General features: G+C 72.5%; 42 protein-coding genes and 2 pseudogenes. 18 read left to right on the forward strand and 26 right to left on the reverse strand.

Annotated elements, in window-relative coordinates:
* The coding region (locus tag ABZ490_RS46320) for a hypothetical protein (protein ID WP_359004923.1) at positions 1 to 306 on the forward strand (306 nt) is incomplete at its 5' end.
* A gap of 145 nt (positions 307 to 451) precedes the next feature.
* On the forward strand, positions 452 to 1,042 hold the full coding sequence (locus ABZ490_RS46325; RefSeq protein WP_359004926.1) for a TetR/AcrR family transcriptional regulator: 591 nt from the start codon (positions 452 to 454) through the stop codon (positions 1,040 to 1,042).
* Positions 1,043 to 1,192: 150 nt separating this feature from the next.
* Here ABZ490_RS46325 and ABZ490_RS46330 read toward each other — a convergent pair whose 3' ends face one another.
* From ABZ490_RS46330 to ABZ490_RS46345, 4 genes are all read right to left on the reverse strand, one after another.
* On the reverse strand, positions 1,193 to 2,686 hold the full coding sequence (locus tag ABZ490_RS46330) for a sigma-70 family RNA polymerase sigma factor (RefSeq protein ID WP_359004929.1): 1,494 nt from the start codon (positions 2,684 to 2,686) through the stop codon (positions 1,193 to 1,195).
* Positions 2,687 to 2,799: 113 nt separating this feature from the next.
* Positions 2,800 to 4,092, reverse strand: coding sequence for a sugar ABC transporter permease (locus ABZ490_RS46335; protein ID WP_359004932.1), 1,293 nt, complete (start codon positions 4,090 to 4,092; stop codon positions 2,800 to 2,802).
* A gap of 5 nt (positions 4,093 to 4,097) precedes the next feature.
* Entirely contained in the window at positions 4,098 to 4,871 is a 774-nt protein-coding gene (locus tag ABZ490_RS46340; RefSeq protein WP_359004935.1) for an ATP-binding cassette domain-containing protein, read from the reverse strand.
* Positions 4,872 to 4,926: 55 nt separating this feature from the next.
* A complete protein-coding gene (locus tag ABZ490_RS46345; protein WP_359004937.1) occupies positions 4,927 to 6,015 on the reverse strand; it encodes a substrate-binding domain-containing protein in 1,089 nt (362 codons plus the stop codon).
* Between the two features lie 161 nt (positions 6,016 to 6,176).
* On the opposite strand from ABZ490_RS46345, the gene ABZ490_RS46350 reads away from it, so the two are divergent.
* Positions 6,177 to 8,579, forward strand: a complete 2,403-nt coding sequence (locus ABZ490_RS46350; RefSeq protein ID WP_359004940.1) for a SpoIIE family protein phosphatase — start codon at positions 6,177 to 6,179, stop codon at positions 8,577 to 8,579.
* Positions 8,576 to 9,664 carry a substrate-binding domain-containing protein gene (locus ABZ490_RS46355; protein WP_359004943.1) on the forward strand — a complete coding sequence of 363 codons (1,089 nt, stop codon included), beginning with the start codon at positions 8,576 to 8,578 and terminating at the stop codon, positions 9,662 to 9,664. The genes ABZ490_RS46350 and ABZ490_RS46355 overlap by 4 nt, the downstream gene beginning before the upstream one ends.
* On the opposite strand, the gene ABZ490_RS46360 is transcribed toward ABZ490_RS46355, so the two are convergent.
* Complete coding sequence (locus ABZ490_RS46360; RefSeq protein WP_359004946.1) at positions 9,654 to 9,899, reverse strand: zinc-ribbon domain-containing protein; 246 nt, start codon at positions 9,897 to 9,899, stop codon at positions 9,654 to 9,656. The genes ABZ490_RS46355 and ABZ490_RS46360 overlap by 11 nt on opposite strands.
* Positions 9,900 to 10,085: 186 nt before the next feature.
* Here ABZ490_RS46360 and ABZ490_RS46365 point away from each other — a divergent pair, with 186 nt between their 5' ends.
* Positions 10,086 to 11,066, forward strand: a complete 981-nt coding sequence (locus ABZ490_RS46365) for a hypothetical protein (RefSeq protein ID WP_359004949.1) — start codon at positions 10,086 to 10,088, stop codon at positions 11,064 to 11,066.
* 1 nt (position 11,067) lies between these two features.
* Here ABZ490_RS46365 and ABZ490_RS46370 read toward each other — a convergent pair whose 3' ends face one another.
* The 4 genes from ABZ490_RS46370 to ABZ490_RS46385 are packed head-to-tail and all read right to left on the reverse strand — an operon-like array spanning position 11,068 to position 16,330.
* A complete protein-coding gene (locus ABZ490_RS46370; RefSeq protein ID WP_359004952.1) occupies positions 11,068 to 12,765 on the reverse strand; it encodes an amidohydrolase in 1,698 nt (565 codons plus the stop codon).
* A 35-nt stretch (positions 12,766 to 12,800) separates the two neighbouring features.
* Positions 12,801 to 13,772, reverse strand: a complete 972-nt coding sequence (locus tag ABZ490_RS46375; RefSeq protein WP_359004955.1) for an ABC transporter permease — start codon at positions 13,770 to 13,772, stop codon at positions 12,801 to 12,803.
* A complete protein-coding gene (locus ABZ490_RS46380) occupies positions 13,769 to 15,280 on the reverse strand; it encodes a sugar ABC transporter ATP-binding protein (protein ID WP_359004958.1) in 1,512 nt (503 codons plus the stop codon). Before ABZ490_RS46380 ends, ABZ490_RS46375 begins: the two co-directional genes overlap by 4 nt.
* Before the next feature lie 9 nt (positions 15,281 to 15,289).
* Positions 15,290 to 16,330, reverse strand: a complete 1,041-nt coding sequence (locus ABZ490_RS46385) for a substrate-binding domain-containing protein (RefSeq protein WP_359004961.1) — start codon at positions 16,328 to 16,330, stop codon at positions 15,290 to 15,292.
* Positions 16,331 to 16,545: 215 nt separating this feature from the next.
* Here ABZ490_RS46385 and ABZ490_RS46390 point away from each other — a divergent pair, with 215 nt between their 5' ends.
* Positions 16,546 to 17,559, forward strand: coding sequence for a LuxR C-terminal-related transcriptional regulator (locus tag ABZ490_RS46390; protein WP_359004964.1), 1,014 nt, complete (start codon positions 16,546 to 16,548; stop codon positions 17,557 to 17,559).
* A gap of 40 nt (positions 17,560 to 17,599) precedes the next feature.
* On the opposite strand, the gene dmpG is transcribed toward ABZ490_RS46390, so the two are convergent.
* Genes dmpG through ABZ490_RS46405 form a run of 3 tightly spaced genes read right to left on the reverse strand, consistent with a single transcriptional unit; the run spans position 17,600 to position 20,354 of the window.
* Positions 17,600 to 18,607: a 4-hydroxy-2-oxovalerate aldolase gene (gene dmpG, locus ABZ490_RS46395; protein WP_359004967.1), complete on the reverse strand. Its 1,008-nt coding sequence runs from the start codon at positions 18,605 to 18,607 to the stop codon at positions 17,600 to 17,602.
* Positions 18,604 to 19,545 (reverse strand): acetaldehyde dehydrogenase (acetylating), encoded by a 942-nt coding sequence (locus ABZ490_RS46400; protein WP_359004970.1) that lies wholly within the window; start codon positions 19,543 to 19,545, stop codon positions 18,604 to 18,606. Before ABZ490_RS46400 ends, dmpG begins: the two co-directional genes overlap by 4 nt.
* Complete coding sequence (locus tag ABZ490_RS46405) at positions 19,542 to 20,354, reverse strand: fumarylacetoacetate hydrolase family protein (protein WP_359004973.1); 813 nt, start codon at positions 20,352 to 20,354, stop codon at positions 19,542 to 19,544. The genes ABZ490_RS46400 and ABZ490_RS46405 overlap by 4 nt, the downstream gene beginning before the upstream one ends.
* Before the next feature lie 108 nt (positions 20,355 to 20,462).
* Between ABZ490_RS46405 and ABZ490_RS46410 the strand changes: the two genes are divergently transcribed.
* Positions 20,463 to 21,185 (forward strand): IclR family transcriptional regulator, encoded by a 723-nt coding sequence (locus tag ABZ490_RS46410; RefSeq protein ID WP_359005032.1) that lies wholly within the window; start codon positions 20,463 to 20,465, stop codon positions 21,183 to 21,185.
* A 13-nt stretch (positions 21,186 to 21,198) separates the two neighbouring features.
* Here ABZ490_RS46410 and ABZ490_RS46415 read toward each other — a convergent pair whose 3' ends face one another.
* Both ABZ490_RS46415 and ABZ490_RS46420 read right to left on the reverse strand, forming a co-directional pair.
* A complete protein-coding gene (locus tag ABZ490_RS46415; RefSeq protein WP_359005035.1) occupies positions 21,199 to 24,117 on the reverse strand; it encodes a glycosyl hydrolase 115 family protein in 2,919 nt (972 codons plus the stop codon).
* Between the two features lie 282 nt (positions 24,118 to 24,399).
* Positions 24,400 to 25,041 carry a sigma-70 family RNA polymerase sigma factor gene (locus ABZ490_RS46420; RefSeq protein WP_359004976.1) on the reverse strand — a complete coding sequence of 214 codons (642 nt, stop codon included), beginning with the start codon at positions 25,039 to 25,041 and terminating at the stop codon, positions 24,400 to 24,402.
* Between the two features lie 43 nt (positions 25,042 to 25,084).
* Here ABZ490_RS46420 and ABZ490_RS46425 point away from each other — a divergent pair, with 43 nt between their 5' ends.
* The gene (locus ABZ490_RS46425) at positions 25,085 to 26,017 is read left to right on the forward strand and encodes an alpha/beta hydrolase (protein WP_359004979.1); all 933 of its coding nucleotides are present in this window, start codon (positions 25,085 to 25,087) and stop codon (positions 26,015 to 26,017) included.
* On the opposite strand, the gene ABZ490_RS46430 is transcribed toward ABZ490_RS46425, so the two are convergent.
* Positions 25,953 to 26,480: an SMI1/KNR4 family protein gene (locus ABZ490_RS46430; protein ID WP_359004982.1), complete on the reverse strand. Its 528-nt coding sequence runs from the start codon at positions 26,478 to 26,480 to the stop codon at positions 25,953 to 25,955. The two genes, ABZ490_RS46425 and ABZ490_RS46430, sit on opposite strands and share 65 nt — an antisense overlap.
* Positions 26,481 to 26,591: 111 nt before the next feature.
* Between ABZ490_RS46430 and ABZ490_RS46435 the strand changes: the two genes are divergently transcribed.
* Complete coding sequence (locus ABZ490_RS46435) at positions 26,592 to 27,473, forward strand: hypothetical protein (protein WP_359004985.1); 882 nt, start codon at positions 26,592 to 26,594, stop codon at positions 27,471 to 27,473.
* A gap of 126 nt (positions 27,474 to 27,599) precedes the next feature.
* On the opposite strand, the pseudogene ABZ490_RS46440 reads toward ABZ490_RS46435, so the two are convergent.
* Both ABZ490_RS46440 and ABZ490_RS46445 read right to left on the reverse strand, forming a co-directional pair.
* Positions 27,600 to 28,048, reverse strand: a pseudogene (locus ABZ490_RS46440) (transposase); the annotation flags it as partial.
* A gap of 205 nt (positions 28,049 to 28,253) precedes the next feature.
* Entirely contained in the window at positions 28,254 to 29,132 is an 879-nt protein-coding gene (locus ABZ490_RS46445) for an alpha/beta hydrolase (RefSeq protein WP_359004988.1), read from the reverse strand.
* 112 nt (positions 29,133 to 29,244) lie between these two features.
* On the opposite strand from ABZ490_RS46445, the gene ABZ490_RS46450 reads away from it, so the two are divergent.
* From ABZ490_RS46450 to ABZ490_RS46465, 4 genes are all read left to right on the forward strand, one after another.
* Positions 29,245 to 31,182: an AfsR/SARP family transcriptional regulator gene (locus tag ABZ490_RS46450; RefSeq protein WP_359004991.1), complete on the forward strand. Its 1,938-nt coding sequence runs from the start codon at positions 29,245 to 29,247 to the stop codon at positions 31,180 to 31,182.
* A gap of 669 nt (positions 31,183 to 31,851) precedes the next feature.
* Entirely contained in the window at positions 31,852 to 32,307 is a 456-nt protein-coding gene (locus ABZ490_RS46455; RefSeq protein ID WP_359004994.1) for an RpiB/LacA/LacB family sugar-phosphate isomerase, read from the forward strand.
* 173 nt (positions 32,308 to 32,480) lie between these two features.
* Entirely contained in the window at positions 32,481 to 34,865 is a 2,385-nt protein-coding gene (locus ABZ490_RS46460; RefSeq protein ID WP_359004996.1) for a phosphoketolase family protein, read from the forward strand.
* 340 nt (positions 34,866 to 35,205) lie between these two features.
* Positions 35,206 to 36,183 (forward strand): alpha-L-glutamate ligase, encoded by a 978-nt coding sequence (locus tag ABZ490_RS46465; RefSeq protein WP_359004999.1) that lies wholly within the window; start codon positions 35,206 to 35,208, stop codon positions 36,181 to 36,183.
* Here ABZ490_RS46465 and ABZ490_RS46470 read toward each other — a convergent pair.
* Entirely contained in the window at positions 36,167 to 38,122 is a 1,956-nt protein-coding gene (locus ABZ490_RS46470; protein ID WP_359005002.1) for a PAS domain S-box protein, read from the reverse strand. The two genes, ABZ490_RS46465 and ABZ490_RS46470, sit on opposite strands and share 17 nt — an antisense overlap.
* A gap of 177 nt (positions 38,123 to 38,299) precedes the next feature.
* Here ABZ490_RS46470 and ABZ490_RS46475 point away from each other — a divergent pair, with 177 nt between their 5' ends.
* A complete protein-coding gene (locus ABZ490_RS46475) occupies positions 38,300 to 39,169 on the forward strand; it encodes a fructosamine kinase family protein (protein WP_359005005.1) in 870 nt (289 codons plus the stop codon).
* Between the two features lie 16 nt (positions 39,170 to 39,185).
* On the opposite strand, the gene ABZ490_RS46480 is transcribed toward ABZ490_RS46475, so the two are convergent.
* A complete protein-coding gene (locus ABZ490_RS46480) occupies positions 39,186 to 39,551 on the reverse strand; it encodes a DUF6479 family protein (RefSeq protein ID WP_359005008.1) in 366 nt (121 codons plus the stop codon).
* A 156-nt stretch (positions 39,552 to 39,707) separates the two neighbouring features.
* Here ABZ490_RS46480 and ABZ490_RS46485 point away from each other — a divergent pair, with 156 nt between their 5' ends.
* Positions 39,708 to 40,115, forward strand: a complete 408-nt coding sequence (locus ABZ490_RS46485; RefSeq protein ID WP_359005038.1) for a ferredoxin — start codon at positions 39,708 to 39,710, stop codon at positions 40,113 to 40,115.
* A gap of 201 nt (positions 40,116 to 40,316) precedes the next feature.
* On the opposite strand, the gene ABZ490_RS46490 is transcribed toward ABZ490_RS46485, so the two are convergent.
* Positions 40,317 to 42,284 carry a PE-PGRS family protein gene (locus ABZ490_RS46490; protein WP_359005011.1) on the reverse strand — a complete coding sequence of 656 codons (1,968 nt, stop codon included), beginning with the start codon at positions 42,282 to 42,284 and terminating at the stop codon, positions 40,317 to 40,319.
* A 114-nt stretch (positions 42,285 to 42,398) separates the two neighbouring features.
* Here ABZ490_RS46490 and ABZ490_RS46495 point away from each other — a divergent pair, with 114 nt between their 5' ends.
* The 3 genes from ABZ490_RS46495 to ABZ490_RS46505 all read left to right on the forward strand — a co-directional run bounded on the left by ABZ490_RS46495 (position 42,399) and on the right by ABZ490_RS46505 (position 45,385).
* Complete coding sequence (locus tag ABZ490_RS46495; RefSeq protein ID WP_359005041.1) at positions 42,399 to 43,577, forward strand: acyl-CoA dehydrogenase family protein; 1,179 nt, start codon at positions 42,399 to 42,401, stop codon at positions 43,575 to 43,577.
* 188 nt (positions 43,578 to 43,765) lie between these two features.
* Positions 43,766 to 44,938: a DUF3375 family protein gene (locus ABZ490_RS46500; RefSeq protein WP_359005014.1), complete on the forward strand. Its 1,173-nt coding sequence runs from the start codon at positions 43,766 to 43,768 to the stop codon at positions 44,936 to 44,938.
* Between the two features lie 39 nt (positions 44,939 to 44,977).
* Positions 44,978 to 45,385 (forward strand): hypothetical protein, encoded by a 408-nt coding sequence (locus ABZ490_RS46505; protein WP_359005044.1) that lies wholly within the window; start codon positions 44,978 to 44,980, stop codon positions 45,383 to 45,385.
* Between the two features lie 32 nt (positions 45,386 to 45,417).
* Here ABZ490_RS46505 and ABZ490_RS46510 read toward each other — a convergent pair.
* The 6 genes and pseudogenes from ABZ490_RS46510 to ABZ490_RS46535 all read right to left on the reverse strand — a co-directional run.
* Positions 45,418 to 45,564 (reverse strand): annotated as a pseudogene (locus tag ABZ490_RS46510) (transposase); the annotation flags it as partial.
* Positions 45,565 to 45,575: 11 nt separating this feature from the next.
* A complete protein-coding gene (locus tag ABZ490_RS46515) occupies positions 45,576 to 46,817 on the reverse strand; it encodes a hypothetical protein (RefSeq protein WP_359005016.1) in 1,242 nt (413 codons plus the stop codon).
* A gap of 19 nt (positions 46,818 to 46,836) precedes the next feature.
* A complete protein-coding gene (locus ABZ490_RS46520) occupies positions 46,837 to 47,211 on the reverse strand; it encodes a hypothetical protein (protein ID WP_359005019.1) in 375 nt (124 codons plus the stop codon).
* A 389-nt stretch (positions 47,212 to 47,600) separates the two neighbouring features.
* Positions 47,601 to 49,844: a PKD domain-containing protein gene (locus ABZ490_RS46525; RefSeq protein WP_359005022.1), complete on the reverse strand. Its 2,244-nt coding sequence runs from the start codon at positions 49,842 to 49,844 to the stop codon at positions 47,601 to 47,603.
* 508 nt (positions 49,845 to 50,352) lie between these two features.
* On the reverse strand, positions 50,353 to 50,928 hold the full coding sequence (locus tag ABZ490_RS46530) for an NADP oxidoreductase (RefSeq protein ID WP_359005025.1): 576 nt from the start codon (positions 50,926 to 50,928) through the stop codon (positions 50,353 to 50,355).
* 255 nt (positions 50,929 to 51,183) lie between these two features.
* The coding region (locus tag ABZ490_RS46535; RefSeq protein ID WP_359005028.1) for an aldehyde dehydrogenase family protein at positions 51,184 to 51,951 on the reverse strand (768 nt) is incomplete at its 5' end.

Raw genomic sequence — 51,951 nt, forward strand, 5'->3', positions numbered from 1 at the left:
GACGGCAGCCTGCCCCTCATCGGCGTCAACACCTTCCGCAACCCGCACGCCGACACCGCCGAACCCGCCACCGTCGAACTGGCCCGCGCCACCGAGGACGAGAAGGTCTCCCAGCTCGCACGGGTCCGCGACTACCAGGCCGGACACCGCGACCTGGCGCACGAGGCCCTGGCCGCCCTGAAGGACGCGGCGGTGAACGACCGCAATGTCTTCGCGGTGCTCATGGACGCCGCCCGGGTCTGCTCGCTCCAGCAGATCACCGACGCGTTCTTCGAGGTGGGAGGCCAGTACCGCCGTAACGTCTGATCCGGGTTCAGGTCCGCGCCCCGGGAACAGGGCGCGGGTGTGACACCCGCAGGGGGAGCTGCCCGCGGCCGCCGAGCTAGACTATGACGAGCGTTATAGGCAATGAGCTGCGGCCGGATCGGTGCGGCCGGAGGGGAGTGCGGTCGTGACCAAGTCCAGTGCGCCGTCGCGGGAGCGCATCGTGGCCGGTGCCGCCGACCTGATCAGCAGGCGCGGCCTCAACGCCGCGAGCATCCGGGAGGTGGCCCGGCACTCCAGGGCGCCGCTCGGCTCGACCTACCACTACTTCCCCGAGGGCAAGCAGCAGCTGGCGACCGAGGCGGTGCGGTACGCCGGTGACGCGGTCGCCCGGGTCCTGCGCAAGGAGCTGGAGGCGGGTCCCGTCGCCGGACTGCGGGCCTTCCTGGCGCTGTGGCGCGGCATCGTCGTCGACAGCGACTTCCGGGCGGGCTGCCCGGTGTTGGCCGTCTCGGTGGAGGAGCCGCCGGACGGGACGGTGCCGCCCGCCCTGGCCGCCGCCGCGGAGGCCTTCGCGACCTGGGAGCGGCTGCTCGCCGACGCGCTGTGCGCGCACGGGGCCGCCCCCGATCAGGCCGCCGAACTCGCGGCCCTGGTCGTGGCCGCCGTCGAGGGGGCCACCGCCATGTGCCGGGCCGGACGCAGCGTCCAGCCGCTGGACCGGGTCGGACGGCAGCTCGAAGGGGTGCTCGCGGGCGCCCTGCGGCCCGCGGACTGACGGCGGAGGGTGCCTCGGCGTCCGATCGCCATCATGTCCGGATCACGCTCCACGAAGTGCACCTGGAACCCGGCCCGGGCCGCCGGGGCGAACCGGCTCTGTAACGAGTGTCTTAGGGGTGGGGCGGGGGCGAGGGCGGTGCGGAGTCCGTCAGGCGGATTCCCGCCCGGAGTGGCCGCCCCGGTGATGTCCGTGGTCGCCGCGGTGGCCCTTGCCGTGTCCGGTGTCCTGGTCGGTGCCGGTGCCGGTGCCGGTGTCGCTGTCGCCGTCGGTCGGGCAGGTCGGGTCCTCGTCGTCCCCGGGCCCCGGCTCGGGGTCCGAGGTCTGCGGAGGCTCCGGCTGCGTGGTCTCGGGCGCGGGGGAAGTGGGCGGCGGGGTCTCCTTCGAGCCGTCGTCCTTGCCGTCGCCGGCCGGGGGTGACGTCTGCTCCTCCTCCGGCGGGGTGGCGGTGGGGGAGGGCTTCCCGGTGTCCTTCCCGTCCCCGGCCGGGGACGGCTGCCCGGTGTCGGCCGGGGCCGTCGAGGGCGTGGGGGCGGTCCGGACGTCTCCGGCGGCGTCGGCCACCCGTACGGACGGCGCCCGGTGCTCGGAGGCGTCCGCCACCGGTACGGCGGCCTCGACGGGCGGGTCCGCCGGTGCCTCCGCCGAGGGCAGCCGGCGTACGGGCGCGTCGGCGATCGGGGTGCGCGGGGCCGGGATCGGAGCGGACTTGCCCGGACCGATGACCAGGACGAAGGCGGCGGCACCCGCCACGAGCGCGCCCGCCGCCACCGCGGCCTGCGCCTTCGAGCCGCCGACCGCCACCTGGCGCACGCCGTGCAGCAGACCGGCGCCGTGCCCGCCGACCGCGGACGCCGCCCCGGCGGACCCCGCGGTGAACGCCATGAGGAACTTGCCCGTGCCGCCCAGCGCGAACAGCAGCAGCGCCGGCGCCACGATCGCGGGCAGCCGGTCGTTGGCCCGCATCAGCGCGGCCAGGCGGCCCCGGCAGTCGTCGCACGCGTCCACGTGACCGAGCAGCCGCTCGCCCTGGCGCGGGGTCGCGGCACCCCGGACGTACGCGGGCATCCGGGCCCAGTGCACCTGGCACGCCGGGTCCTCCGGGGCGCCGGTCTGGGTGCGCAGGAAGGCCTGCCGCATGCCCTCCCGCGCGCGGTGCAGCAGGACGGCCGTCGCCCCCTCCTTGGTGCCCAGCTGCGGCCCGATCGCGGCCAGCGGCTGCCCCTCCGCCTCGGCCAGCCACAGCGCCTTGACCCAGCGCTCGGGCAACTGGCCCAGCACCCGCACCACCAGATCGACCTGGGACACCTGCTCGGCCGGGTCGCCCTCGTGGGTGCCGCCCGGCTCCGCCCGCTCGTCCGTGTGCGGGTCCCGGGGCGTCTCGCGCACCGCGGTCCCGGAGGCGATCGCGAGATGCCGCACCGTCGTCCTGAGGTACGCCGGCACGTTCTCGATCTCGTGCCCCTCGGCCAGCCGTCGCCACACCCGGAAGTGCGCCTCGGCGACCAGGTCCTCGGCGGTCCAGGCGTTCCGGGTGAGCGAGCGCGCGTAGGCGACGAGCCGCGGCTGCTGCTCCTCGTAGATCCGGGCGTACGCGGCGGTCGCGGAGGCTTGGGCGGGGACGGCAGTGGACCTGTCGGTCATGGAGGAACGCTCCAGTTGCCTGCTGGGGGCCGAAGGGTTTGTCAGCCTAGATGACAAAACTTTCAATGAAAGTTGCGAGGGTTGCGTGATGTGGCGCACATCACGCCCGCACATCACGCCCGGCCGTGAGCCTCCTGTGAGTGGCGGGACAGCGCGTCGATGACCACCGCCGCGAACAGCACCCCACCGGTGATCACGAACTGCACCGCCGGGGGAGTGTCCGTGATCGCCATGCCCGACGAGATCGACTGGATGACGAGCATGCCGAGCACCGCCGACCACGTCGTACCGCGCCCGCCGAACAGACTGGTGCCGCCGATCACGGCCGCCGCGATGGCGTTCACCAGCAGGACGCCCGAGCCCGAGCTCTGGCTCACCGACGTGATGCGCGAGGCGAGGAACAGCCCGCCGATCGCCGCCATCGTGCCGGAGATCGCGAACACGGCGGTCTGCACCCGGAACACGCTGAGGCTGGCGCGGCGGGCCGCCTCGATGCTGCCGCCGAGGGCGTACACCTGGCGCCCGTAGTGGGTGCGGCGCAGCAGGATGTCCAGGCCGGCCACCACCACGAGGAAGATCAGCAGGGCGAGCGGCAGCCCCTGGAAACGGTTGAGGAGATACGCGACCCCGAACGCGACCACCGCCGTGACCCCGGTGCGCAGCCCCACGGCCGCCGAGGTGCGGTGCGGCATGCCGACCGCCCGGCGGCGCCTGCGGTCCAGGTCGGCCCCGAGGAACACCGCCCCGGTGGCCACCGCCGCCACCCCGTAGCCGACGGCGTCCTGGGTGAAGTAGTAGCTGGTCAACTTGGCGACCAGCCCGTTCTCGTCGAGGTTGACGGTGCCGCTGTCGCCGAGGACGGACAGCATCAGGCCGTTCCAGGTGAGCAGCCCCGCGAGCGTGACGACGAACGCCGGCACCCGGGTCCGGGCCGTGGAGAAGCCCTGGACGGTGCCCGCGGCGGTGCCGGTGAGCACGCCGACGACGAGGGCCAGCCACTCCGGGACCCCGTTGTTCACGTTCAGCACGGCGAAGACCGCCGCCGCCAGGCCGCTGATCGACCCCACGGACAGATCGAGTTCGCCGAGCAGCAGCACGAAGACGATGCCGACCGCGATCAGACCGGTCCCGACGATGTCCACGCTGAGGTTGGACAGGTTGCGCGGGGACAGGTAGTTCGGGTTCAGGGACTGGAAGGTGATCCAGACGACGGCGAGCACGAGCACCACGGGCAGCGAGCCCAGCTCGCCCGCCCGTACCTTGCGCTCCAGGAGCGCGAGCACACCGCGCAGGGCGCGGACCCCGCCGTCCGCCGCCCGGGAGGCGAGCCGCTCGCGCTGCGGCGGGCGGTCCTCGCCGCCGGGTGCGACGGGCTCGGCCGGGGTGCCGTCCGCCACCTTGCGCATGCCTTTCACCACCCCGACTCCCGGTGGGACGGCCGGCGGGGCACGTTCTCCGTGGCGCCGGTGATGGACGCGATGATCTGCTCCTGGGAGGCGGTGTTCACATCGAAGAAGCCGTTGTTGCGGCCGAGCCGCAGCACCGCGGCCCGGTCCGCGAGGGCCTTCACGTCCCCCATGCTGTGGCTGATCAGCAGGACGCCCAGCCCCCGGTCCCGCAGCCGGTCGATGAGGTCCAGGATCTCGGAGGTCTGCTCGAACCCGAGCGCCGCGGTCGGCTCGTCCAGCAGCAGGACGCGCGGGTCGCCGAGGAGCGAGCGGGCGATGGCGACCGTCTGCCGCTGACCGCTGGAGAGCGAGGCGACCGGCCCGCGCAGATCGGGGACCCGCCGGGTCAGACGCTCCAGCAGCTCCTGGGTGCGGCGCTCCATCTCCATCTCGTCGAGGAACCCGTACCGGCGGATCTCCCGCCCGAGGAAGAGGTTCCCGACGACGTCGAGGTTCCCGCACAGCGCGAGGTCCTGGTAGACGGTGGCGATGCCGAGGTCCCGCGCGTCGTGCGGGCGTCTGATGGGGACCGACCGGCCCTCCCACTCGATGACGCCCTTCTCCGCGGGCGCCACCCCGGAGATCACCTTCACCAGGGTGGACTTGCCGGCCCCGTTGTCCCCCAGCAGGGCGACGACCTGACCTGAGTGGATCTCCAGCTCGATGTCCGTCAGGACGTCGACCACGCCGAAGCGCTTGCACACCCCGCGCAGTGCCAGCAAGGGGGCATCGGGCACGGCAACCAACTCCTTCCCTGGACCCGGACCAGGCCGGAGTCGCGCGAGGCGCCCGTCAGATCAGCCCCGCCTCCTCGCAGGCGGGCCGGAGCTGGGGGGTGCAGATCTGCTGGGCCGTGTGGAGGCCTTCCTTCACCACGGTGTCCTTGATGGTGTCGGCGGTCACGGACACCGGCTTGAGCAGTACCGCCGGGACCCGGTCGCCGCCCCGCGGCGTCACCCGGCTCGTCGCGACCCGGTCCAGGTGCTCCCGGCGGGCCGCGGCCACGGCCATCGCCCCGCCGGCCGAGGCCTCCGGGCCGAAGGGTTTGAACACGGTCATGTACTGGTCGCCGGCCACGATCCGGCGCAGCGCGCCCAGTTCGGCGTCCTGGCCGGTGACCGGGGGCAGCGGGGCGACCTTGTTCGCCTTCAGCGCCGAGATGCTGCCGCCCGCCAGCCCGTCGTTGGCCGCGTACACCCCGTCGATGGTGTCCGCGCCGAGGGCCGCGATGGCCGCGGACATGTTCATGTGCGCGGTCTCCGCCCGCCACTGGAGGGTGTCGTACGCCTTGCCGATCTTCACCTTGCCGCGCAGCACCGACAGCGCGCCCTCCTTGAACAGGGTGCTGTTCGGGTCGGCGGGGTCGCCGTTCATCATGACGATCTGCGGCTGCGCCGCCCCGTCGCCCATCGCCTTGAGCAGCGCCCGGCCCTGGAGCCGTCCGACCTCCTTGCCGTCGAAGGAGACGTACCCGGAGATCGGCCCCTGGGCCAGCCGGTCGTAGGCGATCACGGGGATGCCCGCCGCGTGGGCCTCCGCGACCGACGAGGCGAGGGACTTCCCGTCCACGGCCACCAGCACGATGGCGTCCACCCCCTTGGTGATCATCGAGTCCATCTGCTCCTGCTGGGTGGCCACCTCGCCCCTGGCGTTGGCGTGCTCGATCACGCAGGTGTCGCACAACTCCTTGATCTTCTTCTCCAGGAGCGGCCGGTCCTGTGCCTCCCAGCGCGCCGTGGTGGCGTCCGGCAGCAGCAGACCGATGCTCGGCGCGGTCCCCCCGTCGGGGTCGTTCCCGGCGCCCGCCCCGCAGGCCGCGAGGGCGACCGCCGCCGAGACCGCGGTCACGGCGGCGGCCGTGTCCCGTATGCAGGCCTTCATGAGTGGTACCTGATGTAGACGACGATGGCGGCGATGGCGACGATCGAGGGCGATCGCCGGTTGCTTCGGACGGTATGTCTGGTTGGTTCGTATATGCGATTCTGGTGGGTGGGTGCCCCGTTCTCAACCTGTCGGCACCCGCGGCGGGGACGGGAGGTACGTTGCGGACATGCCTCGACCGGGCCCTGATCTTGGCCGGAGCGACACAGGCGGCGGTCTACACGCCCGGGGCCGGGAACCAAGAGCTTCGGCTGGTGGATTCGGCGGGAGGGATCCCTTCCGAGCCGGGGCCGCCGGTCCGGCTCCCCCTGCCCGGTGACTCGCCCGCCGCCCGCGCCTTCCTCACCGACCGCCCCCTGTGGCTGACCACGGACCCCTCGCTCGGCGCGCTGCCCCTCGACGCGGAGGGGAGGCGACTGGGCTGCCTCGTCGTCACGGGTGCCTCGGCCGAGGGCTTCGAGGCCGACCAGCGCCGCTTCCTGGAACGCTACGCCGACGCCGTCGCCGGTCTCCTCCAGCCGGTGAAGGGCCCGCCCGAGCCGTCCTCGGTGCTGGACCCCGCCCTGCGCAGCCTGCGCGTCGGCTCCTTCGTCCTGGTCCCGGACACCGGTCTGATCGAGGCCGACGACACCCTGCTCGACCTGGTCGGCATCTCCGCGGACGACTTCGACGGCAAGGCCGACACCCTCCTCGCCCACGCCCTCCCGGAGGACATGCACGCCCTGATGTCGGTCCTGGAGCCGTCCCCCCAGGCCTCCGGCCGACGCGAACTGGAGTTCCGGGTCCGCGGCCCCACCGGCGAGATGCGCTGGCTCAGCCTGATCTGCCGGGCCGAACCGGCCACCGCCGACCGGCCGGAACAGGTGCTCGGCGTGGTGACCGCCACGCCCGTGCTGCGCCGCAGCGCCGACGACGTCTCCCGCATCCAGTGGCTGACCGCCGCCCTCGACGACGCCGTGACCGTCCGTGACGTCGGCCGTGTGGTGGTGTCGGCCCTGCGTGAGCCGCTGGGCGCCGACCGGGTGGCCCTCGCCGCCCTCCAGGACGACCGGCTGATGGTCACCGTCCTCGACCCGCCGCAGCCCGCCGCCTGGCCGGACGCCTGGCGGGCCGAATGGCGCACCGAGTGGCCCGACGCGCCCGTCCGCGCCCTGCCCACCCTGCAAGCCGCCCTGGGCGACGGCCGGATGGACCTGTGGCCCGCGGGCACCGCCCTCGAACCCGGCCTCGCCGGCATCGGCCCCGGCGGACTCGCCGTCCTGCCACTGCCCGCCAAGGGCCGGGTGGCCGGAGTGTGCCTGGTCGGCTGGGACCACCCGCACGACTTCGTCCCCGAGGAACGCTCGCTGCTCACCGCCACCGCGGCCCTCGTCGGCCAGGCACTCCAGCGCGCCCACGCCCACGACGCCGAGCAGGAACTCGCCACCATGCTCCAGCGCAGCCTGCTGCCCCGCCGGCTGCCCGAACTGCCCGGCGGGATCGCCGTCGCCCGCTATCTGCCCGCCCGGCGCGGCCTCCAGGTGGGCGGCGACTGGTACGACGTCATCGCCCTGTCCGAGGACCGCGTCGCCCTCGTCATCGGCGACGTACAGGGCCACAGCGCCGGAGCCGCCACGATCATGGGCCAGATGCGCACCGCGGTCCGGGCGTACGCCATGGAGGGCCACCCGCCCGACGTCGTCGTCTCGCACGCCAACCGGCTCCTCGTCGGCATGGAGACCGACCTCTTCGCCACCTGCTGCTACGCCGAACTCGACATGGAGGAGGGCAACACCCTCTTCGTCCGCGCCGGGCACCTCGCCCCGCTGGTGCGCCACCCCGACGGCGGCACCGAGGAGGTGGAGGTCGCGGGCGGGCCCCCGCTCGGCATCCTCGCCGAGGCGGAGTTCCCCATGACCTCCGTCGCACTGGCCCCCGGCACCGTGCTCGCCCTCGTCACCGACGGACTGGTCGAGGCCGCCGACCTGCCGCTCGACGAGGGCATGCGCCGCACCCGCACCGCGCTCGCCGCCGCCGACCCCGCCGACCTGGGCGCGATGGCCGACGAACTGCTCGGCGACGACGGCCGCCGCGAGGACGACGTGGCGCTGCTGCTCCTGCGCTACGACGGCATGGAGACCCGTCCGATCCGGGCCGGCTGGATGGTGTGGCGGCTCCCCGACGCCGTCATGCACGCCCGCCGCTTCACCGCGCGCACCCTGCGCCGGTGGAAGGTCGCGGAAGCCGGCGACGCGGTCCTGCTGGTCGTCTCCGAACTCGTCACCAACGCCCTGGTGCACACCACGGGACCGGTCCGGCTCGACCTGGTGCTGCGCGGGGACCGGGTCCGGGTCGGCGTGAGCGACGCCTCGCCGCGCGCCCCCGCCAAGCCGGTGATCGTGGACTGGGAGTCCACCGGCGGCCGGGGCCTGATGCTGGTCGAGGCGATGTCGGAGTCCTCCGGCTCGGTCCCGGTGGCCGGCGGCAAACAGGTGTGGAGCGAGATCGTCGTACCGGACGAAGAAGCAGATGGCGCCCCCGGCCGCGCACCGGTCGCCGGGGCGGAAGCCGGTGGGTTGCCATGAGGCGGCACGGCCGGCCGGTCACCGCGGTGGTCGCCGCCGCCCTCCTCGCCCTGCCCGCGGTCGCCTGCGGCGGGGGCACCGGCCCCGGCTCCGGCTCCGACGCCTTCACCGTCGGCCTGCTCCTGCCCAGCCGGTCCGTCCCCCGCTGGGAGCACGCCGACCGGCCCCTGATCGAGGCGGAGGTCAAGAAACTCTGCCCCAAATGCTCCTTCGAGTACGCCAACGCCGAGAACGACGCGACCCGCCAGCAGCAACAGATGACCTCCATGATCACCAAAGGGGCCAAGGTGGTGATCCTCGACGCCGCCGACACCCGCGCGCTGCGCTCCTCGATCCAGGAGGCGCGCACGGCGGGCGTCCCCGTGGTCGCCTACGACCGGCTCGCCGAGGGCCCCGTCTCCGGCTTCGTCGGGTTCGACGCCCTCCAGGTCGGCCGGCTCCAGGGCCAGGGTCTCCTGGACGGCCTGGAGAAGCAGGCCGACGGCCGGACCGTCGTGATGATGAACGGCGACCCGACCAGCACCAACGCCGGCTTGTACCGCAAGGGCGCGCTGTCCGTCCTCCAGGACCGGGTGCGCGTCGCCCGGTCGTACGAGACCCAGGACTGGAGCACCCAGGCCGCGCACGCCAACATGTCCGCCGCCATCGCCGCCCTCGGCCCCTACGGGATCGACGGCGTCCTCGCGGCCAACGACACCATCGCCACCGGTGTCATCTCCGCCCTCAAGAGCGCCGGCGTGCACCGGCTGCCGCCCGTCACCGGCCAGGACGCCGACCTCGACGCCGTACGCCGCATCCTCAAGGGCGAGCAGTACATGACGGTCTACAAGCCGTTCCGCCAGGAGGCCGCCGAGGCCGCCGCCATGGCCGTCGCCCTGGGCCGCGGCGAGGACGCCCGCGACCACGCGCCGACCACCGTGGACAGCCCCACCACCCGCGACATCCCGGCCGTCCTGCTCACCCCGCAGTCGGTGAAGGCCGCCGACATCGAACGGACCCTGATCAAGGACGGCGTGTACACCGTCGACCGGATCTGCGTCCCCCCGGTGCGGGCCGCCTGCGAGCGCCTCGGGCTCAGCCCGTGACGGACCCCTGGGTCCGCAGCCGCTCCGCCTGCTCCGCGGTCACCTTCTCCTCCGCGCCGCAGAAGGTGCACTGCGTCAGATACGTCGTCGAGACCGGGAACAACGGCACGAAGAACAGCGTGAACCTGGTGACCCGCTTGCGCAGCGTGTGCGCGGCCGGGTTGCCGCACCGGCCGCACACCAGCGTCAGGATCGCCAGCCGGTACAGATAGCCCTTGGTGCCGAAGATGATCACGCGGCTGCTCCCCTCCCGGTCCGTGCCCGTGTGCACGGCCCAGTCTCGCGCATGCGGCAGGCGGGTTCATGCCCTGGGCCACGCGGGGGAACCCCCGGCCGTGACTGCCGCCGCCGTCACCCGCCCGCCGCCATGTTCGTGACGCGCCGCACCCCGGCGCCTTCCGTGCCCCCCAAGGAGAGGCCCATGCCCCGACTTCCCCGCCTGGCGGGCGTCACCGCGGTGACCCTCGCCCTCGGTCTGCTCGCGACGGCTCCCGCGGCGGGCGGCGCACCGAGCGTGTCCGACCCGCGCGTCATCGCCCACTTCGACTTCGCGCAGGGCCGAACGCCCGAGAACCTCGCCCTCGAACCCGACGGCTCCGCCGACCTGACCTTCTTCTTCGCCCGGAAGGTCGTCAACGTCACCCGCACCGGCGCCACCCGGACCCTCGCCACCCTGCCCGCCGTCGCCCACCCCCACACCCCGATCGTGACGGCCGCCGTCGTCACCGGCATCGCGCGCGCCGACGACGGCACCCTCTACGTCAACTACGCCACCGGAACCCGCAGGACCGGCATCTGGCGCCTGGCCCCCGACGGCGGAGCCCCGCGGCAGATCGCCGAACTCCCCGCCGACGGCTTCCCCAACGGTCTCGCCCTCGACGAGCGCCGGGGCGTCCTCTACGCGGCCGACTCCGTGCTCGGCACCGTCTGGCGCGTCCCCGTCGAGGGCGGCACCCGCACGGCCTGGGCCACGGGAGCCGCACTCGACCCGGGGACCGGCCCCGACGCCTCCGGCTTCGGCGCCAACGGACTGAGGTTCCACCACGGCGCCGTCTGGGTGTCCAACAGCGACGCCGGCACCCTCCTGCGCATCCCCGTCCGCGAGGACGGCTCCGCCGGACCCGTGCGCACCCGCGCGACCGGCCTCACGGGCATCGACGACTTCGGGTTCGTCGAGCGGCACCGCGACACCGTCCTCGCCGCGCTGTTCAGCAGCAGCGAGGTGGTCCGGATCGCCCCGGACGGCGCCCGCTCCGTCGTCCTCAGCGCCGACGACGGCCTCTCCAACCCGACCGCCGTCGCCGTCCGCGGCCGAAGCGCCTACGTGACCAGCGCGTCCTACCTCGACCAGGACGACCCGAACCTCCTCCTCGCCCGCGTCCACCAGCGCGCCCGCGGCTGACTCAGCGCTCGTGCACGACCCGCCCGTCGAACACCGTCAGATCCACCCCCACCTCGGTGATCTCGTGCGGGTCGAGGCCGAGCAGCGGCCGGTCCAGCACACACAGGTCCGCGGCCCTCCCGGCCTGGACCGTCCCCTTCCACTCCTCCGCGAAGTCCTGCCGGGCCGGGTGGACCGTGTACGCCCGCAGCGCGTCGACCAGGCCCACGCACTGCTCGGGACCGCTGGCACGGCCGCTCGCCTTCGACTCCCGCAGCATCATCGCGGCCACCCCCTGCCGCCAGTCCGGCGTGGTGATCGGCGCGTCGGAGGAGGCGCAGACCGCGACCCCCGCCTCCAGCGCGGACCGCACGGGCCACTGGTAGGCCGACCGCTCCCGCCCCACCACCTCGTCCATCAGGTCCGAGACAGTCCACTTGATCGCCGGGTTCATGTTCACGCCCCAGCCGTGCGCGGCCAGCCGCGCCAGCGAGCGGGGGCCGACGAAGTCGCCGTGGATGACGTAGTGCCGGGCGTCCGGCCGGGGCACGGCCGCGTCGGCCGCGACCAACGCGTCCACGACCGCGTCGATCGCCAGATCGCCGGTGACATGCACACCCAGCTGATGACCCGCCGCGTGCGCGACGCGGATCATCTCCCGCAGCTCCTCGCTCCGCAGCGCGGGCGTGTCCCCGTGCACGCACAGCGCGCCGTGACCGCCGCCGGCGTACGGCTCGCTCATCCACGCCGTACGGTTCGGCGGCACCCCGTCCGCGAAGATCTTCACCCCGAGCACGTTCAGCAGGCGCGGATCGGCCGTGGCCGGCGCGCCCAGCTCCGCCAGGCCCTTGCGCAGCTCGTCGGCCGAGCCGCCCATCGGCGCGGGCAGCAGCAGCACACCGACCCGGGCGTCGAGTTCGCCGTCGGCCACGAGGCCGGCGTACGCGGTCAGGTTGTCGGTGCTCAGCCCGCCGAAGAACGTCGTGGCACCGCCCGGCCCGAGCCCCGGCTCGGTGTAGCTGGTGATGCCACGCGTGTGCAGCTCCGCGACGACCGACCGGATGGCCTCCCGGCGCCGCGCGACCGTGGGGGAGGGCAGCGCGGCCAGCACCAGGGGCTGGGCGGCCTCCCGCAGGATCCCGCTGGGCCGGCCGTCCGCGTCCCGGTCGACGACCCCGCCCGGCGGGGCCGCGCTCCCGGCGTCGATGCCGCACACCCGCAGTGCCGCGCTGTTCACCCACACCATGTGCGAGGAGAAGTCGGTGAGACACACCGGATGGTCCGGCGCCACGGCGTCCAGGTCCCGACGGTGCGGGAACCGCCGTGGATCGCCCACGCACTCCGCGAGATAGCCGGGGTCCCAGCCCAGCCCCACGATCCACTCACCGGGCCCGGCCGCGGCCGCGGCCCGCCCGACCGCCCGGGCGACGTCGGCGATCGACCGCACGGCCGGATGACCGACGTCCAGGGCGAACGGGGGCTTCGTCATCCCGTACGCGGCCCCGTGCAGATGGGAGTCGTTGATGCCGGGCAGGACGGTCCGCCCGCCGAGGTCGACGACCCGGGTCCCGGGCCCGGCCAGGGCGCGCACCTCGGCGTCCGAGCCGACGGCCACGATGTCCCGGCCGCGCACGGCCACGCCTTCCGCGACGGTGAACGCGTCGTCGAGGGTGAGGACCTGACCACCGGTCAGGACGAGGGTGGGGGTGCTGTCGCTCACGCGAGACCTTTCTGCACGCTCGGAGGAGGGGGCGGTCACCGGGTCGTCCGGGGACCGAGGAAGGCGAGGCCCGCGCCCGCCACCAGGGCCACGCCCTGGGCCATCTGCTGCCAGAAGGCGGGCACGTTCAACAGGGTGAGGCCGTTCTGCAGACAACCGAGGAACAGCACGCCGAGCAGCACCCCGAACACCGAGCCGCTGCCGCCGCTCAGCGCGACCCCGCCGAGCAGCACCGCCGTCAGCACGGTCAGTTCGAAGCCCGCCCCCGACGTCCCCGCCACCGCGCTGTCCAGCACCGACGCCTTGATCGCACCGGCCAGCGCCGCCGCCACCCCTGTCACCACGAACAGCGCGAACGGCGCCCGGCGCACCGCGATGCCCGACAGATGGGCCGCCTCGCGGTTCACCCCGATCGCGAAGACATGCCGCCCCGCCGGGGTGAACGCCAGGAACGCCGCGCCCGCCACCAGCACCAGCGCGGCGATCACCACCGGCGCGTCGACCCCGGCGATCCGCGACCCGCCGAGCCAGGCGAACCCCGGCCCGAAACCGCTCAGCGGCAGCGGGAACAGCTGCTGCGCCAGCCCGCGCACGGCGGTCAGCATGCCCAGCGTCACGATGAACGGCGACAGCCCCAGGTAGCAGCAGAGCGTCCCGTTCACGGCACCCACGGCCGCGCCCACCGCCAGCGCGCCGAGCACCGCGACCACCGGCGACTGGTGCTGCTCCCCGGCGAGCCGGCCGGCCACCAGCCCGCCCAGGGCGAGCGTGGAACCGACCGACAGATCGAGATACCCGCTGATCACCAGCAGCGCGAGCGGGACGGCCACCACGGCGAGCGTCGCCGCGTCGGTGGCGATCCCGCGCAGATTGCCCGCGTCGAGGAAGCTGCCCGTCGTCACCTGGAAGACCAGCACCATCACGGCGAGGACGGCGAGCAGCGGATGCCGGCGTACGGCGGTGAGCCGCCCGTACGACATCCCCCGCGCGGCGGTCAGAGTGGTCATGCTGCTCCTTCGTGGACGGCCGACAGCAGCGCGGCCTCGGTGAGTTCGGGTCCGCTCAGCTCGCCGACGACCCGGCCGGCCGCGACGATCAGAGCGCGGTGGGCGAGCGCGACGACCTCCTCGGGGTCGTTGGACGCGAACAGCACGGCGGTGCCGCGCTCGGCGGCGAGGGTGCGGACGACGTCGTAGATCTCCTGGCGGGCGCCGATGTCGACGCCCTGCGTGGGCTCGTCGAGGAGCAGGACGTCCACCTCGCGTGCCTCGTTGATCCAGCGGCCGAGGACGAGTTTCTGCTGGTTGCCGCCGGAGAAGGCGGCGGCGGGGAGGTCCGGGCGGGCCGGGCGCAGGGCGACGGCGTCGGACAGCGTCCCGAAGACCCGGCGTTCGGCGCTGCCCGAGCGCACTCCGCGACGGGCCAGTCGGCGGACGCTGGGGAGCAGGGCGTTGTCCTGGGCGCTCAGGTTCGGGAACAACGCCTGGCCGCGCCTGTCCCCGGGGACCAGGGCGATGCGGGCCGCCAAGGCGTCCGAGGGGCGGGCGGGGCGGACGGGCCGGGTGCCGACGTGGATCGTTCCGGCGGTCGCGCGGTGTCTGCCGTAGACCGTCTCGAGGAGGCTGGTGCGGCCGGAGCCGGTCAGGCCGTAGAGGGCGACGATCCCGCCTTCGGCGACCTCGAGGTCCACCGGGCCGAAGCGGGGGCCTCGCAGGGCGTCGAGGGTGAGGCGGCTCGCGGGCGGGTGCGGGCTTCGTCGCGGCCGGTCGCGCGGTGCCCCGGGCCCCGGTGAGGTGGGGCCGGTGATCGCTCGTACCAGGTCACGGCGGGACTGGCCTTCCATCCGTGCGTGGTGGGAGACCCTTCCGTCGCGCAGGACCGTCACCTCGTCCGCCAGGCGTTCCACCTCTCCCAGCAGATGGGTGACGTAGACGATCGCCAGGCCCTGGGTGCGCAGGTCCTCCACCCGTTCGGCCAGCGCCTCGCTCTCCGTGCCGGACAGGGCGGCCGTCGGTTCGTCCAGGACCAGGACCGAGGCGCTGCGGCTGAGGGCCTTGGCGATCTCGACCAGCTGGCGCTGGCCCATGGGGAGTCCGCCCACCCGGTCGCGGGGGGAGCAGGTGGCGGCGACCCGTTCGAGCAGGCCGGCGGCGACCTCCTCCTGGGCGCGGCGGTCGATCCGGCCGTACCGGGTCCACTCCTGGCCGAGGAAGATGTTCTCGGCCACCGTCAGGGAGTCGACGACGCTGAGGGTCTGGAAGATGATCGCCACCCCGGCGGCGATCGACTCACGGGGGCTCAGCCGGGTGTGGGAGACGCCGCCCACCTCGATGGTGCCCGCGTCCGGCGGGAAGGCCCCGCCGAGGCAGCGGATCAGGGTGGACTTGCCGGCGCCGTTGTGGCCGAGCAGCGCGTGCACCCGGCCGCCCGGGACGGTGAGGTCGACGCCGTCCAGGGCCCGGACACCGCCGAAGGACTTGGTCAGCCCCCGGATCCGCAGACTGGGTTCGGTCATGGTGGGCGCCTAGGAGTTCTGGGCGAGCAGGGCGTCGATGCGCGCGGTGTCGCCGGGCCCGACCAGAGTGATCGGCACCTGGACACCGGGGTTCGCCTTCCCGGCGGCCACCGCGAGCGGCACGTCCACGATCGCGTCGGCGATGTCCTTCGGCGCGAGCGCGGCGGAGGCGCGGTAGAAGGTGCCCTGCTTGATCGCGAGGAGGGAGGGGGCGGCGCCGTCCTGCCCGCCGACGAACGTCTTCGCGTCCGTCGCCTTGCGGCCCGTCTGCTGGAGCGCCTTGAAACCGCCGTAGGCCGCCGCGTCCGTGACGCCGAGGACGAGGTTGAGGTCGGGGTGCTTGGCGAGGACGGCCCGGGTCTTCGACAGACCGGTGTCCGGGTCGATGGCCTGTTCCTGCGCGACGACGTCCACCCCCGGGGCCTTCGCGGTGAACGCGTCGACCATGCCCTTGGTACGCTCGCGGCCGAGCTGGATGGTGCTGTCGGTGAGGAAGGCGATCTTGCCCTTGCCGCCCAGGGTCTCGTTGGCCCACTGCGCGGCCGCCTCTCCGAGGAGCCGGCCGCCCTCCAGGAAGCTGAACTGGATGTCGGCGCTCTGGTGTTCCAGCGATCCGCCGTACGTCACCCAGATCAGCCCCGCGTCCAGCGCCCGCTTCGCCAGCGCCTCGGTGGCCTCGAAGACCATCGGGAAGGACACGATCGCCGGCACCTTCCGGGCGACCCAGGTGGTGAGGTTGGCGGCCTGGGTGTCGGCGCTGCTCGCGTCGCTGGTGGTCAGCAGCGAGACGCCGTGCCTCTTCGCGGCGGCGGTGGAGAGCTTGACGAGGGTCGCGTACAGGGGGAGCTGGGTGAAGGGGTAGTCGAGGCCGATCTGCCGCAGCTCCGAGGCCCGTGCCGCGGGCGTGCCCGCCGCCCCGGTCGTGCTCGTGCCACCGGGGGCCGAGCAGCCCGCGGCGCCGAGCGCCCCGGTCGCCACGGCACCGGCCGACCAGGCGAGGAAGCGGCGGCGGGAAGCCGTGGGGGTGAGGGCGAACGGGGATCTGGACATGGCGGAACTCCCAGGGAAGGCGGCCCGGCGCGACGGGCGTCCGGCTGTGCCGAACAGGAAAGACCCGTGCGCCGCGCCCCGCCATCCGTAGAAATACCGACCGGCGCCGGGTCCCGGGAACGCCTTGTGGGGCTGGCCCGCCGCCCCTATCGTTAGGGCCCAAATAACTCGCCCGTCATCTCTCCCGACCGCCAGAGAACTCCCCGGAGGCCCGCGTGTTCGGTCACCGGCAGATCGCCGCCGCCGCCCGTATCGGCATGCTCACCCGGGAACGGGACACCGTCGGCGCCTGCGCCGAGGCCGTGGCGGAGCTGGGCCGGGCCCTGCCGTTCGACGCGGTCACCCTGCTCTGCATCGACCCCGTCTCCCGCTCCCATGTCCAGGTCGCGGGCCTCGGCTACACCGCCGAGGACTCCCAGGCCCTGGCCGCCGAGTTCGTTCCCACGCCCTGGTACGACAACGTCGTCGGCCGTGAGCTGCCGATGTCGATCTCCGAGGACGCCGACGACGCCCCCGGCCCGCGCTTCCGGCAGGGCTGGTTCTACGCCGAGCGGGTCCGGCCGACCGGCTTCCGCGACGGCCTGACCGGGGCGCTGCGGCACGACGGGCGGCTGGTCGGCCTGGTGCATCTGTCCACCGAGGGCCGGGACGTCTACGACACCGAGGCGCGCCGCCTGCTCGCCTCCCTGCTGCCCGCCCTCGGCGCCCTGGCCGACCCGGCCGATCCGCGCGATCTGCCCGCCGGGGCACGGGCCGGACTGTTCACGGCCGGCGGAGCCGTCGACCTGCCGGGCCGGGAACGCGCCGAAGTCCTGCACGACCCCGGCTTCCGGCGCCTCGCGGAGGCGTTCGAGGCCTCCGGAGGGCTCCGGCTGCGGGTGCTGTGGCCGGTGGGCGCCGGCTGGTGCCGGGTGGTGCTGCGCCGCCGTACCGTCGGCCCCGTACGGGAGGCGGTGCTGGTCACCGAGGTGCCCGCCGAGCTGCCGTACGGTGTCAGCCCGCGCGAGCTGGAGGTGCTCACCCGGGCCGCCACGGGCCAGACCAACCAGGCCATCGCCCAGGCCCTCTATCTGTCACCGCGCACCGTGCACAGCCACATCGAGCACCTCCTGCGCAAGACCGGCTGTGCCTCCCGCGCCGAGGCCACCGCCCTGGCGGTCCGCGACGGTGTCCTGCGCCCGGCCCCCGAGCACCTCGCCCACTTCGTGGAGCGGGTCCCGGCCGACTGAGCGGGCGGGCGGACAGGCGGGCGGCCGGGCGCGCCCCGGCTCAGGCCCGCGCCGCCAGGTCCAGCGCGATGTCGGTGAGCAGGTCCTCCTGCCCGCCGACCATCCCGCGCCTGCCGGCCTCGATCAGGAGGGACCGGGTGTCCAGTCCGTGGCGCTCCGCGGCGGCCTCGGCGTGCCGCAGGAAGCTGGAGTAGACGCCCGCGTAGCCGAGGCTGAGCGTCTCCCGGTCCACCCGCACCTCGCGGTCCTGCAAGGGCCGTACGAGATCGTCGGCGGCGTCCATCAGCGGGAACAGGTCGCAGGCGTGGTCCCAGCCCATGAGGTCGGCGACCGCGACGAACGCCTCCAGCGGACAGTTGCCCGCGCCCGCGCCCTGCCCGGCCAGCGAGGCGTCGACGCGCACGGCGCCGCTCTCCACGGCGACGACGGTGTTGGCGACGCCGAGGGCGAGGTTGTGGTGGGCGTGGATGCCCAGCTCGGTGGCCGGGTCGAGGACGTCCCGGTAGGCGCGGAAGCGCTCGCGGACCCCGTCCATGGTGAGCCGGCCGCCGGAGTCGGTGACGTACACGCAGTGCGCGCCGTAGGACTCCATCAGCTCGGCCTGGCTGGCCAGCTCGGCGGGTTCGGCCATGTGGGACATCATCAGGAACCCGGCCACGTCCATGCCGAGGTCGCGTGCGGCGGAGATGTGCTGGGCGGAGATGTCGGCCTCGGTGCAGTGGGTGGCCACCCGCACCGAGCGGATGCCGAGCCGGTGGGCCTGCCGCAGGTCGTGCAGGGTGCCGATGCCGGGCAGCAGGAGCGTGGTGGGCACGGCGTGCCGGGTGACGTCGGTGACCGCCTCGATCCACTCCCAGTCGGTGTGGGCGCCGACGCCGTAGGTGATGCCGGAGCCGGCCAGTCCGTCGCCGTGGGCGATCTCGATGGCGGCCACGCCGGCCGTGTCCAGGGCGGCGGCGACGGCACGGGCCTGGGTGACGGTGTAGCGGTGCCGGACGGCGTGCATGCCGTCCCTGAGGGTGACGTCCTGGACGTACAGGCGGGTCATCGGGCTGCCACCTCCGTGGCGCGGTGGGCGGCCATGCGCTCCGCGGTGCGCAGGGCGGCCGAGGTCATGATGTCGAGGTTCCCGGCGTAGGACGGCAGGTAGTGGGCGGCGCCCTCGACCTCCAGGAACACCGAGACCCTGAGGGCCTCGCCGGTGCCGGGGGCGGTGAGGGCGTGCAGCGGGTCGTCGGCGGGGACGCGCGCGAACTGCACCTTCTGCTTGAGCCGGTAGCCGGGCACGTACTCCTGGACGCGGCCGACCATCTCCGCCACGGACGCCGTGACGGCCTCGGTGGCGCAGTCCGCGACCAGACAGTGCACGGTGTCCCGCATGATCAGCGGCGGTTCGGCCGGGTTGAGGACGATGATCGCCTTGCCGCGGGCCGCACCGCCCACCTTCTCGAGGGCCGCGGACGTGGTCTCGGTGAACTCGTCGATGTTGGCGCGGGTGCCCGGCCCGGCGGAGCGCGAGGCGAGGGAGGCGACGATCTCGCCGTAGTGGACCGGCGCGACGGCGCCGATCGCGGCGACGACCGGGATGGTCGCCTGGCCGCCGCAGGTCACCATGTTGACGTTCGGGGCGCCGAGATGGACCTCGCCGTTCACCGGCGGCACCACGAACGGACCGAGGGCGGCCGGGGTGAGGTCGACCAGGGTGCGGCCGAGGGGGCGCAGCACCGCGTCGTGGTGGCGGTGGGCGCCGGCGGAGGTCGCGTCGAAGACGATCTCGACATCGGCGAACTCGTCGAGCGCGATCAGCCCCTCGACGCCCTCATGCGTCGTGGCCACTTTCAGGCGGCGGGCCCGGGCCAGACCGTCGGAGTCCGGGTCGATCCCGGCCATCGCCGCGATCTCCAGGGTGTCCGACAGCCGCAGGACCTTGATCATGAGGTCGGTGCCGATGTTGCCGGACCCGATGACGGCGACCTTGGTGCTCACCGCTGTTCTCCTTCCTTGGTGAATCCCACCCGCACGGAGCCCAGGCCGGAGACGGTGGCCTCGAAGCTGTCGCCCGGCGCCGCGGGAGCCATCGGGCCCAGCGCACCGGTCAGCACGAGGTCGCCCGCCCGCAGCGGATCGCCCCGCTCGGCCAGCGCCGAGGCCAGCCACACCGCCGCGTTCAGCGGGCTGCCGAGACAGTCGGCGCCCGTGCCCCGGGAGACCGGCTCGCCGTCGCGCGCCATGGTCATCGACACGGTCCGCAGATCGACGGCGGTCAGCGGTACGGGCGTGGCGCCGAGGACGTACAGCCCGCAGGAGGCGTTGTCTGCGACCGTGTCGACCAGCGAGATGTCCCACCCCCGTACCCGGCTGTCGACGATCTCCAGCGCCGGCAGCGCGAAGTCCACCGCCCGCAGCACGTCCACGACCGTGCACTCCCGCTCCGGCAGGTCCCGCCCGAGCACCAGCGCGACCTCGGCCTCCACCTTCGGCTGGAGCAGCCGGCCCACCGGCACCTCCCCGCCGTCCGGTACGGCCATGTCCGCGAACAGCGCGCCGAAGTCCGGCCGGTCCACACCGAGCTGGCGCTGTACGGCCACGGAGGTCAGGCCGATCTTCCGGCCGACGATCCGGCGGCCGGCGTCCAGGCCGCGCCGCACGTTCAGCTGCTGCACGGCGTACGCGGTCTCCAGATCGCCGCCGTCGTCGAACAGCTCCCGTACGGGCGGGCAGGCGACACCGGTACGGGCGGCCACAGCGAGCCGGTCGGCGGCCTCGACCACGGCCGGTGGATCGAGCACGGTCATCACGGTTGCCTCCGGGACGGGAGAAGGGGCTGACGGCACCGATATAGACATCGGACCCGGTGACAGCACAAACTTCGTTCCGTGAAACGGAACAACGAGACCGGCGGCATGCTGGACAAGGCGACGATCATCCTGGAGAGCTTCGGCCCCGGCGGCGGTGCGTTCCGTCTGACGGAAATATCGGAGAGCACCGGGCTGCCCAAGCCCACCGTCCACCGGCTGGCCGCCGACCTCGTCCGGCTCGGCTGGCTGGAACGCACCGGAGCGCGGTACCGGCTCGGCACCAAGCTGTTCGAGCTGGGCTCGCTGGTGCCGCACCGCCTCGATCTGCGCGAGGCGGCCCTGCCCTTCCTCCAGGATCTGTTCGAGGCCACCCGGGAGACCGTCCACCTCGGGGTGCGCGAGGGCATGGACGTCGTCTACCTGGAGCGGATCCACGGCCACGAGGCCCTGCGCCTGCCCTCCCGCATCGGCGGCAGCCTCCCGCTGAACTGCACCGGCGTCGGCAAGGCCCTCCTCGCGTTCTCCGGCGCCGACCTGGTGGACGAGGTGCTGTCGCGGCCGCTGCCGAGCCTCACCCCGTACTCCCTCACCGATCCGGACGGGCTGCGTCTGGCGCTGGAGAAGATCCAGGTCTCCGGACTGGCCTACGAGGAACAGGAGGCCGCGCTCGGTGTGAGCTGTATCGCGGCCCCCGTCTTCTCCGGCGGCACCACGGTCGCCGCCCTCTCGGTGGCCGTGCCCCGCTCCCGTTTCAGCCCCGCCCGGCTCGCCCCGGCCGTACGGACGGCGGCGCTGGGGCTGTCCCGGGTGCTGCGGGGCGCGGCCTGAGGGCCGGGACCCGCTACAGGTCGGGGGCCGCCGGGCCCGCCGCCGTGTCCGGCTCGGGGTTGAACACCGGGTGGTAGCTCTCCTGCGGCGCCAGATACGCGGCGGCCGGCACCCCGCCCGTGTCGATGACGATCTGGTCCACGGCGATCCCCGGATCGACCATGAAGATCCGCAGGACATGCTCGCCGGGCTCGGCGACCGTCACCGTGGCGGTCAGCTTCTCCACCCCCTCCTCGACATTGCGCGCCCAGGCGTCCCCGCGGTTGCCGGTGGCGATGTTCTGCCCCGTCAGCACGGTCACCGGCCCGTCGTCGAGCCCGACCGCCAGCCGTCGCGCACCCCGCTCGTCCAGCGAGGGCAGCCGGAACACCGTGACCGGGAAGACGCCCGTGCTCGTGAAACGCACCCGGTACCGCAGCTCCGGAGCCCGGACGGAGTGCTCCCCGGTGACCGGGGCCGCGGTGGACGGCACCGCCTCCACCGCGCCCGTACGACGTCCCAGACCGCGCACGGTCCGCCAGCGGGCCCCGCCCCGCGCCACCCGCCGCTCGGTGTGCACCGCGTCGATCGAGACCCAGCCGTCGGCCTCCATGAACCCGCGCGCCCTGCGCCGGGCCCGCTCCCCGCCGTTGACCACCCGCAACGGCACCTCGAACCGCCCGCCGGCACCGGTGACAACGATCACGGCGTCGAGGGTGCCCTCGGGGACCAGCGACCAGTCGACGTCCACCCACACCCGGGTCTGCTCGGTGAGCGAGCCGCCGTTCGCACTGAGTCCCACCCAGGGACGGTCGGCCTCGGCGGCCCAGGTCAACGGCAGGAAACCGGTGTTGAAGACGTCCACGAACCGCCGGCCGCGGGTCAAGGAGGAGAAGGAGAGCGGACGGGCCGTGCCGGTCTCGTTCCCCTCGGCGGCCACACCGAGCCCGGACGTCTCCTGCCGGGCCACCCGGGTGACGGCCGGACGCCCCGGGGCCTTGGGGATCTGGGAGGGATAGGGATTGATGTAGCCGTCCCATTTCCCGCCCGCCACCTGGGAGTTGTAGCGCGCCGTGAGCGCCGCCTCCGCCGTGTGCGCGGCCTCGGCGAGATCCGCGAGGCGGTTGGTCCCGGCGCCCCGGCCCTGGCGCACCGCGAGGGCGTTGCGGTCCGCCCAGTAGTACTTGAGATTCATCAAGTAGGCGCCGTGCACCGGATATTCGAGCAGCTCGTAGTAGGCGTCCCGGACGGTGTCCGGCAGCCCGGCGCCGACCGCCCGGACCCGCTCCAGCAGTCGTTCGTACGCGGCCGTCCGGCGTCCCGCCTCGTCCCCGTGGTGGACGACCGAGAAGACGTTCCGGTCGATGAACTCCGGTCTGCGCTCGGCCGCCAGCCGGTAGTACTCGTCGCGGATCGCCGCCATCTCCAGCGCGTGACGCCGTCCGAACAGCCGTCCGTACCACTCCACCAGGAAGTCCTCGACGTCCTCGGCGCCCCGGCGGTCCACGTCCCAGGCCAGGTCCATGCAGAACGACAGCCCGGTCTCGATCGACTTGACGTCCCCGACGTTGAAGATCCACATCCGGTCCGCGCCGTGCTCGTACACCCGCCGCAACTCCTGCCAGATCTTGGCGAGTTGTGTGGTGTCCAGCCACAGATAGCTGCGCGGGCGGCCCCAGTAGGAGAGGTGGTAGTAGATCCCGTTGCCGCCGGCGCGGGCGCGTTCCGTGTCGTCCGGGAGCTGGCGCATGTTGCCGTGGTTGTCGTCCGGCCAGATCAGCGTCACGTCGTCGGGGACCTCGACACCCGCGTTGTACAGGTCCAGGACCTCCTTGTAGGGGATGAAGATCTGCGGCTCGGCCGCCGCGCCGACCTCCTCCGCGAGGATCCGGCGCTGGTCGGCGACGATGGCGTTCATCACCGCGACCTTCTCCGGGATCGTCGTGGCGTTCCTCGTCTCCAGCGCGGTGTCGTGCAGCCCGCGCATCCCGATCGTCCAACTGCTCTCGTAGGCCGCGTTCTCCCGGGCCCTGGCCCTCCAGTAGTCGGAGATGACGGCCGGGTTCACCGTGTAGTCGTAGACCGGCAGGCTCCCGTCCGCCGCCCGGTGCTCCTCCGCCCAGGGCGCCCACTCGTGGACCCCGTTGCGCAGCAGCGCCTCCGGGTGGCTGGAACCGACCACGATGCCGTATCGGTCGGCGAGTTCGGGGTTCTCCCGGTACCTGTTGAAGAAGTCGGAGTACGGATGCATCGCCGGCCACAGGTAGTTGGCCTTCAGGCGCAGCAGCAGCTCGAAGATCCGCCGGTACGTCTCGGGGCCGATGTTCTTGTCCGGCTCCTGGGTCCGGTGCGACCAGGTGGTCAGGTTCTGCTCGTCGTTGATGAAGACACCCCGGTAGCGGACGGAGGGCTCCGGCCGTTCGAACGGCCCGGCGGGCACGGTCACGCCGTCCCGCCGCTCGACCGGTACGTCCGCCCACCAGTACCAGGGCGTGACACCGATGCGCTCCGAGGTGTCGTACACGCCGTAGACCGTGCCGCGCCGGTCGCTGCCCGCGATCACCAGGGCGCGGTCCACGCCGGGCGCCGGCCGGTCGACCACCTGGGTGACCGAGGCCTCCCAGCGGCCCCGCACCCGGGAGACGTCCAGCAGTCCCCGCGCCACGAGCCGGTCGATCAGCGGGCTGGCACCCAGCGTGCCGATCAGGACGAGGGCCGTGGCGCGGTCCGGCAGGGTGTCCCGCAGTTCCGGCCGGACCCCGGTCACCCGCTCCACGTCCGCCTGGAGGTCACCGGCGACACGCAGGACCGCCGGGTCGTCGGCCGCGTCCACGTACAGGGCCGCCGCGATGCCGTCCCGGACGAGTGCGAAGTCCGGGCGGCCCGGCGCGGCCTCGGCACGGGACGCCGTAAGCGCGGCGGGGAGCAAGGGGGTGGCACCGGCGGCGGCCATGCCGCGCAGGAACGACTTACGGGTCAAGGGCCACGGGCGCGTTGAGTCCGGCGAGTCCGGCGAGTCCTTCGGGGCGGAGTGCGACACGAGACGCGTTTCCCTTCCGTGCGGTGCGGTGCGGCGGACGGCGGGGTGCTGGTGCGGGAGCCGATGGAGCGGTGCTCTGGCATGGGCATGCCTAGAAAGCGCTTGCCATGTCGCACCCTAGGTCAGCCCCGCGGAACCCGTCCACAACCGTGCGCGGGAGGGGCGGGCGAACCGTGCGCGGAAGGGGTGCGCGGATCAGTCGGCCCGCAGCCGGTCCCTCTGGAGCCGCCTGGCCAGGGCGCGGCGCACCGAAGCCGAGGTGGCGGGAGGTTCGCTCCGTGCGGGCAGGTCGAGTCCGCGGCTGATCACGTCGTACGCGGCCCGGAACCCGGCGGGCAGTTCCGTGGCGCTCACCCTCAGGTCGGCCTCGACGAGGCGTCGCAGCGCGTCGACGGTCTGCGGGGTGAAGCGCTTCCTGCCCCGGCCGAGGGCGTCGAGGTGCCGCGTGCAGTGGGCCGTGCCGTCGAGGAGTTCGGAGATCTCCTCGGCCAGGCCCCACAGACGTCCTTCGAGCCAGGGGGCGTCGGGCTGGTCCAGGGTGAGCGTCGGTGGGGGCGGCGGGTCGTCCCGGTGTTTCGTCATCTGCTTGGACACGGCCGGCTGACTCATCCCGGCGAGCCGGGCGATGGTGTCCTGCGTCCATCCGAGCCCGGCGAACACCTGGATCATCTCGGCGCGCAGCGCACGCATCTCCTCGCCCGCGCGGATGACCTCGTTGATCTCCGTCAGCATGCGCTCGGCCTGCTCTTCGGTCAGTGTCTCGGGCGCGCCGCCCGTGCTCTCCTCGCCTGCCACAACCCGGTTATACACCCTGATCAGCTCGCTCTCGATCGCCATAACCAGGTTGTATAACGGGGTTATGCCTGTCAGGATCCAGCGCATGCCCACTTTCTGCGCCCCTGACGGCACCCGGCTCGCCTACCGAGAGACGGGCACCGGAACCCCTCTGGTCTGTGTCCCCGGCGGTCCCACGGACCCCGCCTACCTCGGAGATCTCGGCGGCCTGTCCGCGGATCACCGGCTGATCGTCCTGGACCTGCGCGGCACCGGGCGGTCCGCCATCCCCGAGGACACCTCCTCGTACCGCTGCGACCGGCTCGTCGACGACGTCGAGGCCCTGCGCGCGCATCTCGGACTGCCCCGGATCGACCTCCTCGGCCACTCCGCCGGGGCGAACATCGTGACGCAGTACGCGGCCCGGCATCCCGAGCGCGTCGGGAGACTCGCGCTCGTCACCCCCGGGACCCGGGCCGTCGGTATCGAGATCACCGGCGCGACACGGCGTGAGACGGCGCGGCTCAGGAAGGACGAGCCGTGGTTCCCGCGGGCGTATGCCGCCCTGGAGGCGATCACCCGGGGCGGGCGCGTGGCCGGGGACGCGGACGGGGACGGGGAGGCGGACGGGGATGCGATCGCCCCCTTCTTCCACGGCCGTTGGGACGAGGCCGCCCGGCAGCATCATGCGCGGTCGCGCCCGGCCGACGAGCGGATCGCCGCCCGCTTCGGGGCCGAGGGGGCCTTCACCCCCGCGGCCACCCGTGCCGCGTTGGCCGCCCTCCGCGCTCCCGTCCTGCTGCTCGCCGGAGAGTTCGACGTCAACAGCCCGCCCCGCGCGGTCGCGGAGTGCGCCCGACTGTTCCCGGACGCGGCCCTCGTCGTCCAGCGGGGAGCGGGGCACTACCCCTGGCTGGACGACTCCGCGCGGTTCGCCGGGACCGTCTCGGCGTTCCTGGCCCCGACGGCCGGCCTCAGCGGCACAGGGCGAACAGATCGTCCTCGAACGTCGGGAACTCGGCCTTCGCCTCCTCGATGACCGTGTGCGCGGGACGGCGCGGGGTGGTGGCGTGCCGCGCGGCCAGCTCGGCGAGTTCCGGCTGGGGGCGGACGTCGCGGTCCGGATACAACGCGGCCTCCATCGGGCCGAAGCCGTCGGCGAGGACCCACAGGAAGTCCGACAGGTTCCCCGCCACCACCCCGACCTCGCCCTCCGAGCCGAGGAACACCACCGGCTGTTCGGTGAGCGGCAGCCCCGGGCGCACGCACCACAGGGCGGCGAGCCCGCCCGTACCGTCCTGGCCGAAGACCCGGTAGACGGCACCGTCGAGTTCCTGGTTGCCGGTCCAGTCGCGGATCCAGTCGGTGGTCTCCTCGGCGGAGTCGAAGGCGTCGTACGGCTCGAAGTCGAAGCCGTCGCCGTCGTCGTAGGGGAAGTCCACCGTGGCCACCTCGGCCAGGGCGGGCGGGAAGCGGCGGTCGTCGATGATCGTCTCGGTCATGGAGGCAGGTTAGGCGCGGCCACCGACAATGCCCCCGCGGGGTTGTTATGACCGCTGTCATGATGGATGCTGCCTACCGGCATTCGCCGACGACGAACGGGAAGGACCATCGTGGGGGACACCGTCGCACGCAGCCTGTGGGAGCGGTTCGAACCGGTCCACGGCCTGGTCTACTTCACCCCCGAGGTCCGCCGGGCCGCCGACGACCTCGGCCTGCGCGGCTTCTGGATGGGCTACTTCGCCCTGCGCGCGGCCCCGCTCGGCCCCGCCCCCGCTTCGGTGGTCACCAGCTGCTTCTACGTCTTCCACCCCGACCGGGTCGGCCGCGCCCTGCCGGACGCGTGGGAGTACGCCGACCCGGCGGACGTGCTCGCGGCACGCGCGCGTGCCGTCGGGGCCGCCATGACCGACGTCTACGGCCCGGAGACCGTCGCCTCCGCGGAGATGGCCGAGGCGGCCGACCTGGCCTGGGCGGCGGCCGAGGCGGCGGACACGGCGGGGCGGGTGCTCGGCGCCGCCAACCAGGCGCTCGCCCGCCCGGCCGAGCCGCACATCAGACTCTGGCAGGCGCTGACCACCCTGCGCGAACACCGCGGCGACGGCCATGTCGCCGTCCTCGTCGGGCGGGGTGTGGGGCCGGTCGAGGCGATGGTGCTGAAGTGCGTGGCGGGCGAGTCGGACGAGGAGGCGCAGCGGCCGACCCGCAAGTGGGACCCGGAATCGTGGCGGGCGGCGCGGGCCCGGTTGCGTGCGCGCGGCTGGCTCGACGAGGACGGGCACCTCACCAAGGAGGGGGTGACCGCCCGCGACGAGATCGAGGCAGCCACGGACGCCGCGGCGGCCCAGCCCTGGGACGCCCTGGGCGCCGGGCCCACCACCCGCCTCGCCGAACTGCTCACCCCCCTGGCCCGCACCGTCCTGGACTCGGGAGTCGTCCCGCCCACCAATCCGGTGGGACTGACCCGGGGTTCCTGGGGGAGCGGCGGGAAGTGATCTCGCTCCGGGGCGGGACGCGGTGGCTGCCGCCGGACGGGTCATGCGGGCCCGGGTGGTGTGTCTGCCCGGCAGGTGTTCAGCCAGGCACCCTGACCCATGGCGAGTGCCAGGGTGGCTGGCTGATCAGCCGGTCAAGGTGGCGAGTCCGGCGGTTCCCGCGTGTCGGAAGATCTTGCGGAGGTTGTGGCAGGCGGCCGGCAGTTGCCACTCGCCGCGGGCGCCGTCCTCGCCCCGGAGGAGGAGTCGGCGGCCGTCGCGGCAGGTCATGATCTGGCCGAAGACGGGTCGACGGTGGCCTTGCGGCGACTGTGGGCGGCCTTGCCGGGCTTGGTCCGCAGCTTGCGGGTCATGCGTTCCTTGAGGGTGGCGTCCTTGGGGATGCGTCCGCGTGGTGCGGGCGGTACCTGCTCATCGTGGGCGAGGCGGCCGGTGGCCATGAACGTGTCGGTGGAGCAGGCCAGTTGGCGCTCTCGCACGCCGGGCGTCGTCGTCGATGTCGACGATGAGCTCGTGCACCCCGGTGCCGTTCGCGAAGGTCACGATCCGGACATCGTTCTCGACGCTGACGGGTCCGCCGTCGCCCCCGTCGTTCCGTACCTCCGCGGCCTGATCCTGGACGACAACCGGCCGCTGACCGCCAAGAGTTACGCGTACGACCTGCTGCGCTGGTACCGGCTGTTGTGGTTCCTCGGCGTCCCCTGGGACCGGGCGACCGAGGCAGAAGCGTCCGCGATGGCCGACCGACGTGGCCCAGCCGACGAGTCGGGAGCAGGAGGCTCAGCGGGCCAGCAGGCCCTGGATCGCCGCCGTGATCTCGTCGGGTGCCTCTTCGGCCATGAAGTGCCCGGCGCGGGTCAGCCGGTGGTCCAGGTCCGGCGCCCATGCCTTCCACACCCCGGCAGCGTCGTAGCCCAGCTGCGCGCCCCAATCCTGCTGGACGACCGTCACGGGCATGGCCAGTTGCGACCCGGCGTCCAGGTCCGCCTGGTCGTGCATGACGTCGATGTCCGCCGAGGCCCGGTAGTCCGCGACGATCGACGTCACCGCCGCGGCGCTCGCGCGCAGGTATTCGGCACGCACATCCTCGGGCATGGCGGCCGGGTCGTTGGTCCAGGCGTCGAGGAACGAGCCGAAGAACGCGTCCGCACTGCCTGCGATCATCGCCTCCGGCAGGCCCGGCGGCTGCGCCATCAGGAAGAGGTGGTAGCCGACCGCCGCCGAGGCGCCATGCAGGACGTTCCACATGTCGAGCGTCGGCACGATGTCGAGGATGCCCAAGTGCGCGATGGTCTCAGGGTGGTCCAACCCCGCCCGGAAGGCGACCAGCGCGCCTCGGTCGTGGCCGACGAGGGCAAAGCGCTCATGGCCGAGCGCCGCCGCCAGGGTCACGACATCGGCGGCCATGGTGCGCTTGGCATACACATCGGGGTCGGTGGCCGCCGGCTTGTCGCTGGCGCCGTAACCCCGCAGGTCGGGACAGATCACCGTGTGCTCGTCGCCGAGCCGCTCGGCGACGTGTCGCCACATCAGGTGGGTCTGGGGAAAACCGTGCAACAGCACGACCGGGCTGCCGCTGCCGCCGACAGCTGCAGCCAGCTCCACACCGTCCGCACCGGGCAGGCGGACGTGATCGAAGCCGGGAACGGTGAACGTCATGCGGGACCACCCTTTCGGGTCGGGGACTTGGCCGGATCAGCTTGGGCGACGGCGATCAGCAGCCGATCAGTACGGTTGGGCGCAGCCGGCCCCTGGCACGGAGGATGGGGGCATGCGAATCGACGTGCTCGGTGCGGTGCGAGCCCTCCGCGACGACGGCAGCCCGGTTGACCTGGGCGGACCCCGCCATCGTGAGGTACTCGCCCGGCTCGTCGCCGCCGAGGCACGGATGGTCACCACCGACACCCTTGTCGATGACCTGTGGACCGATCCGCCGGCCCGCGCCGTGGGTGCTCTGCGTACGTTCGTCGCCGCGCTGCGCCGCGCCCTCGAACCCGACCGGCCGCCCCGCACTCCGCCGCGCGTCATCGTCACCGAAGGACCCGGCTACGCGCTGCGCCTGCCGCGCGACGACGTGGACGTCCATCGGTTCCAGGACACCCTGGCCCGAGCTCGCCGCAACCCCGACGCGGTGACCGACCTCAGCGCAGCACTCGCGACCTGGCGCGGACCCGCCTACGCCGATGTGACCGGCTCCGCATGGGCGCGGCGCGAGCGGACCCGACTGGAGGAATTGAGGTTGGAGGGGGTGGAACTGCGCGCCCGCATCCTCCTCGATTCCGGGGAAGGGGCCGACCTCGTCGCCGAGCTGGGTGCCCATGTCGCCGAACACCCATGGCGCGAGCCGGCCTGGGAGCTGCTTGCCCGCGCGCTGTACCGCGCAGGCCGCCAGGCGGACGCACTGGCCACCCTCCGCCGCGCCCGCGCGATGCTCGTTGACCAACTCGGACTCGACCCCGGTGCCGGCCTTCAGCGCCTGGAGACGGACATCCTCAACGGGTCGGCGCCCCCAGAAGGAGCACGTACCGCGTGGACCGGCCAGGGTGCCCGGCTCGGCCCGCGCACCACCATGGATCTGGCCCGCACCCTCGCGCTGGCGGGTGGCGACGCCCTCGTCCACTCCCGACGCGACCGCCTCGCCGCCATCCATGCGGCGGAACGCACGGGAGACCTCTCCCTGACCGCCCGGACCATCGGCGCCTACGACGTGCCCGCCCTCTGGAGCCGTGCCGACAACCCCGAGCAGTCCCGCGCCGTCATCGCGGCTGCCGAGCGCACGCTCACCGGGCTCGGCCCAGACGGCCCCGCCGACCTGCGCGCCCGCCTGCTGGCCACGGTCGCCGTCGAGAGCCGCAGCGCCGATCTGTCCGGGACCGAGCTGAAGCACGCGCAGCAGGCGGCGCGACAGGCAGAAGAGTCGGCACGGCACCTGGCCGATCCCGCCCTGCTCGCCTTCGCCCTCAACGGGGTGTTCCTGCAGTCCTTCACCCGCCCCGGGCTCGCAGCGGCACGGGACAGGACCGGCGCCGAGATCCTCGACCTGGCCACCCGGCACGAGCTGCCGAACTTCGCCCTGCTCGGCCGACTCGTCCGCCTGCAATCCGCCTCGGCCCTCGGCGACCTCGACGCCGCGACCTCGCACGCCCATGCAGCCGACCAGCTCGCCGCCACCACCGAGGCGCCCCTCGTCCCCGTCCTCACCGGGTGGTTCAGGGCCCGGGCCACAGCCGCCCGCAGCGCCGAACCTGGCGGACCGACCGCCGCCACGGCAGCAGCGCACTACCGCCATGCCGAGGACGCCCTCCGGACGGCCGGAATGCCGGGGCTGCACCGCGGCCTGTTCCCGCTCGCCCTACTGGGACTGCGCCTGCTGCACGACCGGCCGGCGCCCACCGACCCGCACCTCGACCGGGGCCCGTACAGTCCCTGGACGCGACCCCTCGTGCTGCTCGCCCAGGACCGGGGCGCTGAGGCCCGTACCGCTCTCGCTGCGGTGCCCGGACCACCGCGTGACCACATGCAGGAGGCCATGTGGTGCCTGACCGCCCGCGCCGCCGTACGCCTCGGCGAGCACGGAATCGCCGCACACTCTGCGGCTGCCCTGCGTGATGCCTGTGCAGAACACGCCGGCGCCGCCAGCGGAATGCTGACCCTGGGCCCGGTGGCGCGGTACCTGGCAGAGGCGGAGGCATGCGCCGGAGCGGGGTGAGCGACCGCAGTCCGCGAACCCCGAACCCGTCCGCGCTCACCCCATCTGGGCGACAGCCGTGGTGGTCCCCGCTGTCAGCCACATCGTGGGGGCCGGCGGGCCGTCTGCAACGGTGATGACAAGCGCGACGCCCGGCGATTCGCATGAATGACCAGATGCGAGGTTCTGAGGACGGCCGGAGTCTGCGCGGCAGAACGAGACAGCTGTCCGAAATGTGAGGCCCCGGCGGGCAGTGCCTGCCGCCTGGTGGGGCCGGTGCGGCGCTGTCGCCGCGGCCACGAACATCGGCAGGGCCAGGAAGAGCCGGTCGGCGGCGGACGTCCACGATGGTCGTTCCGTGGCCCGCGCCGAGCAGGTCGCTCGACGCGGCCGACCGGCCGCCCGGCGCGGGCACCTCCGCGGACCTGCCCGACCATCGGCGCCGATACAGGCGGGGCTGTCCCTGGACGCCGTACGGGCCCCGGTCGTCGATCCGGCCGGTGCCGCCGGGCGGGCCCAGGTGCTGCGGCCCAGGCCGAGGTGCTGCGGGCCCGGATCGACGCCGCGCGGGCCTCCCGGCCCTCGTGCGGTGCGCGCTCGGCTGTGAGCACGCGGACATCACCCGGTGCCCCCACTTCACCCGGCTCCCGGGGGCGACAGGACGGGCGTCCGCTCAGTAGGCTCCCGGGCATGCGGATCTCCGTCTCCTCGGACATGGACGAAGCCGTCGCCCGCGCCCTCGTCTCGGAGCTGCGCGGCCGCGGGCACGACGTCGTGACCCACGGCGCGCTGCGCCCCGGCGACGACCCCCAGTGGGCGGTGTGTTCGGAGGCGGCGGCGCGGGACGTCTCCGCCGGGATCTCGGAACAGGCCGTGGTGTGCTGCTGGACCGGCACGGGCGCGTCGATCGCCGCGAACAAGGTGCCCGGGGTGCGGGCCGCCCTGTGCGCCGACGCCTACACCGCCGACGGCGCCCGCCGCTGGAACGACGCGAACGTCCTCGCGCTCAGCCTGCGCCTGACCTCCGAGCCGCTGCTCAAGGAGATCCTGGACGCCTGGTTCGGCGCGGAACCCAGCCCGGACGCCGAGGACCGCCGCAACGTGCGGCACATCGCCGATCTCGACACGGGCCGGACCGCTCCCTAGAAGCACCCGCCCCGGAATCACGCTCCCCCCGGGCACCCCCCGCCCCTTAAGGACGCATCCGCTCGGCCGTATGGGCCGGTCGGCCCTGTCGGGCGCCCGGTGGACCGGAGAGAGTGGGGAGGTACGGACCGGCACGCACCTGTGCGCGACCCCGATCCGGAAGGGAACCCGTGATGCCCGTCGAACCGCAGCAGTCGTCCGCCCGGCTATCCGACGACGAGCTCAGGACACTGCACGCCCACTGGCGCGCCGCGAACTACCTGTCCGTCGGCCAGATCTACCTCATGGCCAATCCGCTGCTCACCGAGCCGCTGCGCCCCGAGCACGTCAAGCCGAGGCTGCTGGGTCACTGGGGCACCTCACCTGGCCTCAACCTCGTGTACACCCACCTCAACCGGGTGATCCGCAACCGTGATCTGAACGCCCTGTGCGTGTGGGGCCCCGGGCACGGCGGCCCGGCGGTGGTCGCCAACTCCTGGCTGGAGGGGTCGTACACCGAGACCTACCCCGACGTCACCCGGGACGCGCCCGGCATGGCCCGGCTGTTCCGGCAGTTCTCCTTCCCCGGCGGCATCCCCAGCCATGTCGCCCCCGAGACGCCGGGCTCGATCCACGAGGGCGGCGAACTCGGCTACTCCCTCTCCCACGCCTACGGCGCCGCGCTCGACAACCCCGACCTGCTGGTGGCCTGTGTCATCGGCGACGGCGAGGCGGAGACCGGGCCGCTGGCCGCCTCCTGGCACTCCAACAAGTTCCTGGACCCCGTCCACGACGGCGCGGTCCTGCCCATCCTCCACCTCAACGGCTACAAGATCGCCAACCCGACCGTGCTGGCCCGTATCCCCGAGCCGGAACTCGACGACCTGCTGCGCGGCTACGGCCACGACCCCATCCACGTCACCGGCGACGAGCCGTACGCCGTCCACCGCGCGATGGCGCAGGCCATGGACACCGCCCTGGACCGCATCGCCGCCCTGCAACGCGCCGCCCGGGTGGAGGGCGCGGGGGAGCGGCCGCGCTGGCCCGTCATCGTGCTGCGCACCCCGAAGGGCTGGACCGGGCCCGCCCATGTCGACCGGCTGCCCGTGGAGGGCACCTGGCGCGCCCACCAGGTCCCGCTGTCCGCCGTCCGGGACAACCCCGACCACCTGCGCCAGCTGGAGGCATGGCTGCGCTCCTACCGGCCCGAGGAACTCTTCGACGCCCATGGCGCACCCCGCCTCGACGTCCTCGCCTGCGTCCCCGACGGCACCCGCCGCCTCGGCGCCACCCCGCACGCCAACGGCGGACTCCTGCTGCGCGAACTCCCCCTGCCCGCCCTCGACTCGTACGCCGTCCCGGTCGACAAGCCCGGCACGACCCTGCACGAACCCACCCGCGTCCTGGGCCAGTTGCTCGAACACCTCATGCGATCCACCGCCGAGCGCCGGGACTTCCGGCTGGTCGGCCCCGACGAGACCGCCTCCAACCGCCTCCAGGCCGTCTACGGCGCGAGCGGCAAGGCCTGGCAGGCGCAGACCCTCCAGGTCGACGAACACCTCGACCGGCACGGCCGGGTGATGGAGATCCTCTCCGAACACACCTGCCAGGGCTGGCTGGAGGGCTACCTCCTGACAGGCCGTCACGGTCTGTTCTCCTGCTACGAGGCGTTCGTGCACATCGTCGACTCCATGGTCAACCAGCACATCAAATGGCTGCGGGTGACCCGGCGACTGCCCTGGCGCGCCTCCATCGCCTCCCTCACCTACCTCCTCACCTCGCACGTCTGGCGGCAGGACCACAACGGCTTCTCCCACCAGGACCCCGGTTTCGTCGACCACATCCTCAACAAGAGCCCGGAAGCCGTACGGGTGTATCTGCCGCCGGACGCCAACACGCTGCTGTCGGTCGCGGACCACGCCCTGCGCAGCCGCGACTACGTCAACGTCATCGTCGCGGGCAAACAGCCCTGCTTCGACTGGCTGTCCATGGACGCGGCCCGGGTCCACTGCGCGCGCGGCGCCGGGATCTGGGACTGGGCCGGCACCGAGAACGGCAGCCGGGAACCCGACGTGGTCCTCGCCTGCGCGGGCGACGTCCCGACCCAGGAGGTGCTGGCCGCCGCCCAGTTGCTCCGCCGCAACCTGCCCGAACTCGCGGTCCGGGTCGTCAACGTCGTCGACATCGCCCGCCTCATGCCGGGCGACGAACACCCGCACGGCATGAGCGACTTCGAGTACGACGGACTGTTCACCACCGACAAACCGGTGATCTTCGCCTACCACGGCTACCCGTGGCTGATCCACCGGCTCGCCTACAGCCGGGCCGGACACGGCAACCTGCATGTGCGCGGCTACCGGGAGATCGGCACCACGACCACGCCGTTCGACATGGTCGTCCGCAACGACCTCGACCGCTACCGGCTCGTCATGGACGTCATCGACCGGGTCCCCGGACTCGCGGTGCGCGCGGCGGCCGTACGGCAGCGGATGGAGGACGCGCGACTGCGCCACCATGACTGGATCCGGGTCCACGGCACCGACCTCCCCGAGGTCGCGGACTGGTCCTGGGACGGCTGAGACGGCAGGTCACGGGCGGCCGCGGCAGGGCGCACGACCGGGGTCGGACGGCGCAGGGCGAGGGGCAGGAGGACGGCGCGTGTGCGCCCTGGCACGGCGCCTCGCCCGGTGCTTACAGTGGTCGGCCAGCCCTGCACGCGGATCCGGCGGGGCGACATTCCCGTGGTCCCGGCCGGGCGTCCGCCCGGCCCCCCGGTTCGGCTCCCGCACACCGGCGTGGCTCCCAGGGCGACCGGCGCGAGGACCGCCCGCGCGACAGGCACCATCCGTGACACCGCTCGCACCGCGCGCACGAGGGCACCCGCGGCGCGAGCGCGCGTCGACATCACTGGAGGCCGCTGTGTCCCGACCGAGCATCGCCCTGATCGCCGATCCCACCTCCTCCGAAGGCTGCCGGGAGTACCTCGCCGACGCGGTGGAACTGCTCACCGGCGCGCCGCCCGTCCGGGTCGACTCCCGGCACTTCGCGACCGGCGGCCGTGGCCGCGGCGTCCGCGACGGGGGCCGGTTACGGCTCCAGGTCCCCGAGGAGCGGCTGGACTTCGTCCCCGACGTCGTCCTGCTCTACGAGATCCCCCCGCACCGCAGGCGGGACCTCGCCGCCTTCCAGGAACTCCTTCGGGCCCACGACGTGGTGACGCTGGGCACCGGAGCCGAGGCCTGGCGGACGGCGACGGAGAAGAACCTCACCGTCGCCCGCTTCCACCGGGACGGCATCGCCCAGATGGAGACCGTGGTCCTGTCCCGGCCCTCCCTCTGGGAGGCGGCGGACGTGTTCGACCGGCTCGGCGGAGACACCTGGGCCCGGCCCGTCGTCGGGACCGGAGGCGACGACACCTTCCACGTCACCACCCCCGACCTGCTGGAGTACGCCACCGCCTACTACGCCGAGCACGGCACCGACTGGATGCTCTCCCGCGACGCGGGCAACCTCACCGCCGACGGACTGCGCCACCAGTTCCGGGTCTTCGTCCTCGGCGGGCAGGTCGTGCACGCCCGCGAGCACCTCCAGCCGGAACCCGACACCCCCTGCAACACCTGCCGGGGCGCCACCCCCGTCCACATCGCTCCGCCCGACCTGCCGCCGCGCCTGACCGAGCTGGCCGTCGCGGCCACGGCCTCGGTCGGGCTGCCGTTCGCCGGCGTCGATCTGGCGATCGAGAACGGCGGGGTCGTCTTCGAGGTCAACGTCCAGCCCGCGTTCGTCGACGGGCGGATCGAGGTGGAAAAGGTGGCCGTGCCCTACGTCCAGGCCCATCTGGACGCCTTCGAACTGGCCCGCGGCGGCCCGTCCCGGGGGCTCACAGCCTCAGCGTGAACCAGGTGGTCTTGCCCTCGTCCGTCGGCCGCACCCCCCAGCCGGCGGCGAGTGCCCGGACCAGGATCAGGCCCCGCCCCGACTCCTCCTCCTCGGCGGCCAGCCGGGGCTGGGGCAGCTGCGGGCTGCGGTCGCCGACCTCGACGGTGAGATCGGTGGCCGTGCGGTGCAGATGCAGCCCGATCGGGCCCTCGGCGTGCAGGACGGCGTTGGTCAGCGTCTCCGACAGCAGCAGCAAGGCGTCGTCGGTGCGGGTCGCGCAGTTCCACGAGGCCAGCGTCCGGCGCAGGAAGGCCCGCCCCTGCGGCACCGACGACGGGTCGGCCGCCAGCTCGGTGGTGACCGCCGCCAGCGGTGCCTCGGGGAGCCGCGCGAACAGCAGGGTCACATCGTCGTTGTGACTGTCGGCGTCCGGCAGCAGACCCGCCAGCACCTGGTCGGCGGCGGCCTCCAGGGACGGCGTCCCGGAGAACAGGCCCTCCAGCAGGACGGTGAGTTCGTCGATCCTGAACTCGATGTCGCTGCCGGGCGTCTCCACCAGCCCGTCCGTGTACAGCACCAGCGTGGCGCCCGGCGGTATCTCGGTGCTGGACTGCTCGTAGAGCACATCACCCACCCCGAGCGGCGCGTTCACCGGGGAGGGCAACGCGGTGATGCCGTCGTCCACCCCCGCCACCAGCACCGGCAGATGACCCGCCGAACAGACGGTGACCGTGCCCGCGTCCGGGGCGATGACGAGGTAGCAGCAGGTGACGAGCTGATCGGGGACGTCGAGATCGGCGACGCAGGTGTCCAGCGCCCGCATCAGCTGACGCGGCTGCATCCCGGTCTTCGCCAGCGCGTGCGCGGCCGACCGCAGCTGGCCCATCACGGCGGCCGCCTCGAGCCCGCGGCCCATCACGTCGCCGATCAGGACGCCCACCCGGTCGGCGCCCAGCGGGATCAGGTCGAACCAGTCGCCGCCCACTCCGGCGCCCTGGGTGGCCGGCCGGTAGCGGCTCGCCGTGTCCAGTCCCGGCAGGGCGGGCGGCGTACCCATCAGACTGCGCTGCAAGGTGAGCGCGATGTGCCGCTGCTGCTCCAGCAGCGCCGTGAGTTCGGCCTCGGCGCGCTTGCGGTCGCTGATGTCCCGCACGATCGCGCACGCCCCGACGACCGTGCCGTGCGTGTCCCGGGTCGGCCACAGCGTGACGTCCACGTCCAGCAGCGCTCCCGCGCTGGTCAGCCGGAGCGTCTCGAAGTGCTCGACCTTCTCGCCGTGCCGCAGCCGCTTCAGCAGGGAGCGGACCTCGCCCCGCAGCTCCGGCGGTGCCAGCAGCGAGACATGACGGCCTATCACCTCCTCGGCCGTGTAGCCGTACAGCCGTTGCGCGGCCGCGTTCCAGTAGGTGATGTACCCGTCCAGGGTCTTCGCGAGGATCGCGTCCTGCGAGGACTCGACCAGCGCGGCGAGCTCGTTGATCCGGGCCTCCGCCGCTTTACGGTCGCTGACGTCCCGCACGGCCGCCGACACCAGCAGCCCGTCCGCCGTCTCCAGCGGACTGAGGCTGATCTCCACGGGGAACTCGGTGCCGTCCTTGCGGAGTCCGTGCAGCTCCAGCCCCGCGCCCATCGGCCGCACCTGGCGGTTGGCCGTGTAGGCGCCCCGGTGCCCGGTGTGCTGGTCACGGAAGCGGTCCGGGATGAGCAACTCGACCGGATGGCCGAGGAGTTCCTCGCGGCCGTAGCCGAACAGCGCCTCCGTCTGGGCGTTGACCAGCCGGATGGCACCCCGGTCGTCGACGATGACCATGGCGTCCGGCGCGGCCTCCAGCAGCCCGCGGAAGCGCTCCTCGGCCCCACTCGGCGCCCCGTCCGCTATCGGCGCACCACAGCCGCACCGTTTCTGCTGTGCCCTGCCCGGACGCAGCACGGGACCTGCCTGCATCACGTCGGCCATCTTCCACCTCACCCTGCGCGACGGTTCAGGCCACTACAGCGCCTTTCGGCCGCCCCCGCTCCGGGAAGTCGTTTACTGTCCGTTCACTGTCCGAACCTGAACGCGAGGTCGCGGGATGGCCGCGTGATGGCGCACGCAGTTCTGCGCCCCGGGCGGAGGCCGCCGTACGCTCGTCCCATGCCCCCGCCCCGCCGGCCCGACCCGGGCCCCGCCTCCGCCGTCACCGCGCTCACCGGCAGGGCCGTCCACCGGGTGCGGCCGCTGTCCGGGACGCTCTGGGAGGCCGTGCTCGACGACGGGCGCACGGTGATGGTCAAACGGGGCGACGCGCGGGACGCCGTACGGGCCGAGGCCGCCGGGCTGCGCTGGCTGGCCGCGGCGGACACCGTACGGGTGGCCGGGATCCTCGGGGCCGACGAGCGGTGGCTGGTGACCGAGCGGGTGGTGACCGGGCCGCCGGGCGCGCGGGCCGCCGTACGGTTCGGGCGGGATCTGGCGGCGCTGCACGGCGCGGGCGCCCCCGGCTTCGGCGCGCCCCCGCCGGGCGGCCCCGAGGACGCCTACATCGGCCTCGCCCCCCTGCGCAACACCGTCGGCGGGGACTGGCCGCGCTGGTACGCCGAGCACCGGGTGCTGCCCTATCTGCGCGCCGCGGTCGACGCCGGCACGGTGCGCCCCGCCGAGGCGGCGGACGTCGAACGTCTCTGCGTACGGCTGCCCGAGCTGGCCGGGCCCGCAGAGCCGCCCGCCCGGCTCCACGGCGACCTGTGGAACGGCAATGTCCTGTGGGGTGCCGACGGCGACGTCCGGATCATCGACCCGGCCGCGCACGGCGGCCACCGCGAGACCGACCTCGCGATGCTCGCCCTGTTCGGCTGCCCCTGCCTGCGGCGGATCCTCGACGGGTACGAGCAGGTCGCACCGCTCGCCGAGGGGTGGGCGGGACGTGTCGGCGTGCACCAGCTCTTCCCCCTGCTGGTGCACGCCGTGCTGTTCGGGAGACCGTACGCCGAGCAGGCGCTCGCGGTGGCCAGGACAGCCCTGTGACCGCTCTCCCGGTGACTCAGTGGGCGCCCAGTCCGCCTCCGCCGAACGAGCCGCTGCTTCCCTTGCTCCAGCGGGGCCTGTTCTTGTCCGTGCTCGACCGGGTCTGGAGGTTGCTCAGCTCATAGGGGGTGAGGGGGCGTTCGCCCTTGGCGACGTGAGGAACCTCCTGGGACTCTCGGTTCTCGCGGATCTCGTGCACCGCGCCCTCCGGCGGAAGGTGCGGCTGCTCCTCGGGACGCGGCCGCGGCGACTCGCGCGCCTTGACGCGCGCGCCGAACCAGAAGCTCCCGGCCAGCAGCGCCAGTACGACGACTGCGACCAGGAACAGCACCAGGCTGATCAGGCCACTCGCGGCGGCCAACTGCTCGCTTGCGGTACTCATATCGCCTCAATACCCCAGGAACAGGGTGCAAATCCCGCGCGGCCGTACCCATTACTCGGCGTCGGCAAACCGGCACGCAGGGTATCCCGGTGTGGGGGACTGCCCGCGTTTGGGGCGGCCCGCCCCGGCTACCCGCGCCCTGTGACTTCGACGACCATGACCACGACCGAGCCGACTCCGACCTCCTCGCCGCAGGAACTCGTCCGCTTCCTGGAGGACCGCTTCGCCTGCGCCGAGGCCTCCGCCGACTGCGCGCGGGCCTGCGCGCTCCGGGCGAGCCTGCTGGATCCGGAGGGCCCGGAACGACTGCGGCTCCTGCGCCGCAAGGCCATCCTGTGCGCCGAGGTGTGCGACGCGACCTGCCGGGTGCTGGCCGAGGACACCCGGGTGGACGAGGCGGGCCTGCGCGTCCAGCTGGAGTGGTGCCGCACCGTCTGCCTGGAGACCGCCCACGCCTTCGACGGCCGGCCGAAACGACCGGGACCGCCGGGCGCGGCGACGACCGCCGAGGCCTGCCGCGCCTGCGCCCGGACCTGCACGGACTTCATGGCCACGCTGCACTGAGCGCGGCTGCACTGAGCGGCGTTGCACTGAGCGCGGCTGCCCTCGGCGCCGCTGCGCGAGCGCCGCGCGCGCCTCCGCGACGATTCGCCGCATGACCGGCAGGCAGGGGCAGCCGCGGATGCCGGGCCGCCGTTTCTGCGGTGGCCGGGTCCCGTGCTGCCCTGTGTGCTGCTGCACTGGGCGCCGTTGTCCTCGGCGCCGCTATGCGAGCGCCGCGCGCGCCTCCGCGACGATCCGTCGCATGACCGGCAGGGGCAGCGCCGGATGCCGGGCCGCCGTCTCCGCGGTGGCCAGGTCCCGCAGCAGCCCCACCAGGGTGCGGGCGGGCAGCTCCGGGTGCCGGGCCGCCGCCGCGCGGACGGTGTCGTACGGGTCGCTGAGCAGCCGTACGGCCGAGGCGGCCGACAGCCGGGGGTCGTGTGCCGCCCGCGCCCGCACCTCCTCGCTCACGTCCCGGCCGAACCGCTCGACCAGCTCGGGGGTCGAGTCCGGGTCGTCCAGCGCCAGCTGCCGCATCCGGGGGCTGGGGTCGTCGGCGTACCGGAGCAGGTCGCGGCGCGGGAAGTTCGGGTGGCTGTGCGGCCGGTCCGGATGGCTGAAGCTGCCCGTCCACCACCGCCACACCGACAGCAGCAGCTCGGCGGGCGCGTCCTCGCAGGACTCGGCGAGGAACAGGTGGACGACCCGGTCCCCGTCCCGGGCCAGCCGCTCGACGACGTCCGCCGGGAGGCGCCGGGCCCGGGCGACGCTCCGGCGTACGACGGGGTGCGCCGAGGCGGCGAGGCGGCGCATGGCGGCGGGGGCGTCGTGCAGCGCCGCGACCCAGTCGAGGGTGCGGCACAGGGTCCCCGGATCGAACGGGAAGTCGATACGGCTGCGGTCGTCCTCGCCGATCCCGGGGTGCACCGACGCCTCGAAGCGGACGTCGCCGTCCTCGTCCTTCCCGAGCAGGAGGACCAGGTCGGGGTCGAGACGCGGATTCCGGGCGAGGCGCCGGCGCCGGGCGGGGTCCTCGTCGCGCACCAGCTCCTCGGCGAGCGCGCGCTCCAGCCGGCAGCTCTGCGTCGCACGGTCCCGGAGTCCCTCGTACGCCTCGAAGACGGCCCGCGGCATCGGACGGTCCTGGTGGTGCCGCAGCAGGGCGGCGGTGCGGACGCTCCCGTCGGCGTCCGCCAGGAGGGCTTCACGCGCCGCCTCGTCCAGATGCGGCCAGGCGGGCCCGCAGGCGGCGGCCCGCACGGCGGCGTGGGAGTCCGTCGCCAGGGCCGTCAGCACCGGGACGGGCAGCCCTCGTGCCTGCGCCAGCTCCTCGCGGACGGCGGCGGAGGGGTCGGCGGCCAGCCGCTCGCGGGCGAAGGACGGAAGTCCTTTGTGCCGCGCCGTCCAGAGGAGGGCCGCCCGGCGCCGGGGTTCCTTCTCGGCGAGGACCAGGCGGGCGTACTGTTCCTGCGTCAGGTGCGTCCCGTGCTCGGCGAACCTCCCGCGGACGTTCCAGTCCTCGTGGGCCGTCACCGCCTCGATCACCGCGTCCGACTGGCGGTGGTACGGCAGGTAGCCGGACAGGCCCAGCAGTTCGATCCGCAGGTCGTCGGGGACGCCGGGGTTGCCGCCCAGGCTCTCCGCCCACAGCAGCCAGAACTTCCTCGGCACCTCCGCGAGCAGCGACTCCCAGGCCTCCTCCCGCTGTCGCGGGGTCTCCTCGGCGGCCCTGTGTGCCTCCTCCTCGACGCGCTCCGCGATCCGGTCCACCACCGTGATCCGGACGCCGTCCGCGTCGGCGGTCACCCCGAGCAGCGTGTCCCCGCCGACCGCCATCGCGACGAACTCCGCCTGCCCGTCCGGTGCCGGGCGCAGCCCGCCCGCGAGATCCCATCCGGGCGTCAGCCGTACCCGCGCCCAGTGCCGCGGCCCGCTGCCGGGGTGCGGGCCGTCGATCTCGACGAGGAACAGGCCGTCACCGTCGAAGAATCCGTGCTCCTCCGCCAGGCGGTGCCACCGCGCGTCGACCTCCGCCGGCCGGTCTCCCGGCAGGGCGGCCAGCGGCGCGGTCTCCCCGGAGGTGACCCGGCGCCAGGCCTCACGGGGCGGCAGTGGTCCCTCGGAGTACCAGGGATCCGCGATCTCGAGCCCCGCCCGCTCCAGCCGCGCACGCATTCCGTCAACCGTCATGGGACGACATCCTCCCCGCAGCCTCCCTCTTCCCGCACCGCCATTCCCAATTACTGGAACACGTTCTACCGTGTGCGCCGTCAGGACACCGGCCTGGGGAAGCCTGGAGGCGCCGTGCACCTCGACCACACGCCCGAGCAGCAGCGACTGCGCACCGAACTGCGCGCCTACTTCGCCGAGTTGGTGCCGGACAACGCCTACGCCCGGCACTCCGACCCGGTCGGCGCGAAACGCTTCTACCGCAAGACCATCCGCCGCCTCGGCGCGGACGGCTGGCTCGGCGTCGGCTGGCCCGAGGAGTACGGCGGCCGCGGCCTGACCCCGATCGAGCAGTTCGTGTTCTTCGACGAGGCCGCCCAGGCCGGCGTACCGCTGCCCCTGATGGCCCTGAACACCGTCGGTCCGACGATCATGCGGTACGGCACCGACGAGCAGAAGGCGTACTTCCTGCCGAGGATCCTCTCCGGCGAGATCGACTTCGCCATCGGCTACAGCGAGCCCGACGCCGGCACCGACCTCGCGTCCCTCAAGACGCGCGCCGTCCTGGAGGGGGAGGAGTACGTCGTCAACGGCCAGAAGATCTGGACGACCAACGGCGACACCGCCGACTGGGTCTGGCTGGCGACCCGCACCGACCCCGCGGCCCCGCCCCACAAGGGCATCACCATGCTCCTGGTGCCGACCACCGACCCCGGCTACTCCTGCACGGTCATCCGCACCCTCGCCTCGCACGACACCACCGCCAGCTACTACGAGAACGTCCGCGTCCCCGTGACCCACCGGGTCGGCGCCGAGAACCAGGGCTGGCGGCTCATCACCAACCAGCTCAACCACGAGCGCGTGACCCTGGCCGCGCACGGCACCATGGCGATCCGCGCCCTGCACGACGTCCAGCGCTGGGCCACCGAGACCAAACTCGCCGACGGCCGCCGGGTCGTCGACCTGCCCTGGGTCCGCCGCCGCCTCGCCCAGACCCATGTCAGGCTGGACGCCCTCAAGCTCCTCAACTGGCAGATGGTCGGCGCCCTCCAGAACGGCACCCTCACCCCGCAGGACGCCTCCGCCGTCAAGGTGTACGGCTCCGAGGCCCGCCGGGACGCCTACGCCTGGCTCCTGGAGATCGTTGCGGCCCCCGGCGCACTCCAGGAGGGCTCGGCGGGAGCCGTGCTCCACGGCGAACTGGAACGCGGCTACCGCTCCGCCGTGATCTTCACCTTCGGCGGCGGCAACAACGAGATCCAGCGGGAGATCATCTCCTGGATCGGCCTGGGGATGCCGAGGGTGCGCCGCTAGCGGCGGTGTGACGAAGCTTTTTTAGTTGGCACTGCAGTGATTGAGGCACGGATGGCTGTTTTCCTCCGGGGCTGCGACGGCTATGCCGAGCGGAAGCCCGTGCCTTGGTCGCAGGTTTTCATCACATACGTCGGCAGCGGCGGAACGGGCGGAGTGGCGTCGGGCCATGGAACACCTGAGACGTCGATGTGGCTGGCGTTTCCTTCTCCGAGCAGGAACTGATCGACGACCACCAGGCATGGCTCATCGTCCTCCGCGGCGTGATTGTCGTCATGACCGTTCCCGGACTGTCGGACAAGGCGAAGGCGCGCCTGATCCGCAGGCTGTTCTCCGAATACATCCAACACGGCTGGTCCGCCATCACTGTGGACTCGGAGGACGGGGTGACCTACGTCGAGACGGGCCTGGAGGGCGTCGGCCCGGAGGACTGTTCGGCAGTCGATCCACCTGTACGCCCGAAACGGAGCCAGAACGTGCGCGAGCTCTACGACGGGACCGACTACGCGCCACTGCACGGCTGGCGCGGCGAAGTGGGGGCGGCAGTCACCATGGGCTACGACGAACAGGGCGCGCCGCATCCTCTCGTCTGGGTCCCCACGGACATCCCCAGCGGACTGCGAGCGGATCTGTGGGGGTACTGCGCCGCCCTGTCCGTCTGTTTCGACCGCGTGGATGTCGAACCTGACGAGGACGGGATCTACTACGTGGGGATGGCCGACTTCCGCGAGGTCGAGGCGAACTTCCGGGACCTCGACCGGGACCTGCGGAGCAAGATCGCCGCGTGGGACGGGGCCAAGGGTGAACTCCTGGACGAGGTGCTGGGCAGCCGTGAGAGCATCGCGGAGCCGGACCGGGGCCGGACCTTCCAGGCGTTCTACGACTTCCTCCTCGCCCCGAGCCGTCAGGACGAGCTCAAGACGCCGCTGGCCGCGGTCGAGGCGATGGAGGCCATCGGCGAGCCCGATCCGAGGATGCGGAGCATGGTCCGGGGCCGGCTGGAGGCCGCCGAAGGCACCCAGACGACGGTGCGGCAGCTCTCGGATCAGCTGCGCCGATTCCTGGACGACCAGGTGCGCTCGGAGGATCGCCGTGTGCTGCAGCTGGTGCGCGGGATCGAGGCGCAGGCCCTCGCGTTGCGTGATATGCCGGGCGTGGACCTGGTCGCCGGGATCGATGCGGGCGCTCCGGCCATCGTCCTGCCGATGGAGCGGCCTTTGTATGCGCCGGTGCTCAAGGCGGCGATCGACAGTACCGGGATCCAGGCGGGGAACCAGGAGTTCACCGCCGAGGCCTTGTTCGCGGCGGTGTATGTGGATCCGGCCGCGAGCCCTTTCCCCACCGCAACTTCATCGTGTTCGTGACCTCGAGTGTCATCCTCGTGACGCTGGTCCGCCAGGGCTTTGCTGCTGCCGGTCGCCGTACGCTGGGCCCGCTTCCCGCGCGACACCTCGGTCGAGGAGGAACTCCTCCGCGCGGGGACCGCGGCCGCTGAAGAGGCCTTCCGGGCGATACCGCATCTCGCGGACGAACTCGGGACCGACCCGCAGGTCGTGGAGCGGCTGCGCCACGAGTACGAGATCTATCCGGCGTCCGTACGTGCCCGTGGCGACGGAGTCGCGGACGATGACCCGGCCCTGCGCTTCGATCAGCACTCCGCCGCGCTCCGCCTCGCCCTCGTCGCTCGCAAACGAGCCACGGTCGTCCGCTTGCGCGACGAACAGCAGATCGACGACACGGTACGGCGTCGACTGCAGGCCGCCCTCGATATCGAGGAGGTACGGCTGGCCGGATATGAAGCAGCGGAGTGACGGGCCCGTGCGTGTGGGTGGTGCGACGTGGCGGGCAGGTCCTGTGGGAGGTAGGCCCACCGGCAGCCGGTCTGGCCCTGATAGAAGATCGCATTCACGATCTCCCGGATGCCGTACGCGCCTTGGTGGCCGCCGACCGAGCGGTGTTGGTCCTTCCATACGGTGATCTGAGGCGCCATCCCCGCTTGGGTCACTGCGCACCGGGCAGGTTCGAGGTCTCACGACGGGCGCGTGACCGCGGCAGCAAAAGGGCTGCCGAGGCTGAAGCGAAAAGGGCGGTCAGGGCCGCGGTGAAGAGCAGTCCAGGCAGGGAGTCCAAGGCTTCTCGGTACAGCGCAGCCTCACGCATCACCACGTACACGATGACCGAGCCGGCAGCGAGCCTGCGCGTCTCGGGATCTGTCTCCCATACGGTCTGGCTCACCATGCAGGCAAAGAGGAGCACGAAGGGGAAGTCGGTCCAGCGGTAGTACTCGCTAATGGTCCAGATCAGACCGCCAAGTGCCGCGAGGGCGGCCCCGCCGAGCACTACCCAGGCGCCGGCCTTTCGTAACGGGCTGGTGCCGCCTCTGTAGGACGGCCCGCCCAATCGGACCGTGCTCTCGTAGAGGACGACCAGGGCGGGTACGCAGCAGCTGGCAACCACCGGCAGCAGAAGGTCCGAGCCAGGTGGTAGCGGGCGCCACAGGAACTCAATCACGGCAGTGGCGAAGAGGGCGGGAAAGGCGACCGTGAGGGCGTAGCTCCACTTCCGGTGGCGCAAGGCGCCGACAACGGCCACGGACGACGCGAGCGGTGCCGCAGCGAGTGAGAGCTTCAGCCGCCAGTTCCAAGGGGCTGGTTCTCCCCAGAACAACATCCACATCAGTCCTGCGGCCAGGGCGCAGAGAATCAAGGCGACCTCACGGGAGCGCAGCTCTTCCCTGTAACGCACAGTCGCGACAAGCCGGATGGCGTCCCTCAGGGAGACTTGCTCGGCTTCCAGGCGATCGCGTTCGCCCTCGGCCCGCTGCTGCTCCTCGGCCACCGAGAATAGCGCCTTCTCAACCTTCTCAACCCGGCGGTTTGCAGCCTGGAGGCGCCCCTCCAAGCCATCCGCTGCGTGAGTAAGTTCCGCTACACGTTGCAGCTCCGTCACCAGCCGCGCGCGTACCTGCCTGAGCTCCTCGCTGAGTTCGTCGCGTTCCTTGAGCGCGGAAGCCAGGTCGGCGTGCAGTTGGCTCTCACGCGCTGCCAGTTCATCGAACCGCTGCTGCAGAACACCTGTCAGCGTGACACTGATCGCCTTGATCTGATTCTCGAGCCGCTGCCGCAATGCCGTTTCATTGCACGCTTCATGGAAGTGGTTGACCTGGATGTTGTGGTCGCCGAACTGCGCTCCGTACAGTCGGTCCCGCTCGGGCGACGCGCTGGGTTGTTCGTTGCCGGTCACGGACGTAGGACTGCGGCTGTCAGGTGAAGTGGTTCAGCTGCACGTTGCCGTCGCCCGTCTGCACACCCTTTGCCTCGCGGAGGTCGAGTACGTACTTTCCGCTTTCGGCCTCCGTGCCCAGCAGATCGAGAAGGCTGCGTGCAGCGGCCAGCGCCTCGTCGCTCTCGCTCTCCGCCACACCCGCGTTGATCAGAGCTGCGGTCAAACGCTCCTGCCACTGCTCGGGATCGGCCGAGTCCCGGGCCAGAATCCCCTCGGCATCCCCACCGATCCTGCGACGGACAAGCTCCCGCAGTCCGGCGTATGCATCCCGCACTGCGGCCGACCCCATGTCCTTGGCACCCGCTGCGGCTCCGGCCGCGAGCGCCGTCACGATCAGTGCCACCGATTCCATATTTCCCCTCCCGTACGGTAATCAGCGCCTTGCTCAAGGTAGCGGCGCGAGACGAGGTCCATCGGAACGTTGCTCGGTACTCCGAAGGCGCTTGGGCTGTTCCACGGCGCCATTGTCCAGAGCGGTGGCCCCCGCCCCGTCGAGACCACTGAGGTCGCCTCTGTGCCCCGGCTGTCACCGAGCTGTGCAGCGGTCATCCGCCCGGTGCCTCCAGGGAGGGAACACCCCCCTCCTGCGATCCCTGACACCGGCAGCAGCGTCGGACGGATCGCCAACGACCTCCTCATCTGGCTGGCCGCCCGAGATTTCCCCCGGACGGCCAACCCAGCAGACCAGCGCCTTCTCAAACACGGCCCAGTCGGAGTGGATGCCGTACCGGGATGGTGGGGTCACGTCCCGCGACATTGGTATGTCGGCCTCGATCCGTGAAATACGGCGTTACCGAAGGCGAAGACGCCTCCGTCGCAGGCGTTGAGCCAGTAGCCGTGTCCGTCAGGAGTGGCGGACATGGCGGTGATGTGGCCGTTGAGGTGCTTGTCCGCGAGTGAGCCGTGGAACCCGGCGGAGCCGTAGGCGAATACTCCGCCGTCCTCCGCGGTGAGCCAGTAGCCCTTGCCGTCCGGTGCCGCGTCCATGTCCACCATGGGGGCGTTGAGGGGCTTACCGCCCATGGAGCCGTAGAACGGTGCGTCGCCGAAGGCGAAGACGCCTCCGTCGCGGGCCACGAGCCAGTATCCGTTACCGCTCGGGCTGGGGGCGATGGCCTCGACGGGCGCGTTGAGGGGCCTGCCGCCCATCGAGCCGTGGAACCCCGCTGTTCCAAAGGCGAACACGCCGCCGTCGCTGCCGACGAGCCAGTAGCCTTTGCCGTCCTTGGCCGGTGCCATGCCGACGATGTTGTCGATGTGTATGCCCAGGCCTGGAAGCGAGCCGGCAAACGGAGCGTCACCGAAGGCGAACACGCCACCGTCTCGGCCCACCAGCCAGTACCCACCATTGGTCGGTGTGCGTGCCATTCCGAGAATGTTGGACACCCGTACGCCGAGTCCGGGCAGAGATCCGTGAAACGGCGCGTCTCCGTAGGAGAACACGCCTCCGTAGGTGTCCACCTGCCAGTAGCCGCTTCCGGTGGACGTGGATACCACGTCACTGGCCGTGGGCAGCGTGGCAACGGTGAACGTCGCTGTTTTGGAGGCGGTGGCGCCGGCGGGATCGCGGACGGTCACGGACCATTGATAGGCGCTCCCCGGATCCAAGCGGTGCGGGGGAACCGTCCATTGGCCGTTGACCCATCCCGACGAGACATCGACGGAGGGTCCGGTTACCCGGTACGCGTATTGCAAGGCGTCTCCGTCGTCATCCCTCGCGATCGCAGCAAGGGTGGGGACGTTGGATCCGGTGACGGAGCCCGACGTCGGTGAAACCGCTGTGATCGCCGGGGCACGGTTGCCCAAGGACAGGGTCCTGGTCACGGAGGCGGTGGCGCCTCGGTTGTCGGTGACCCTGAGAGTGACCGTCTTCGAGGTGCCGGTCCCGAGCGCAACGGTCGGAGTGGGCCCCGTGGCGATCTGCCGAGTGCCCGTCAGCCACTGCCAGGACGTGATCCTTCCGTCGGGGTCCGTGGAGGAACGGCCGTCGAAGGCGACGATGTTGCCCGCTCCCGCCCGTCGCGCGTAGCTGTAGGTAGCGGTGGGGGGTCGGTTGACACCGTCGGCGGGTGGCGGTGGGGACGTGACCGGCGTTGCGTTCCGGGGACCTGGAGCGATGTCTCCAGGGGCCTCGTAGGTATAGAGGTCTGCCGGCTTGTTCTCAGGTCGGACGAACAGGGTGCGGCATGCCGACGGCTGGTGCACCGCGACCGTCGGGAAGGTGTCACCGCTGACCGTCGCCTGGCCGGTGTCCTTGTTCACCGAGACCTGTACGTCGATCCCCGGCGCGAACCACGACGTTCCGAAGGCCGCCTCCTTGATATGGGTACGGAACCGGTATACGTCACCGGAAACCCAGTCGGCGTAGAACCAGTTGTTGGCGCCTCCCCATTGCCGGTAGGTGGGCCGCGCATCCCAACTCTTGTGCACTGTGTAGGTTCCGGAGGAAAGGGGCAGCGGGGTCCTGAGTTTACTCACGGACTTATTGACGATGAAATATCCCGTGCCGGCCGAGAAATCGAGCACGGCAAACGCGCGTGTTTTTTCGGGCAGGAAGTTCAGGCTCACGTCCCGGCCGTCACCCTGGAGGAACAGACCCGGGAATTCCTCGTGCCCGTAGATGGCGGTGAGTGTCGGCCTGGAGGAAGGCGTAACGGAAGCGGGCAACAGCATGTCGCCGCTACGGAAGTCGAACCCGGGATTGACCCAGATCTCCCGCGCCCGAATGAACGCTTCGATCGTGACCGTTCCCAGAGGCGGGTACTTGGCGATCGGGAACTCCATCACCTTGGAGCCCGGCATCCGCGCACGTGCCGCAGCGAGCGCCTGCTGTGGCGGGAGCGTACAGGTGGCGGCGCTCGCGGCAGGAACGTGGGCAACGCCGACGAGCGCGAGCAGTAAGAGGGCGAGTGCCGCAGCCGCCCATCTCCTCACCCGGACCGGCTGGTAGAGGAGTTTCTCCGCGGATAATTTTTCGATGCCCATGTCCCCCACTCGCAGAAGAGCTTTCCATGGTCGACCGTTATTATCGGGTGGTGAATTTCGGTGCGCAAGGGTGGGTGCAGCGATGACATGAATGTTCGCTTTGGATATTCCGGTGATCGTACTTATCGATCAGAAGCGATCATTTTCGAGCGGATGGGTCATCGATTTCGGCACGTCAGGGGCGGCGTGTTCCGTCGCCGTCACCGCGTCCAAGTGCGGCGGCGGTTCTCCGGAACCGCCGATCGGACGGGGAGCCGCCGGAGGGGAACGGGAACGCTGCCGAGATGCGAAGGTCCCCGATGAGCGGCAGTTCGCCACCAAGGGTGAACCGGCTCGGAACATGGTGCTGCGTGCCCAGCCTCCGTGCCCCCGAGTGACGTGCACGGTCGCAACGGCGATGCGGTCGCCCTGGCTCGCAGAGTTCGCCCGCTGGGCCGGTGCCCCCTTGCGGCCATACACCTCGACGACCCTGGAGTCGGCCCGGCGGAGCTTCGTTCGGCAGCGGGGGTCAGACCAAGCGGTCGGCGGTGAGTTTGCGAGGTGTCTCGGCAAGCAGGGTGCGCAGCCGGTGTGCGGGCAGCGGGACACCCGGGTCCACCAGAGGCGCGGTCCGGATGGGGCCGCCGGAACGGATCTCCTTGCCCAGCTTGGCCCAGACGGCCCGCAATGTGTCGGGCTCGGTGAAGTACGGTGCCACGAAGGGGCCGGTCTCCGGATCGAAGCGCCAGCTTTCCGCCAGCGGGCCGGCGTCGACCGTGTCGAAGCCGAGTCGGCTGACGAGCGCGGCGGCGCTCGCCTTCGCCTCCTCGTCATGGCCCGCGATCGGCAGCGCGCTGCGATCGGCTGCGCCCTCGGGACGCGCGAGTGCCGGAGCGTGCTGGTCGTTGATGCCGCTGAACGCCTTGACCAGTTTCGCGCCCACCAGGTGTTCCTGGACGAGTTCACCCGTGGTGATCCTGCCCGAGTCGAGGTCCTCGAAGGTGCCGTCGCGGAACGGGGCGTAGTTCATCGTGTCGAGCACGACCTTGCCCGCCAGCGCGGCGGCCGGCAGTTGCCGGCAACGGGCCAGGGGGATGCTCAGCACCACCCTCGCCCGCCCGGGCCGCCTCCTCGGGAGTTGGACAGGACGACGTCGGCGAATGGAAGATCGTGCACCACCGGGTGCAGCTGGACATGCCGTTCGTGATCCCCGGTCTCCAGTAGGACCTCCTGCGGGAGACGTGGTGATGTCTTGCCGAACGGCCGGCCGTGACAGGCCGGGAGCCGTTCGGCAAGCTCCACATCGCTGCCGGGCAGGCCGTCCGGCAGCAGCGCGCGGCGTTCCGGCGCTCGCGCGTGGTCAGTGGTTGCGGGGGAAGCCCAGGTCCACGCCGGCGGGGGCGTCCGCCGGGTCGGGCCAGCGGGTGGTGACGACCTTGCCGCGGGTGTAGAAGTGCGTGCCGTCGTTGCCGTAGATGTGGTGGTCGCCGAAGAGGGAGTCCTTCCAGCCGCCGAAGCTGTGGTAGCCGACGGGGACCGGGATCGGGACGTTCACGCCGACCATGCCGGCCTCGACCTCCAGCTGGAAGCGGCGGGCCGCGCCGCCGTCCCGGGTGAAGATCGCGGTGCCGTTGCCGAACGGGGAGCTGTTGATCAGCGCCACGCCCTCGTCGTACGAGTCCACGCGCAGCACGCACAGCACCGGACCGAAGATCTCGTCCTGGTAGGCCTTCGCGGTCGTGGGGACCTTGTCGAGGAGCGAGATGCCGATCCAGTGGCCCTCCTCGAAGCCGTCGACGGTGTAGCCGGTGCCGTCGAGGACCACCTCGGCGCCCTCCGCGGCCGCGCCGGTGACGTAGGACGCCACCTTGTCGCGGTGGACGGCGGTGATGAGCGGGCCCATCTCCGAGGCCGGGTCGTTGCCGGGGCCGATCTTGATCTTCTCGGCGCGCTCGCGGATCTTCTCCACCAGCTCGTCGCCGATCGCGCCGACCGCGACCACGGCCGAGATCGCCATGCAGCGCTCGCCCGCCGAGCCGTAGGCCGCGCTCACGGCGGCGTCGGCGGCCGCGTCCAGGTCGGCGTCCGGCAGGACCAGCATGTGGTTCTTGGCGCCGCCCAGGGCCTG

It is taken from the genome of Streptomyces sp. NPDC005811, from assembly GCF_040630405.1.
Classification (GTDB): Bacteria; Actinomycetota; Actinomycetes; order Streptomycetales; family Streptomycetaceae; genus Streptomyces.

What these genes read in the sequence shown, in the direction of transcription:
- ABZ490_RS46330 (WP_359004929.1), bottom strand. Translation starts at nt 2,686, where the DNA reads ATGACCGACAGGTCCACTGCCGTCCCCGCCCAAGCCTCCGCGACCGCC.
- ABZ490_RS46335 (WP_359004932.1), bottom strand. Translation starts at nt 4,092, where the DNA reads ATGCGCAAGGTGGCGGACGGCACCCCGGCCGAGCCCGTCGCACCCGGC.
- ABZ490_RS46345 (WP_359004937.1), bottom strand. Translation starts at nt 6,015, where the DNA reads ATGAAGGCCTGCATACGGGACACGGCCGCCGCCGTGACCGCGGTCTCG.
- ABZ490_RS46355 (WP_359004943.1), top strand. Translation starts at nt 8,576, where the DNA reads ATGAGGCGGCACGGCCGGCCGGTCACCGCGGTGGTCGCCGCCGCCCTC.
- ABZ490_RS46365 (WP_359004949.1), top strand. Translation starts at nt 10,086, where the DNA reads ATGCCCCGACTTCCCCGCCTGGCGGGCGTCACCGCGGTGACCCTCGCC.
- ABZ490_RS46375 (WP_359004955.1), bottom strand. Translation starts at nt 13,772, where the DNA reads ATGACCACTCTGACCGCCGCGCGGGGGATGTCGTACGGGCGGCTCACC.
- ABZ490_RS46380 (WP_359004958.1), bottom strand. Translation starts at nt 15,280, where the DNA reads ATGACCGAACCCAGTCTGCGGATCCGGGGGCTGACCAAGTCCTTCGGC.
- ABZ490_RS46385 (WP_359004961.1), bottom strand. Translation starts at nt 16,330, where the DNA reads ATGTCCAGATCCCCGTTCGCCCTCACCCCCACGGCTTCCCGCCGCCGC.
- dmpG (WP_359004967.1), bottom strand. Translation starts at nt 18,607, where the DNA reads ATGACCCGCCTGTACGTCCAGGACGTCACCCTCAGGGACGGCATGCAC.
- ABZ490_RS46405 (WP_359004973.1), bottom strand. Translation starts at nt 20,354, where the DNA reads ATGACCGTGCTCGATCCACCGGCCGTGGTCGAGGCCGCCGACCGGCTC.
- ABZ490_RS46410 (WP_359005032.1), top strand. Translation starts at nt 20,463, where the DNA reads ATGCTGGACAAGGCGACGATCATCCTGGAGAGCTTCGGCCCCGGCGGC.
- ABZ490_RS46415 (WP_359005035.1), bottom strand. Translation starts at nt 24,117, where the DNA reads ATGGCCGCCGCCGGTGCCACCCCCTTGCTCCCCGCCGCGCTTACGGCG.
- ABZ490_RS46420 (WP_359004976.1), bottom strand. Translation starts at nt 25,041, where the DNA reads ATGGCGATCGAGAGCGAGCTGATCAGGGTGTATAACCGGGTTGTGGCA.
- ABZ490_RS46425 (WP_359004979.1), top strand. Translation starts at nt 25,085, where the DNA reads ATGCCCACTTTCTGCGCCCCTGACGGCACCCGGCTCGCCTACCGAGAG.
- ABZ490_RS46430 (WP_359004982.1), bottom strand. Translation starts at nt 26,480, where the DNA reads ATGACCGAGACGATCATCGACGACCGCCGCTTCCCGCCCGCCCTGGCC.
- ABZ490_RS46445 (WP_359004988.1), bottom strand. Translation starts at nt 29,132, where the DNA reads ATGACGTTCACCGTTCCCGGCTTCGATCACGTCCGCCTGCCCGGTGCG.
- ABZ490_RS46450 (WP_359004991.1), top strand. Translation starts at nt 29,245, where the DNA reads ATGCGAATCGACGTGCTCGGTGCGGTGCGAGCCCTCCGCGACGACGGC.
- ABZ490_RS46455 (WP_359004994.1), top strand. Translation starts at nt 31,852, where the DNA reads ATGCGGATCTCCGTCTCCTCGGACATGGACGAAGCCGTCGCCCGCGCC.
- ABZ490_RS46460 (WP_359004996.1), top strand. Translation starts at nt 32,481, where the DNA reads ATGCCCGTCGAACCGCAGCAGTCGTCCGCCCGGCTATCCGACGACGAG.
- ABZ490_RS46470 (WP_359005002.1), bottom strand. Translation starts at nt 38,122, where the DNA reads ATGGCCGACGTGATGCAGGCAGGTCCCGTGCTGCGTCCGGGCAGGGCA.
- ABZ490_RS46475 (WP_359005005.1), top strand. Translation starts at nt 38,300, where the DNA reads ATGCCCCCGCCCCGCCGGCCCGACCCGGGCCCCGCCTCCGCCGTCACC.
- ABZ490_RS46480 (WP_359005008.1), bottom strand. Translation starts at nt 39,551, where the DNA reads ATGAGTACCGCAAGCGAGCAGTTGGCCGCCGCGAGTGGCCTGATCAGC.
- ABZ490_RS46485 (WP_359005038.1), top strand. Translation starts at nt 39,708, where the DNA reads ATGACCACGACCGAGCCGACTCCGACCTCCTCGCCGCAGGAACTCGTC.
- ABZ490_RS46490 (WP_359005011.1), bottom strand. Translation starts at nt 42,284, where the DNA reads ATGACGGTTGACGGAATGCGTGCGCGGCTGGAGCGGGCGGGGCTCGAG.
- ABZ490_RS46520 (WP_359005019.1), bottom strand. Translation starts at nt 47,211, where the DNA reads ATGGAATCGGTGGCACTGATCGTGACGGCGCTCGCGGCCGGAGCCGCA.
- ABZ490_RS46525 (WP_359005022.1), bottom strand. Translation starts at nt 49,844, where the DNA reads ATGGGCATCGAAAAATTATCCGCGGAGAAACTCCTCTACCAGCCGGTC.